This window comes from Sphingobacterium sp. B29, from assembly GCF_001952815.1.
In the GTDB taxonomy this organism is placed as follows: Bacteria; Bacteroidota; Bacteroidia; order Sphingobacteriales; family Sphingobacteriaceae; genus Sphingobacterium; species Sphingobacterium siyangense.
Window position 1 is genome coordinate 57672 of sequence record NZ_CP019158.1, and the last position, 57671, is coordinate 115342.

The 57671-nt window shown below is 40.5% G+C and carries 48 protein-coding genes and 1 tRNA gene (2 of these 49 cut by a window edge); 11 read left to right on the plus strand and 38 right to left on the minus strand.

Features of this window, described 5'->3' with window-relative positions; translation table 11 throughout:
• The 4 genes from BV902_RS00265 to BV902_RS00280 all read left to right on the plus strand — a co-directional run.
• Nucleotides 1-38, plus strand: the end of a protein-coding gene (locus tag BV902_RS00265) for a sugar kinase (protein WP_237241886.1). 988 nt of this gene lie to the left of the window's left edge; only the last 38 of its 1026 coding nucleotides appear in the window; its start codon lies beyond the left edge, outside the window; its stop codon occupies nucleotides 36-38.
• Nucleotides 35-679, plus strand: coding sequence for a bifunctional 4-hydroxy-2-oxoglutarate aldolase/2-dehydro-3-deoxy-phosphogluconate aldolase (locus tag BV902_RS00270; RefSeq protein ID WP_075990277.1), 645 nt, complete (start codon nucleotides 35-37; stop codon nucleotides 677-679). The genes BV902_RS00265 and BV902_RS00270 overlap by 4 nt, the downstream gene beginning before the upstream one ends.
• Nucleotides 680-779: 100 nt before the next feature.
• On the plus strand, nucleotides 780-2216 hold the full coding sequence (locus BV902_RS00275) for an MFS transporter (RefSeq protein WP_420833015.1): 1437 nt from the start codon (nucleotides 780-782) through the stop codon (nucleotides 2214-2216).
• A gap of 71 nt (nucleotides 2217-2287) precedes the next feature.
• Nucleotides 2288-3907, plus strand: a complete 1620-nt coding sequence (locus BV902_RS00280) for an NADP-dependent glyceraldehyde-3-phosphate dehydrogenase (protein WP_075990278.1) — start codon at nucleotides 2288-2290, stop codon at nucleotides 3905-3907.
• A gap of 211 nt (nucleotides 3908-4118) precedes the next feature.
• On the opposite strand, the gene BV902_RS00285 is transcribed toward BV902_RS00280, so the two are convergent.
• The 4 genes from BV902_RS00285 to BV902_RS00300 form a co-directional block, all read right to left on the minus strand.
• Entirely contained in the window at nucleotides 4119-4886 is a 768-nt protein-coding gene (locus tag BV902_RS00285) for a rhamnogalacturonan acetylesterase (RefSeq protein WP_075990279.1), read from the minus strand.
• A gap of 68 nt (nucleotides 4887-4954) precedes the next feature.
• Nucleotides 4955-6511, minus strand: coding sequence for a DUF5123 domain-containing protein (locus tag BV902_RS00290; RefSeq protein ID WP_083663416.1), 1557 nt, complete (start codon nucleotides 6509-6511; stop codon nucleotides 4955-4957).
• Nucleotides 6512-6526: 15 nt separating this feature from the next.
• On the minus strand, nucleotides 6527-8308 hold the full coding sequence (locus BV902_RS00295) for a RagB/SusD family nutrient uptake outer membrane protein (protein WP_075990281.1): 1782 nt from the start codon (nucleotides 8306-8308) through the stop codon (nucleotides 6527-6529).
• A gap of 4 nt (nucleotides 8309-8312) precedes the next feature.
• Nucleotides 8313-11507 carry a SusC/RagA family TonB-linked outer membrane protein gene (locus BV902_RS00300; protein WP_075990282.1) on the minus strand — a complete coding sequence of 1065 codons (3195 nt, stop codon included), beginning with the start codon at nucleotides 11505-11507 and terminating at the stop codon, nucleotides 8313-8315.
• A 217-nt stretch (nucleotides 11508-11724) separates the two neighbouring features.
• On the opposite strand from BV902_RS00300, the gene BV902_RS00305 reads away from it, so the two are divergent.
• Both BV902_RS00305 and BV902_RS27905 read left to right on the plus strand, forming a co-directional pair.
• A complete protein-coding gene (locus BV902_RS00305; RefSeq protein WP_237241888.1) occupies nucleotides 11725-12531 on the plus strand; it encodes a LacI family DNA-binding transcriptional regulator in 807 nt (268 codons plus the stop codon).
• Between the two features lie 19 nt (nucleotides 12532-12550).
• Nucleotides 12551-12736 (plus strand): substrate-binding domain-containing protein, encoded by a 186-nt coding sequence (locus BV902_RS27905; RefSeq protein WP_237242186.1) that lies wholly within the window; start codon nucleotides 12551-12553, stop codon nucleotides 12734-12736.
• Between the two features lie 60 nt (nucleotides 12737-12796).
• Here the strand turns inward: BV902_RS27905 and BV902_RS00310 are convergent, their stop codons facing one another.
• From BV902_RS00310 to BV902_RS00320, 4 genes are all read right to left on the minus strand, one after another.
• Entirely contained in the window at nucleotides 12797-15205 is a 2409-nt protein-coding gene (locus BV902_RS00310; protein ID WP_075990283.1) for a TonB-dependent receptor domain-containing protein, read from the minus strand.
• Between the two features lie 137 nt (nucleotides 15206-15342).
• Nucleotides 15343-15903: a hypothetical protein gene (locus BV902_RS27910; RefSeq protein WP_237241890.1), complete on the minus strand. Its 561-nt coding sequence runs from the start codon at nucleotides 15901-15903 to the stop codon at nucleotides 15343-15345.
• Nucleotides 15860-17014, minus strand: coding sequence for a PspC domain-containing protein (locus tag BV902_RS00315; protein WP_237241891.1), 1155 nt, complete (start codon nucleotides 17012-17014; stop codon nucleotides 15860-15862). Before BV902_RS00315 ends, BV902_RS27910 begins: the two co-directional genes overlap by 44 nt.
• The gene (locus BV902_RS00320; RefSeq protein ID WP_046673104.1) at nucleotides 17007-17378 is read right to left on the minus strand and encodes a PadR family transcriptional regulator; all 372 of its coding nucleotides are present in this window, start codon (nucleotides 17376-17378) and stop codon (nucleotides 17007-17009) included. Before BV902_RS00320 ends, BV902_RS00315 begins: the two co-directional genes overlap by 8 nt.
• A 154-nt stretch (nucleotides 17379-17532) precedes the next feature.
• On the opposite strand from BV902_RS00320, the gene BV902_RS00325 reads away from it, so the two are divergent.
• Nucleotides 17533-17916, plus strand: a complete 384-nt coding sequence (locus BV902_RS00325; RefSeq protein WP_083663417.1) for a VanZ family protein — start codon at nucleotides 17533-17535, stop codon at nucleotides 17914-17916.
• Nucleotides 17917-18080: 164 nt separating this feature from the next.
• On the opposite strand, the gene BV902_RS00330 is transcribed toward BV902_RS00325, so the two are convergent.
• The 6 genes from BV902_RS00330 to BV902_RS00355 all read right to left on the minus strand — a co-directional run bounded on the left by BV902_RS00330 (nucleotide 18081) and on the right by BV902_RS00355 (nucleotide 25148).
• Nucleotides 18081-18779 carry a ComF family protein gene (locus BV902_RS00330; protein WP_075990284.1) on the minus strand — a complete coding sequence of 233 codons (699 nt, stop codon included), beginning with the start codon at nucleotides 18777-18779 and terminating at the stop codon, nucleotides 18081-18083.
• Between the two features lie 41 nt (nucleotides 18780-18820).
• Nucleotides 18821-19891, minus strand: a complete 1071-nt coding sequence (gene rlmN, locus BV902_RS00335; protein WP_157625808.1) for a 23S rRNA (adenine(2503)-C(2))-methyltransferase RlmN — start codon at nucleotides 19889-19891, stop codon at nucleotides 18821-18823.
• A 104-nt stretch (nucleotides 19892-19995) separates the two neighbouring features.
• Entirely contained in the window at nucleotides 19996-20577 is a 582-nt protein-coding gene (locus BV902_RS00340; RefSeq protein ID WP_075990285.1) for a tRNA-(ms[2]io[6]A)-hydroxylase, read from the minus strand.
• A gap of 71 nt (nucleotides 20578-20648) precedes the next feature.
• Nucleotides 20649-21689: an Atu2307/SP_0267 family LLM class monooxygenase gene (locus tag BV902_RS00345; RefSeq protein WP_075990286.1), complete on the minus strand. Its 1041-nt coding sequence runs from the start codon at nucleotides 21687-21689 to the stop codon at nucleotides 20649-20651.
• A 174-nt stretch (nucleotides 21690-21863) separates the two neighbouring features.
• On the minus strand, nucleotides 21864-22532 hold the full coding sequence (locus tag BV902_RS00350; protein WP_075990287.1) for an AcvB/VirJ family lysyl-phosphatidylglycerol hydrolase: 669 nt from the start codon (nucleotides 22530-22532) through the stop codon (nucleotides 21864-21866).
• A 21-nt stretch (nucleotides 22533-22553) separates the two neighbouring features.
• On the minus strand, nucleotides 22554-25148 hold the full coding sequence (locus BV902_RS00355) for a phosphatidylglycerol lysyltransferase domain-containing protein (protein WP_075990288.1): 2595 nt from the start codon (nucleotides 25146-25148) through the stop codon (nucleotides 22554-22556).
• A gap of 125 nt (nucleotides 25149-25273) precedes the next feature.
• Here BV902_RS00355 and BV902_RS00360 point away from each other — a divergent pair, with 125 nt between their 5' ends.
• A complete protein-coding gene (locus BV902_RS00360) occupies nucleotides 25274-26509 on the plus strand; it encodes a glycosyltransferase (RefSeq protein WP_075990289.1) in 1236 nt (411 codons plus the stop codon).
• 4 nt (nucleotides 26510-26513) lie between these two features.
• On the opposite strand, the gene BV902_RS00365 is transcribed toward BV902_RS00360, so the two are convergent.
• Nucleotides 26514-27614 (minus strand): MBL fold metallo-hydrolase, encoded by a 1101-nt coding sequence (locus BV902_RS00365; RefSeq protein ID WP_172840622.1) that lies wholly within the window; start codon nucleotides 27612-27614, stop codon nucleotides 26514-26516.
• A gap of 8 nt (nucleotides 27615-27622) precedes the next feature.
• Nucleotides 27623-28159: a dCTP deaminase gene (gene dcd / locus BV902_RS00370; protein ID WP_046673098.1), complete on the minus strand. Its 537-nt coding sequence runs from the start codon at nucleotides 28157-28159 to the stop codon at nucleotides 27623-27625.
• 119 nt (nucleotides 28160-28278) lie between these two features.
• Between dcd and BV902_RS00375 the strand changes: the two genes are divergently transcribed.
• Complete coding sequence (locus BV902_RS00375; protein ID WP_070561499.1) at nucleotides 28279-28920, plus strand: 4'-phosphopantetheinyl transferase family protein; 642 nt, start codon at nucleotides 28279-28281, stop codon at nucleotides 28918-28920.
• Between the two features lie 111 nt (nucleotides 28921-29031).
• Nucleotides 29032-29103, plus strand: a tRNA-Glu gene (locus tag BV902_RS00380).
• Between the two features lie 105 nt (nucleotides 29104-29208).
• Here BV902_RS00380 and BV902_RS00385 read toward each other — a convergent pair.
• The 5 genes from BV902_RS00385 to BV902_RS00405 all read right to left on the minus strand — a co-directional run bounded on the left by BV902_RS00385 (nucleotide 29209) and on the right by BV902_RS00405 (nucleotide 39690).
• On the minus strand, nucleotides 29209-30555 hold the full coding sequence (locus tag BV902_RS00385; RefSeq protein ID WP_075990291.1) for an ankyrin repeat domain-containing protein: 1347 nt from the start codon (nucleotides 30553-30555) through the stop codon (nucleotides 29209-29211).
• Between the two features lie 19 nt (nucleotides 30556-30574).
• The gene (locus BV902_RS00390) at nucleotides 30575-31771 is read right to left on the minus strand and encodes an ankyrin repeat domain-containing protein (RefSeq protein ID WP_075990292.1); all 1197 of its coding nucleotides are present in this window, start codon (nucleotides 31769-31771) and stop codon (nucleotides 30575-30577) included.
• 328 nt (nucleotides 31772-32099) lie between these two features.
• Nucleotides 32100-34883, minus strand: coding sequence for a glycoside hydrolase family 2 (locus BV902_RS00395; protein ID WP_075990293.1), 2784 nt, complete (start codon nucleotides 34881-34883; stop codon nucleotides 32100-32102).
• 7 nt (nucleotides 34884-34890) lie between these two features.
• Complete coding sequence (locus BV902_RS00400) at nucleotides 34891-38259, minus strand: tetratricopeptide repeat protein (RefSeq protein ID WP_075990294.1); 3369 nt, start codon at nucleotides 38257-38259, stop codon at nucleotides 34891-34893.
• 54 nt (nucleotides 38260-38313) lie between these two features.
• On the minus strand, nucleotides 38314-39690 hold the full coding sequence (locus BV902_RS00405) for a sugar porter family MFS transporter (protein ID WP_075990295.1): 1377 nt from the start codon (nucleotides 39688-39690) through the stop codon (nucleotides 38314-38316).
• A 129-nt stretch (nucleotides 39691-39819) separates the two neighbouring features.
• On the opposite strand from BV902_RS00405, the gene BV902_RS00410 reads away from it, so the two are divergent.
• A complete protein-coding gene (locus tag BV902_RS00410; protein WP_075990296.1) occupies nucleotides 39820-40713 on the plus strand; it encodes an AraC family transcriptional regulator in 894 nt (297 codons plus the stop codon).
• Nucleotides 40714-40886: 173 nt separating this feature from the next.
• Here BV902_RS00410 and BV902_RS00415 read toward each other — a convergent pair whose 3' ends face one another.
• The 17 genes from BV902_RS00415 to BV902_RS00495 all read right to left on the minus strand — a co-directional run.
• On the minus strand, nucleotides 40887-41666 hold the full coding sequence (locus BV902_RS00415; protein ID WP_075990297.1) for an enoyl-CoA hydratase/isomerase family protein: 780 nt from the start codon (nucleotides 41664-41666) through the stop codon (nucleotides 40887-40889).
• Between the two features lie 5 nt (nucleotides 41667-41671).
• Nucleotides 41672-44164: a DUF5686 family protein gene (locus tag BV902_RS00420; RefSeq protein ID WP_172840623.1), complete on the minus strand. Its 2493-nt coding sequence runs from the start codon at nucleotides 44162-44164 to the stop codon at nucleotides 41672-41674.
• 174 nt (nucleotides 44165-44338) lie between these two features.
• The gene (locus BV902_RS00425; protein ID WP_075990299.1) at nucleotides 44339-45715 is read right to left on the minus strand and encodes an NADH-quinone oxidoreductase subunit N; all 1377 of its coding nucleotides are present in this window, start codon (nucleotides 45713-45715) and stop codon (nucleotides 44339-44341) included.
• A 17-nt stretch (nucleotides 45716-45732) separates the two neighbouring features.
• Nucleotides 45733-47175 carry a complex I subunit 4 family protein gene (locus BV902_RS00430; RefSeq protein ID WP_075990300.1) on the minus strand — a complete coding sequence of 481 codons (1443 nt, stop codon included), beginning with the start codon at nucleotides 47173-47175 and terminating at the stop codon, nucleotides 45733-45735.
• A 14-nt stretch (nucleotides 47176-47189) separates the two neighbouring features.
• Nucleotides 47190-49112 carry an NADH-quinone oxidoreductase subunit L gene (gene nuoL / locus BV902_RS00435; RefSeq protein WP_075990301.1) on the minus strand — a complete coding sequence of 641 codons (1923 nt, stop codon included), beginning with the start codon at nucleotides 49110-49112 and terminating at the stop codon, nucleotides 47190-47192.
• A gap of 19 nt (nucleotides 49113-49131) precedes the next feature.
• Nucleotides 49132-49461, minus strand: a complete 330-nt coding sequence (gene nuoK / locus BV902_RS00440) for an NADH-quinone oxidoreductase subunit NuoK (protein ID WP_046673084.1) — start codon at nucleotides 49459-49461, stop codon at nucleotides 49132-49134.
• Nucleotides 49461-49958, minus strand: coding sequence for an NADH-quinone oxidoreductase subunit J family protein (locus tag BV902_RS00445; RefSeq protein WP_046673083.1), 498 nt, complete (start codon nucleotides 49956-49958; stop codon nucleotides 49461-49463). The genes nuoK and BV902_RS00445 overlap by 1 nt, the downstream gene beginning before the upstream one ends.
• Before the next feature lie 11 nt (nucleotides 49959-49969).
• Complete coding sequence (locus BV902_RS00450) at nucleotides 49970-50479, minus strand: NuoI/complex I 23 kDa subunit family protein (RefSeq protein ID WP_070560982.1); 510 nt, start codon at nucleotides 50477-50479, stop codon at nucleotides 49970-49972.
• Between the two features lie 13 nt (nucleotides 50480-50492).
• A complete protein-coding gene (gene nuoH, locus BV902_RS00455) occupies nucleotides 50493-51536 on the minus strand; it encodes an NADH-quinone oxidoreductase subunit NuoH (RefSeq protein WP_075990302.1) in 1044 nt (347 codons plus the stop codon).
• Between the two features lie 8 nt (nucleotides 51537-51544).
• Nucleotides 51545-52564, minus strand: coding sequence for a 2Fe-2S iron-sulfur cluster-binding protein (locus BV902_RS00460; protein ID WP_075990303.1), 1020 nt, complete (start codon nucleotides 52562-52564; stop codon nucleotides 51545-51547).
• A gap of 30 nt (nucleotides 52565-52594) precedes the next feature.
• Nucleotides 52595-53950 carry an NADH-quinone oxidoreductase subunit NuoF gene (gene nuoF / locus BV902_RS00465; RefSeq protein WP_075990304.1) on the minus strand — a complete coding sequence of 452 codons (1356 nt, stop codon included), beginning with the start codon at nucleotides 53948-53950 and terminating at the stop codon, nucleotides 52595-52597.
• 1 nt (nucleotide 53951) lies between these two features.
• Nucleotides 53952-54473, minus strand: coding sequence for an NADH-quinone oxidoreductase subunit NuoE family protein (locus BV902_RS00470; protein WP_075990305.1), 522 nt, complete (start codon nucleotides 54471-54473; stop codon nucleotides 53952-53954).
• Nucleotides 54466-55701: an NADH-quinone oxidoreductase subunit D gene (locus tag BV902_RS00475; RefSeq protein WP_075990306.1), complete on the minus strand. Its 1236-nt coding sequence runs from the start codon at nucleotides 55699-55701 to the stop codon at nucleotides 54466-54468. The genes BV902_RS00470 and BV902_RS00475 overlap by 8 nt, the downstream gene beginning before the upstream one ends.
• A gap of 10 nt (nucleotides 55702-55711) precedes the next feature.
• Nucleotides 55712-56209, minus strand: coding sequence for an NADH-quinone oxidoreductase subunit C (locus tag BV902_RS00480; RefSeq protein WP_075990307.1), 498 nt, complete (start codon nucleotides 56207-56209; stop codon nucleotides 55712-55714).
• Complete coding sequence (locus BV902_RS00485; RefSeq protein WP_075990308.1) at nucleotides 56210-56761, minus strand: NADH-quinone oxidoreductase subunit B; 552 nt, start codon at nucleotides 56759-56761, stop codon at nucleotides 56210-56212. It lies immediately after the preceding gene.
• Nucleotides 56762-56821: 60 nt separating this feature from the next.
• Nucleotides 56822-57196 carry an NADH-quinone oxidoreductase subunit A gene (locus BV902_RS00490; protein ID WP_075990309.1) on the minus strand — a complete coding sequence of 125 codons (375 nt, stop codon included), beginning with the start codon at nucleotides 57194-57196 and terminating at the stop codon, nucleotides 56822-56824.
• 119 nt (nucleotides 57197-57315) lie between these two features.
• Nucleotides 57316-57671: the 3' portion of a tetratricopeptide repeat protein gene (locus BV902_RS00495; RefSeq protein ID WP_075990310.1), read on the minus strand. It continues 1444 nt past the right edge of the window; the window shows 356 of its 1800 coding nt (coding positions 1445-1800); its start codon lies off the right edge, out of view; its stop codon occupies nucleotides 57316-57318.

Genomic DNA, 57671 nt, shown 5'->3' on the forward strand with positions numbered 1-57671 from the left:
GTACAGTGGAAGACATAAAAAATAGAATGATAGCATGAATTTGAAAGAGATTGTATTAGAGAAAATTATAGCGCAAGGGACACTTCCTTTGTTTTTCCACCACGATAAAGCCGAAAGTATCGAGATTCTGCGAACCCTATATCAGGCAGGTATACGTGTTTTTGAATTTACAAATCGAGGCCCCGAAGCATTGGATGTTTTTGAAAGTTTAGTTGCTGCAAGAAACCTCGACATGCCTGACCTTTATTTAGGTATTGGCACCATCAAGTCAGTTGACGAAGCCCAACAATTTCTACAGATTGGAGCAGATTTTATTGTTTCTCCTATTGTAAATCCGCTAGTCGGTTCCCTTGTACATGAACAGCATAAGCTATGGATTCCGGGCTGTATGACCCCCACAGAAATCTATACCGCACAACAGCAAGAGGCCGCACTTATCAAATTGTTTCCTGCAAATATACTAGGCCCTGCCTTTATGTCGTCGATACGCGAGCTCTTTAAAGGGCAGAAATTTATGCCGACGGGGGGCGTAGAAATCGAAATGGAGAATTTAAAAGCATGGTTCAAATCGGGGGTTTGCGCAGTAGGCATGGGCAGCAAGTTAATTGATCCCAAAGACACAAGCAATTTATTTGAAAACACTAAAAAAGCACTTGAATTTGTCTCAAAAGCACGGTAAAGGTCTTTATATCGTGACTTCAGAAAGATCATACTGAAGAACACTTAATTGACAACAGGCAACAGACACGTATACTAAAAAATAAACTATTAAACCCATTATGATTAACACGGAGAAAAAGGGTAATTACCGTTGGGTGATATGCTCGCTACTATTTTTTGCTACCACAATCAATTACCTGGATCGACAGGTGCTGTCCTTAACCTGGAAAGACTTTATTAGTCCTGAATTTCATTGGACAAATACAGACTATGGCAACATCACCGCATTATTTTCGATCTTTTATGCCATCAGTATGCTTTTTGCAGGTCGCTTTGTGGATTGGATGGATACCAAAAAAGGCTTTTTATGGGCGATCGGAATCTGGTCTATTGGCGCGATATTACATGCATTCTGTGGTATAGCCACTTCAGGTATCGTTGCCGGTGAATGGTTTGTTGGTTTCGAAGGGGCAAAAGAGGCAATTTCTCATGTTAACAACGTGGGTTTAGTAATGAGTGTTAGCGTCAATCTATTTATTTTTGCTCGCTTCGTTTTGGCTGTCGGCGAGGCTGGTAACTTCCCTGCCGCGATTAAAGCTACGGCAGAGTATTTCCCAAAGAAAGACCGTGCCCTATCTACCAGTATTTTCAATTCAGGAGCAACCATTGGAGCATTAGCCGCCCCATTGACCATCCCCGTCATCGCAGCACACTGGGGCTGGGAGATGTCCTTTATCATTATCGGTGCTCTAGGATTTGTTTGGATGGGCTTTTGGATTTTTCTTTATAAAAAGCCACACGAAAACCCGAAAGTAAATGCCGCTGAATTGGCTTACATTCATCAAGATGATCATGAAACAGAACAAACCGGAGTAACCAAACAACCGCGAACTACCATATCGGAATGTTTAAAATACAAGCAAACGTGGGCTTTCGTATTTGGTAAATTCATGACTGATGGTGTTTGGTGGTTCTTCTTATTTTGGATGCCGGCCTATCTCTCTGCTGTATACGATATCAAATCATCAGATACCGAAGGGCAATTGGCTATCTTCGTTTTATATGCCATTACCATGTTGTCTATTTATGGCGGGTGGCTACCAACCTATTTTGTTGACAAAAAAGGAATGAATGCTTATGAGGGCCGTATGAAAGCAATGTTGTTATTTGCTTTTGTACCCTTGGTTGTACTTCTCGCCCAACCCCTAGGTCATATTTCCTATTGGATACCTGTCATTTTGATCGGTTTTGCCGGAGCTGCACACCAATCTTGGTCTGCAAATATTTTTTCGACTATTGGTGATTCTTTTCCCAAACGTGCCATTGCGACTGTTACAGGAATCGGAGGACTTGCAGGGGGGGTAGGAGCCTTTATCATCAACAAAACGTCCGGGTGGTTATTTGATTATGCAAAAGAAACTCAGCTGGTCTTTATGGGCTTTAAAGGAGAAGAGGCGGGATACTTCATTATCTTTTCTTTCTGTGCCATAGCATATTTAATTGCATGGGTTGTAATGAAAACACTAGTACCTAAACTTATTTTAATAAAAAATTAACATATATTGCAAAATTTACAGTATATTAGCAATATCTTTATAAATATCAATCTAAACCATTTTTAAAAACAATGAGCTTAAACTTAGAAAGTATTTTCTACGAGGAGAAAGACATTCCCGCAGAATTTACACTAGACGAACAGGTCGATCAAAGAGAGTTCCTTTCCAATGGAGAAATGATTTCTTGGACGGGTCAAGTAAACGAGGTTTTTTCACCAATCTGTGTGAAGACTAAGGATGGCTTGAAACGTAAGCGCATCGGTAGCTTTCCTGTTTGTACTGAAAAAGAGTCCATGGAAGCCTTGGAAGCTGCTGTAAAAGCATACGACAATGGCCGTGGAGAATGGCCGACAATGAGCGTTGCCGATCGTATTACGTGTGTCGAAAATTTCACACAAAAGATGATCGCCAAAAAGGACATTGTTGTCAAGCTTATTATGTGGGAAATTGGCAAATCCTACGCAGACTCCGTAAAAGAGTTTGATCGCACTGTAGAATACATCTATGCAACGATCGATGCATTGAAAGATATAGACCGCGATTCTTCACGTTTTCAAATCGAACAAGGTATCGTCGCCCAAATCAGAAGATCTCCATTAGGCGTAGTCCTTTGTATGGGACCATTCAACTATCCATTGAATGAGACATTCACGACATTGATTCCAGCGTTGATCATGGGAAATACCATGTTATTCAAACCACCTAAACATGGTACTTTATTACATTATCCTTTATTAGAAGCTTTTAGAACCAGCTTCCCTAAGGGTGTTGTCAATACAATCTATGGTCGTGGCAATAAGATTGTTCCTAGCCTAATGCAATCGGGAAAGATCAATGTCTTGACGTTAATTGGTTCAAGCCGCGTTGCTGATGAACTTAAAAAATTGCATCCAAAAGTGAATCGTCTTCGCGCTATTCTTGGCTTGGACGCAAAAAATGCAGCAATTATAACAAAAGACGCAGATTTGAACCTCGCAGTTTCTGAAACTGTATTGGGATCACTTTCTTTCAATGGTCAACGTTGTACAGCATTAAAAATTATCTATGTACACCGCAGCTTGGCACAAGAGTTCCTGAAACGCCTCTCTGCCGAAGTCGCCAAATTGAAATATGGAATGCCTTGGGAAAAAGGGGTGTCTTTGACGCCACTTCCAGAAGTCAATAAACCTGCTTATTTGACTGAATGCATTGAAGATGCAAAAGCATATGGTGCAAAAGTAGTCAATGAGAATGGTGGTCAAGTTGCAGAATCGTTCTTCTACCCTGCAATTGTTTATCCTGTCAATTCACAGATGAAACTTTACAGAGAGGAACAATTTGGTCCAGTTATCCCAGTCGTTCCTTTTGATGACCTTGAAGAACCTATCGAGTACTTAATCGGATCTTCGCACGGACAACAAGTAAGTATTTTTAGTAATAATGCAGCGGTTGTTTCATCACTTATTGATCCACTGGTCAATCAAGTGAGCCGTGTAAACATCAATTGTCAATGCCAACGCGGCCCAGATACTTTCCCTTTCACAGGTAGAAAGGACAGTGCTGAAGGAACCTTGTCAGTAGTCGATGCTTTACGGTCATTCTCTATACGTTCTCTAGTGGCTACAAAATTCACAGAGGAAAACAAGAAATTGTTAAATGAAATCGTGAGTGAAAATGAATCAAATTTCTTAAGCACGAAATATATTTTCTAGTATACGGCTGATATCAAAAAGCGACATCGAAATAATCGATGTCGCTTTTTTTCTGAAAGTGTCTGATTGTATTGGCTAGAAAGAACCTTCAGTTCGCTTTCATTGCGGTTGGTATCGGCGAAATCATGAAGGCTTTCTATGAAAATCCCTTCCCCAGTCAATCAAATTGATTTGAGTTTACAATTCTTTCTGATTTTATACCGTCTTAAAGTTACTTCAGCACCAGATTATTCTGAATAGTTAACTGCAACTCGCGAATGCCCTCGGCAACAAGCTTTGCCACTTCACTTGCCCCGAAAGTATTCAGATGTGTATCATCTTTCTTTCCCTGCGGATAGTTCCGATCTCCGCTTTCTACATGCAAAAACAATTTTTTACTTCCTTCGTCGCCATAAGACTGTACAAGTTTTGTCGTCTTATCCTCCATATCAATATAGGCTGTTTGCGTATCTGCAGCCACCTTACGGATAATAGCCGGATATTCGCCATGTGTTTTAATGAGCAGGCCATTTTCAAATTTACGTCGTGCGATAGGTGTCAAAAGAATCGGAATTCCTCCCTTTTCTCGCGTTTGCTTGATATAAAAGATCAAATTCTGCTCAAACTCTTCCAAAGAAGTGCCTACATTGGGCTTATCGACTTTTTCGTCATTATGTCCAAACTGGATGAAAACATAATCTCCGCGACGGAGGTTTTCAAAAATAGGTTCCCAATGATTAACAATGCTCCCGTCTTTGCCTATATCTTGTTTAAAGGATTTAGAACTGCGGCCATTTAATGCACGATTGTCGACCTTCACCTGCTGGTCAAACAGCTTAGCAAAAGCCATTCCCCAGCCAGTTTCTGGAAAGGTGCGTTTGTCCTTATTTGCAGCTGTTGAATCGCCAATTATATAAATTGTGAGGGTTTGTTCTTGCTGTAAAGCAAGAAGGAAAATTACCATCACAAAGCCTGAAACAAGTATACTAATTTTTTTCATTGAACTTATAAGAAAGACACACGCCTTCTTAATTAAGCAGAAGGCGTGCGGTAATAACATAAAACATACTATTGACCCCATCTTGGATCACCAATACCATTATCCTTTAATGTTTGGTTTGTTAGTGTAAAGTCTCCTTTGGGGGCATCCTTGAATCCAGGATCCAATAGTGTATAGCCATTAGCACTAACATCATTTTTCACTCCAGAGGCAGAACTGTTATAGAAGTTTACCGCATCAAAGTAATTATTACTTTTGAGTTCGACCAGATTAGTTGCAGACTGATTAGCGGTCATTGCCAGTGATTTCACAATTAAATTTTTAGCGAATGTAATTTCATTCTTCGCTAAACGCACATAGAAGAAACGTTTAGTAGCATCTTGTATGACATTGTAAAAGGTATTATTATTCACTTTGATGATGCTTGTAATAGCCGGATAAGCTGCGGATCCACCTGCGTCCATCCGGATAAATTCCCGGTTCAAGACAGCATTGGAAACTGTATTATTTGTAAATTCAAAAATCCTCGCAATAGCTTTTCTAAAATCAATAAACTCATTTCCATTACCGACGATATTGTCAAAAATATTATTACTCATGCTTACGCTCTCTACCGAAGCATCGAAACTGCCATAAATAATCCCTTTCGGGTAGTTCATCAGCTTACTATCTTCTAGGCGAATACTTCCGAAAGCACCTGCCTGCAATGTAATGACACAGTTTCCCCCCGACTTATTTTCTCCATCAAGTATAAGATCTTTTAATGATAGTGATGCGCCCTTATCCAAATTAAAATAAGCAGATTTTACCAACGGGCGATCGGCGGGTTTCGCACCTTTGATAGCTATCGCTTTATCGATCAGTACATCAGCAGTGAGCGAATAGGTTCCTGGCATTAATGCGAGTACATCCCCTGCTTTGGCAGTTCCGATTACAGCAACGAGATCATCTGTGGGCTGCACAACAACTGCATCCCCCAAGTCAATCAATGTCGTGAATGTCGCTGATCCGCGGATCTTGTTTCCTTTCAATAGTGTCGCGGTGTAGGTTGTTTCTCCTACCAGACCTGTGACTGTTGCTTCCCCTGCAGCAATCTCTTGCGGTGTCACGGGATGGATAATATTCCCTGGGTTAATCGCGATGGCTGTCGCCTCTTCACCTGCGGTCCAATTTAGCAGAACAGAAGTTGCCTGGATTCCCTCCGGGCTAACAGGTTTCATAATCTGTTCTTCGTTGGTCTTAAAGGTAATGGTACTCCATTTGGAATCAGCCACCCCAGTTCCTACAGCCTTGATACGGGCAGAATAGTTTGTTGCTCCATCCAATCCAATAATCGTATAGGGAATCTGATCATTTGTGATCTCTTCAATTATCCTGACAGGACTCCCTTCAAAATTGAGTTCGCCATTAGCAAACAGTTCTATTGTATAACCTTTCGCTTCGGCATTTTTCTTCCAGGTCAATTGAACTCCTGTTTGATTAACGATTCGTGCGCTCACTCCTGTAGGAGAAAAATAACGGTCTGTCGTCAGTTCTGTTAGTTCTTTTACACGATCATCAGAACAGCTTATATTTGCGAATATAAGCCCAAGACCGAGATATAGCAATATATTGATTCTTTTCATTCTTATGCTTATTTTCTATTGAAAACTAAAACCATTATTATTCAACTTACCGTTGCTATTATCCAAAAAATACTGCCAAATAGGCCAAAATTGCTGTGTATTGGGATCGCGGAGGTATAAAGCATCCCAGAAGGTTGCCTGATCACTACTTGCTGCCATCGTCCATTTTTTTGAGGAAGTATATCCTGCCGCAGCGCCCACTGCATCTGTGTCGCCAAAATTTAAGCCATATATTTCCACTTTTTCACCATCAGCTGCTGTCTTGTAGTAGATATTGGCAGGCAATGCCGCATATTTACCCTGTCTATTCTCCAGCTGCTGTAACTTTTGTTTAGCTTCAGCCAACTTGACCCCTAGAAGATTCCAGCGGATCAAATCACCCTTACGCAACATTTCTCCCGTAAACTCCAATGCACGTTCGTTGACGAGGGCATGAAAGAAAACATCCTTACTTGTGGTGATTTGCTGCATATAAGCCGTTACTTTCTCCGGATTGTTTGGATAAGCCCGTTCACGGATCATTTTAAAATAAGGTGCCGCAGCATTTGGGCCATCCAATTCATTTATTGCCTCTGCTGCCATTAAAAGAACATCAGCATAGCGCATATACATCCAATTCAAACCATCATCATTGGTCGAAGTAACCACCCTCGACATCCACTCATAGCGATATTTCCCAAAATACCACTTACCGAGATTTGTTGGTACCTGTACACCACCCGTCCATTCATACGGGACACAGCTTACGTCACGGCGCACGTCTTCTTTCTCGTATTCGTAAAACATAATGGGATTCGGGCCATTTGTCCCGCCCTTATTTTGGCCAGTATACTTATCTGTTGTGGTATGTTTGACACCGAGGTCAAATATGACACGGCCACGCCCTTCACTAAAAGGGATCTCCCATAGTGATTCTAATCCAGCCTCTCCTTTCTCTTGGCATAGTGTCTTAAAAACTTCTTCAAAACCGAGAAGCTTTGCGGCGCCACTATTGATGATATCCAAACATTCTTTTTTTGCCAGCTCATACATCTTTTTCGACTCCAATTCAGGATCATTACTTTTACGAACCCCATCTGCCCGTTGAGAATAACCTCCGGCAGACAAAGCCAAACGAGCACGCAAGCCCTTAGCAAACGCTTTATTGATATGTTCAACATTGGATGTCTTTGCACTTTGGTTCGGCCAAGGCAGATAGTTTTGAGCTTCCTCCAGATCGGCCAGCAACTGCTTGTAAATTACATCACGATCGCTACGCTCGATATAGATTGACGCTGTACTCAATGGTTCGAAGCGAGCTGGTACATCGCCCCATGCTTTAACCAGATCATTATATACCACAGCCCTCAAAGTCAGGATTTCGCCTAGAATATAAGCCATCTCCGGGCGCTGCTCAATATTCCCATAACTACGCAGGCCCCTAATCGCTAAGTTAGCCCGCTCAATACCTTCATAAAATTTAGCCCAGGCATTGTTATCGGTATTCATTTGGGTATTATTCACGTTAGTATTATAATTTGACAATCGTGATTTTTCATCGCCAGGATTCTTCAGACTATTATTGACCTCTGCATCTGTGTTGATACCATAGAAGACCAAATATCTACCCCGATAGGAGTTTGTTTCACCAAAAGATTGAATAATTCCTGCAACAGCCCCTTCCGCGAGATCTTGGTTAGAAAATATAACCGACTCATCCAATGCAGATTTCGACGGTGCTTCCAATATTTTATTACAAGATGATACGGTTCCTGCAAATAATAAAGCCAAGGTTATATGCAATAGTGTTTTTTTCATAAGACTAGAAGTTTAAATTAAGACCTGCTACGAAAGTTCTGCTTTTCGGATAAGCCGAATAATCCACCCCCGGCGTGAGGTTGGTCTTTCTCCGTGTAGATACCTCAGGATCAAAGCCACTATAATTGGTCCAAACCGCGAGATTATATCCGGAAATATATACTCTAAAGTTCCGGATTTTCAACCTATCAGTAAACGCTTTAGGCAGCGTATAACCTATTGTAACAGTTCCCAAGCGCAAAAAGGAGCCATCCTCCACAGCCCAATCGCTGAATACAAATTTACTTGTAAGCGGAGACCAGAGGCTCGTATTTTTATTCATATCGGCCAATTGGTTAGGGTCATTACTGATCGTTCCATCGGGCAGTAAGTTCGTCCAACGTTGCCCTTCTTCCATTACCGTGAGCATATTGCGGTTATTATACTTGCTCGTAGATGTATATTCAATCTTATTGGCATTGTAGATATCGTTTCCATAGCTCCAGTTAAATAATGCTGTCATATCAAAGTTATAAATACGCGTATTGATTGAAAATCCACCGGTATGCAAAGGGTTTGCATCTCCAATAATCGTCTGATCACTTGCATCGATTTTATGATCATCACCAACTAGATCTTTTAATTTCATTGTTCCCGGTCTTATGGTGCCAACGACAGTAGAGGCATCAGCTACGCCATCTTTTAAAATCCATTTTTTTGATGCTGCATCATAGCCTGTAAAATCAGAAACTTCATATCGCCCGTCACTCACGTAACCATACATTTTTCCAACCCGCCCACCAGTCTCTACAACGTAATCCGTTCCAATTTCCGTTGAAGCCCAACCCGAAGCCATTGGAATCGAGGTCAAGGTTCCCAAAGAATTAACTTTCGTTTCATTGAAACTAATATTGCCACTAAAATTGAGATCAAAGTTCTTCTTATTTATTGCGGACCAGTTTAGAGTAAGCTCTATCCCTTTATTTTGGGTTTCACCTAAATTTCGATATTGATCATCATAACCTGATCCGGCAATTGGGAAAAGAATCAAGAGATCTTTTGTTTTATTTTTATACACATCGACCGTTCCCGATAGCTTTTTCTTGAATAAAGTAAAGTCCAAACCTATATTCTTTGAAATGGTCGTTTCCCATTTCAAATCCGGATTAGACATCGTTTTTGACGTAGCCCAATAATTATTATACCCATTGACCCATTCTGTGTTCTTAACTGAAAATATTGGATATATCTGCTCTAATGGAATATTATTATTTCCCGAGGTACCCAAGCTTGCTCTAAGTTTTAAGTCATCAAGCCAAGATTGCGTCTTGTCCATAAATCGCTCTGATGAGATCCGCCAGGCAGCTGCCATGGATGGGAAATACCCCCAATAATTGTCTGCCGAGAACTTGGAGGAACCATCTGCCCGGAAAGTTGCATTAAATAAATACTTCGAGTCAAAGTCATAATTTACCCGGCCAAAAAATGAAAGTAATTTTTCGTCAGCAAACATGTAATTGTTTATCGTACTCGATGCACCTTGCGGCGTTAATTTTCGGGTATCATCCAGTTTAAAGCTGTTCGGAAAACCGTGTGTCGTATTGGTATTTAATGTTTTTTGTGTAAACAAATATTCCTGGCCAACCAGCACACTTAAACTATGTCCTTTAGGAAGGAAATCTTGAAAGTTATAGTTTAATGTATTTGTGGAGCGTATCCCCTGAGTCGACGTATTCAATGAGATAAGAGCAGGCTTATTTTGATCTAAAGCAGCGGGAATATTACGCACATAATACGTCGTTGGACCATAAAACCGATCATTATAGTTGTGATAATCATCAAAGCCAAATTCTGTCCTGAACCGTAGGTTTTTAACAATATCCCAGCTAAATGCAGCATTTAGGTTATACGTTCTCCTTCGTTGCAATTGATCATTATCGACCAAAGACTCTAACGGATTATACAGATTGAATTCATCATCGGTTTCATCACTATTTGTTAGGCCCCCAACAGGAAAGGGAGGATAAATCATGGCGAATTTTAAACGGGAATCTGATGAAGAGGCTTCATTCTGTTCATTCATGCCTCCACCTGAAATGCGAACATCCGAAAATCGCGCACCCAAATCTATGGAAGTATTCTTTGATGGTTTATGGTTTAGTTTAAAATTGACATTTTGTCTCCGAAAACCAGACATTTCCATAATCGCTTTATCTCTCACAAAGGAATGAGAAATTGAATATTTCGTCTTATCACTCCCCCCTGACAAATTAAAATTTTGGTTAAAAGTATTACCGGTCCTTCCAAATATAAGCTCTTGCCAATCATTTGAAGGCACGTCTTTATAGAGGTCAATATCTTGAAAATTACCAAAGTATTTGACATAAGTATCCAGTTTATTTTGCAACAATGCCTGTTCGTACTGCCAGGTTACATAATCGTAGGGAGACAATACATCGAGCTTTTTTGCCAAATTTCGAATTCCGCCAAAAGCGCTATAACTAATTGATGTTTTTCCTGACTTTGCACTTTTGGTGGTTACGATAACAACCCCATTTGCTCCCCGAGAGCCGTATATGGCTGCCGAAGATGCATCTTTTAACACATCGATGGATTCAATATCTGCTGGCGCGATATCTGATATCGAAGACATCGGAAAACCATCCACGATATATAAAGGCGCATTATCTCCTGTAACGGAGCCTCCGCCACGGACGCGGACCTTCATTTCTGCATCTGGGGATCCTTCTGTAGAAGAAATTTGAATCCCAGCCATTCTTCCCGCAATCGCCTCAAGAGCTGAAGATACTGGAGCTTTAGAAATGGTTTCTGCACCTACCGAAGTTACAGCTCCTGTCAGATCTTTCTTTTTGACCGTCCCGTAACCGATGTTTACAGTTACCTCTTCCAATGCATTAGACTGTTCTTCCAAAACAATGTTAAGTGTCTTCTGATTCTCAAGAACTGTTACTTTTTTTGTCTGAAATCCAACATAGGTAAATTGAAGTTCTTGATTGTTACCGGCTATTTCGACACTAAACTTTCCACTTTTGTCCGTCACAGCAACAATTCTTGTTCCTGGCACCGTTACACTCACACCAACCAATCCTTTTTGATCCGTACCAACGACCGTTCCTTGGACTTTTCGGGCTTGAGCGTGTGCATTTAATGTGAATAACGAAGCGCAAATAGCAGTAGATATTACTAAGGCCTTACTCATATTTTTAGGTTTTTAAATTACAATGATTAAATCACTCTTGCAGGAACTGCATCGAAATTTAACTGGTTATCATATAATCAAGTTTACAAGTTATATTTCACTTGTTCATGCAAGTATCATTAAAAAGTTATGCAAACGTGCCGGCAACGTTTGCACAGGGGAGCTAATTAGGTTTTGTAATTTTTTTTGATTAATATTAGGTTCTATTTTGCCAATTATGAGATTCGAAAACTATACAATCAAAGATATTGCTAAAGCACTTAACTTATCAACGTCCACAATTTCCAGAGCATTAAGAGATAGTTATGAAATAAGTCCTGAAACAAAAAAGATTGTATTGGAATATGCCGAAAAAATCAATTATCGTGCAAATCCCATTGCAAGGAGTTTAAAGGAGCGTCGAAGCCACTCCATTGGTATCATTGTTAGCGAAATAGCCAATAATTTTTTTTCCCAAGTCATAAACGGTGTCGAATCTATTGCCTATGACAAGAATTTTCATATCATCATTTCACAGACACATGAGTCTTCGGAAAGGGAAAGGCTGAATGTTGAGTATCTAACATCCAGAGGCATAGATGGGTTATTAATTGCGTTGTCCTCAGAAACCGAGGATATTTCTTATCTCCACCAATTAAAAGAACGTGGATTTCCAATTGTATTTTTTGATCGGATCCCACAACAGTTCGACACATACAAAGTCATCGTAAACAATCAGCAAGGAGCCTATGATGCCACCCAGCACCTCATAAAACTTGGAAATAAGAAAATTGCACATCTTACAAACTCTAAATCGTTGTCTATAACGAAGGACAGATTAATTGGCTATAAAAAGGCTCTGATGGCTAATCATATTGATTTCGATCCAGATTTGGTTAAATATTGTCAATATGGAGGGCTACATTTGGAAGAGATCGAAAGTGCAATTGAAGAGCTTATCCGGCTTGGTTTTGATGCTATTTTTATCTCTGGTGATAAGTTAACTACAGGATATCTTCATGTCGTGAAAAAAAAGAAATTTTGAAGCCTGTAACGATATTGCTATTGCCGGATTTACAAACTCTAATGTTGTCGAACTATTCTCATCTAAAGTAACCGCCATAAGACAACCTGCTTTCGAAATGGGGAAAATCGCTACGGAACTTCTTATCAAATTAATAGAATCGAAATATCCGATTACAGAATTTGAAACGCGTGTATTACCTACCGAGCTAGTCATCAATGACTAAATAAAAAGCCGTAAGCAAAAATATTCCTACGGCCTTTTGAAACAACATAATGGTCAGTAGCTATTGTGCTCTTTCCTTTTCCTCGTTACTTGTATCTTTCTTACGATAGTTATTTTTTAAATTTCCGAATTTATACGAATAAGTCAATCGAACCACACGACGATCTTGGTATTGCCTGATACTGGAGTCAAAATCGCCGAAATTAGTTTTCAGATTCTGATTCCCTGTGTTAAACAAATCGCTCACGGCCAATTTCAAAGAACTACGTTGATCCTTAAATGTCTTTGTCGCTCCAACCTCCATATCCCATCGGGCCTTCATATCGTACACATTATATTTGAAAGGAGAGAAATATCGCAAATTGACATTAGCCGACAGACTTTTCGCTAATTTTAAATTGTGCATCGATGTAGCCTGCAAAAGAAATGACTTCCTTTTCAGCGGATGACCGCTCACCATGCCATCAAAGTTAAAATGGATACCCGTAATATTGTTATTCATGCTCCAAATCTTGGATACCGTAATCGGGATATTCAGATTCAGGTAAGCGGTCAAATTCTTACCTAAATTTTCACGTATAACCCAGGTCTGCTTCAGTACCGAATCTTGTCCCATACTCTCTACAATCGCATCCCGCACATCGTTAATACCCAATGTCACATTATAACGTTGCATCAACGTATAGTTTAATGTGAATTCATTGGAAAATTGCGGATTCAGATAAGGGTTACCACGTTCGAAGGTTAGTTTATCAATGAAATAATCAAAAGGATTCAACTGTCGGTAATTGGGACGTGTGATTTTCCTTGCATAACCTAAGGAAAGAATATGATTCTCATCGAGGGTATATGTCAGATTTGCATTCGGAAAAAGTTTAAAGTAGTTCCGCTTCACCTGCTTATTTAAGGTCAATGAGTTTCCATCAGAAAATGTATATTCTCCTCTCGCACCGACCTTCAGCCCCCATTTTCCTATCGTATTATTATAGTCTATATATCCAGCGGCGATCTGCTCCTTATACACAAAATGATTCGTCCGCTTTTCATTATTGATCCAGGAATTGTTCAAAAAATCTTCAAAGGTTAAGTCGTTATCCGACGTAACATTAGAATATTTAGCCCCCATCTCAAGCTTGGAGACCTTAGATAGCGGTTGTTCATAATCGAGTTTGGCGACATAGATATCGATTCCGATGGGCATTCTACTCCGTTGGATCTCCTCGGGAGTAATCGCATCCAGCTGACCATCAAAATATTGGTTATTATACCCCACGCGTTTACTGCTTTTGAATTTACTCCAATCCAAATCAAGGGTAAGTTTTCTGCCATTCGAATCAATTCTAAACTCATTGTTTAAATTAGCAGAGTACCGATCAAATAACTCTTTGAATTGCGATGTCGAAATCAAAAGCGAATCCAATGTTGTAAAAGACTTTCCTACATTGGTCTTACTATCGTTATCATTGTATTCGATATTATTCGAACCATTAAACTGCACGGTTAATGTATTTCTGGCTGATGTCCTTTGCTCAACACCGAAGCGATAGGAATGATTCTGTTCTTTTTCATCCAATATCGACCTTTGTTTAAAATAGGTCTTTTCCCCTTTATTCTGAATAACACGATCAAGCAGTAGCTTACGGTGGCTTTTCTCATTGGAATATGCATACGATCCAAATACTGTCGTATTATTCTTTTTATAGTTTAAGGATAAGGAGCTATTCCCTCTGAATTTTTCTCCCCGCCCTGCCGTCATGTTAAAGGTTCCGTTAAATCCTTCCATCCGATTTTTCTTGAGGACAATATTTATAGTCCCTACGGCCCCCTCAGCGTCATCTTTTGCTGCCCGGGTGGTGATAACTTCGACGGACTTAATCTGGTTGCCATCCGTACTCTTCAAAAAATTCACCAACTGCTCACCCGACATATAGGTCTGCCGACCATCGATGGTCACTGATACACCAGATTGACCCATCAATTGTAGGTTATTATTGTTATCTAAACTCACTCCAGGAGCGCGCTGTACAATATCTAAGGCATTATTCCCCGCGGCCAAGGGAGAGTTTTCGACATTTAAAACCAGTTTACCAGGCTTGCTTTCAACCATCGGCGGCTTACCCTCTACGGCGACCTCCTGCAATTTTCGTGTGTCCGTGTTCAGCAGGATCGTTGGGACCTTGTAATCTGATTTACTGATATCAAAAACGTTGCTCTTATTGGCCATGTACCCAACCATTTTGACGTCGACATAATAACTTCCAGCTTGGATATCCGAAAATTGGTATTCTCCATTTTCATCTGTAACAACTGCTTTCAAAATAACTGTTGTCTTTGCCTTCATCAGATAAGCAGTTGCAGAAGCCAAAGGCACATTATTTTCCACCAGTACTTTGCCTGTAACTTTCACTTGCGCATAGGCAAAGGAAGCAATTAAAAAATTTAAGAGTAAGAGGTAAAAATATCTTTTCATTCGTTTATAAATAGGTGTAATAGCATTTACTTTTGATGGTACTAAATAGGCTTATCACACGAGGTTCAGTAGTGATTTTCGATGGTTACAGCTTCAATAATTTGTCTTCCGCCTTCAGGCGGAAGACTTGGTTTATGTTATTTCTTTTTTGTCTCTATGGTAACACCATCTTTTTTGACATTAATAATGGTATCTCTGCGGATAACAACAGACGTATCATTTGCGATTACTTCATTGCCCTCAGCATCTGTTTCGTCACTTTCATCTGACTTCTTGGGTGGCAATGCACATTTCAACCCGAGTGACGTGACTACAAACTCGACGTCTTTTACATCCCTTAGGTCTTCTCTATAACGGTCACGACATTCGTAAAATGAAATATCCCTTAATTTATCTTCCAAATTATCATTAATGATCAACTTGGTGCCTACTGGGAGAAACAAGGTAATATTGACTTCTTGATCCCGATAGAGTTCACCTTCATTCAACTGGAACGCATTGTCAAATGTTAATGATGTACTATCTTGTCTCAATGCATAGTTAATTTTACCAGCTCTGTCTGTTGCGACTTTATAGGAATTTCCTTTAGCCGAATACTCATAGCGTACATAAGGTTCCTGTAGAGAATCGATACGTTCGACACGGATACGAATATTACGTCTCAGATAAGTAGAGAGGTTTTCGTTTTTTATACCCAAACCGCTTTTTACACCATTTTTTTAAGCGGATTACCCGAATATCATTTTCATTTAAGTAATAAACAGCTTGTTTTTGCAGTGGCTTCTCTTCAACAATCGTACTGGACTCTTTGAATTCCTTTGCTACCGATGTAGCGTAGTAGATAATTGCGCCTATCGACGCCAACCAGACTAAAAATAAGGTGGTTGTCAAATAATTGTTCATTGGTTTTTTCTCGAAGAGAACGCGGAGAAGCAAATAGAACAATCCAGCAAAAGGGATAAAAATGGCCAAGAAACCCGCAATCAAAGCAAAAGGTACATCGCTCGGATTCATGAGATAAAAAGGTCCAGAATCGTCCATGACGTCAGGAATTACGTTCACAATAGCCAGTGCAAAGAAGATAAGTCCAATAATCAACCCGATGAGCGTCAAACCAACAATAATAACAAAGAATACGCCGATGACTTTCACAAAGACCTGCAATAATTTAGCAACACTATCGCCTGTACGGTCCATTCCCCTCGAAAACGAATCCCTTACCCCGCTCATTTCTTCATCGAAAGAACGTTTGAAGTTCTGAATATTCGGTGCCTCCCCACGCATTTCCATCTTATCTGCACGAGTTACAGCGAGCGGCATGACAATCCATAGGATGACATAGACCAATACGCCCGATCCACCGATCACAACAAATAAAGCAAAGAGTAAACGTACCCATTTTGCCTCAATGCCAAAAAAATGTCCAAGTCCACTACATACTCCACTGAAAACTTTGTCATCTGGGTCACGCATCAGCTTCTTCCCCACTTTAAAACCGTCTGCATTTGGCTGACGCTGAAAAGAAGCATAACCATCCTGATCCTCAGATTCAAAATCACTTACGCTTCCCATTTGCTCTATCACAGCATTAACATCGTCCATATTCAGAACTTCTTTGCTGCCCGCCTGAATCTTTTCAGTAAACATCTCAGAAATACGATTTTCGATGTCCTCTAAAATCTCCCGACTATCTTCCGATTGTCCAAAGTGCTTCTTTATATCAATCATGTAGGAGCGAAGCACCTCATAAGCATCCTCTTCAATATGGAAGACGATACTATTTATGTTGATAATTATTGTCTTATTCATCGTTATTGTCTTTAACTGGTTTAGTTGAATCATTGTTTCTACCCACCAATGACGTATTTACAGCAAACACGAGCTCATTCCAGGTAACATCTAGTCGCGAAAGGACTTCTAACCCTTCTTGGGTAATTTCATAATATTTTCTAGGCGGACCTGAAGTCGACTCCTTCCATATATAGCTTAACAGGCCATTGTTTTTTAGACGTGTTAAAAGCGGATATAAGGTTCCTTCCACAACCAATAATTGAGCTTTCTTCAGTTCGCTGATAATATCGGAGGCATAAATTTCTCCTCGAGAAATTATGGATAGGATACAATATTCAAGTATCCCCTTCCTCATTTGGATTTGTGTATTTTCAGCTATCATAACAATACAAAGATATATGTATTTTATGGTACCATGCAATACATAGTACCATATAAAACAATAAAACTTTATTAAACAACTGATTTACAGGTGAATAATTTTTAAATTCATAATATTTTTATTTCTATCAGGAAATTTTTGGATATTTAACGCCATGATTAAAATCTTATTGGACTATAAGTGGTGTTTTATTTGGGCCATAATAGTTATTATTTTATGCACACTCCCGGGTAACAATTTTGACGCAGTTCCCGCCTATCCAGGTATGGACAAATTAGTCCATTGCGGTATGTTTTTTGTTTTCTGTACGTTGCTTTACAATGGTGTTATCCAGCAATTCAGCGGTAAACCAACCCGCTGGCTTCCGATTTTTATCGTATCTATCCTCGGATTTTTATTTGCTGGACTGACAGAATTACTTCAGCTTTATATTTTTACTTACCGGAGCGGTGATTGGTGGGATTTATTTGCCGACAGCATCGGAATAGGGATGGCCGGGTTTGCCTATCTACTAAACTATGTCAACCGAAGGTCGTAAATACCAGGTTGAGTTCGTCTTGATGATTTCGTTATCATTGAGTGCTTTACCAGATCTATATATTGGGGCTATATATTAGCTACTTCAATTATAGGAATTCGCTCTTATGGTTTGTGAATTTTATTATTTTTAAATGAGCCCATACGCTATGGGTCAGATTGGGCCTAGGCCCTTGCTAAAGTAGCAATAGATACCCGACAGTCAACAGCATCTAAGAGTGTTAATGCCGCGGAAACAATCGTAGCGCCTGTTGTTAACACATCGTCCACCAATAAAATGTGTACATGGGCCGGCAACCCAATGGCCTGACAATCGAAAATATCACTTACATTTTCGTAACGGTCGAGTCGCCCCTTAACTGTTTGGCTAATTGTCGCTTTCTTTCTTACCAAAATATCTTCACGCAATGGGATTTCCATCGCTCTGGACAAACCTCTTCCAAAGTAAGTGGATTGATTATAGCCTCTTTTTCGGAGTTTGCTCTTGTGTAATGGCACAGGAACAATACAATTGATATTCTGATAGGCCTTTGCTTCTATTAATTTTAAGCCGTATAGATAACCAAAATATTCCGCAAGAAAAGGTTGATTATTGTATTTAATCTGATAAATGAGGTGCTCTACACGGCTATCCTTTTGCATTAACAAAAAAGAACAGGCCTCTTCCACTGGAGCTTTCCCCCAAAGCTGTCTTGCGGTATCATTATCTGAATATTCGTGAAAATTAGTATAAGGCAAATGGAAATCGCATGCTACACAAATAAACTTTTCCTGATATTTTAGCACACAACCGCAACATCCACATTCTCTTGGAAAAAAGATGGATACAAAATCGCTAAAAAGCTTATTTAATTCGGATTTCATCTGGTAAATTCCCCTATTAAAGATAGGAACTATCCTTCAGATTATACCTCGGATTCCTCCTTTTTCTCGTCCTTGATTGCTAATTGTCCACAGGCGGCATCGATATCTTTACCACGGCTACGTCTCACATTCGTGATTATACCTTGACTTTTTAGATAATTTGCAAATACCTCGATTTTATCTGCTTCAGCATTTAAGAAATCGGCCAGTGCGATAGGATTATACTCAATCAGGTTGACCTTACAAGGAACGTGTTTACAGAACTTAGCAAGTTCTTTTGCATCCTCCAATTCGTCATTGAAATTGTTAAAGACAATATATTCAAATGTAATTGGACTTTTTGTCTTCGCATAAAAATATTTGAGGGCTTCTGCCAGAGCTTTTAGTGAGTTCTGCTCATTGATCGGCATAATTTCATTTCGCTTTTTATCATTTGCGGCGTGCAAAGAAAGTGCTAGATTAAAACGTACCTGGTCATCACCCAATTTTTTAATCATTTTTGCGATACCTGCAGTGGAAACAGTGATCCGCTTAGCAGCCATATTTAATCCGTCGGGGGCCGTAATGCGTTCAACCGACTTCATCATATTGGCATAGTTCAACAAAGGCTCACCCATCCCCATATAAACGATATTTGTCAGTGGCTGCCCGTAGTTCTCTTCGGCTTGCTTGCTGATCAGAACGACTTGATCATAGATCTCATCGGCATTGAGGTTCCTCTTACGGTCCATATAGCCTGTTGCACAGAACTTACAGGTCAAGCTACAGCCCACCTGTGAGCTGACACAAGCTGTCATTCGTTCCGGAGCCGGTATCAACACCCCTTCAATGATATTGTTATCATACAGCCAAAAACTACTTTTAATTGTTTTATCTGAGCTGATCTGAGATTCTTTAACTGTAACTGCATTGATCGTAAAATTCGCTTTTAGCTTCTCACGAAGGGACTTACTCAAATTACTCATCTGATCAAAATCTACACAAGATTTTACCCAGAGCCATTCATAAATCTGCTTCGCACGAAAGCCCTGCTCCCCCAACGCTGTAAGTTGATCTTTGATCTGATCCAAAGACAAACTCCTGATATCTATTATTTTACTTTTTTCAATCACGGTACAAAGATAAGAATAAATAAGTGACAAAAAATCCCGTTCTAAGAAATAGAACGGGACAACTGTTATGTATGTGTTTTAAAATAGGTAGGAGCGCGGTCCGATTAGCCATGAATGGCTTCTTTATTTCCGTACGACTGGATTAGCCTCCCTTCAAATTCCAACCACTCCTTCCAACGCTTTTCTACATCGACGTCTACAGTATATTTGCGTGCAAAATTTAAAAATGTTGTATAATGATTTGCTTCAGACACCATTAAATCATGGTAAAACTTTGCAAGATCTTTATCTTGAATATTTTGCGACAGCACTCTAAAACGTTCGCAGCTTCGGGCTTCAATCATTGCCGCGAATAATAAACGGTCAATAAAAGCCATATTTCTACTGCCATCTTTTTTAGAGAATTTCATCAATTGGCCAACATAATCATCTTTTCTTTCACGGCCCAAGGTATAGCCACGTTCTTTGATGATATCAATAACCATCTTAAAATGTTCCATTTCTTCGATAGCAATTGCTGTCAGTTCATGCACTAAATCTTCGTATTCTGAGTTGTTTGTGATTAATGATATTGCATTTGAAGCAGCCTTTTGCTCACACCAGGCATGATCAGTCAAAATTTCTTCTAAATTTCCTTCTGCGATGTTTGCCCATCGCGGATCTGTCAACAACTTTAATCCAAGCATCTTACTCTCTAAAATGATTTACGCCACAAAGGTAGCGAATATCTCAGCGTTAAAAAAATGATAATCGCTCTTTAGGCATCTTTATGAAGAGCCTTTCGAATTTCAGGCGCTATTTTTTCGCCAAAAATCTCAATAGAACGGAGCATCTCTTTATGTCCAGGGGCGCCCACATCCATGTGTGCAGAGAAACGTGTCAATCCGAATTTCTCTTGTATTTGCAAAATTTTATCTACTGCATAGGCAGCATCCCCAACAATTAGATGCCCCCTTGAAGTTCTTCCAAAGTCATATTGTGTACGTTGATATGGAGGCCAACCTCTACTTGCTCCGATACGGTCCATCTGTGCCGAATAAATCGGATAGTAATAATCTGCTACCTGAGCGTTGTTGTCGCCAAAGAACGCATGCATGTGCACTCCTACTTGAAAATTAGCCATATCATGTCCATTATCCTCATAAGCTTGACGATACATTTCAAATAAATGATCGAAGCTTTCGTACATGCCGCCGATGATAGCAAACATAACCGGTAAACCCAGTTTTCCTGCACGGATAACAGAAGATGTTGTACCACCTACAGCAACCCAGATCGGCAGTGATCCATTTTTAGGCCGAGGGAAGACTTCTTGATTGATTAAGGGTGCTCTAAAATTTCCTCGCCAAGTAATTGGATTTTGCTTGTTCAATCGTAACAAAAGCTCAAGTTTCTCCTCAAACAATTCGGAATAATCTTTCAGATCATAACCAAATAAAGGGAAGGATTCAATGAAGGATCCTCTTCCAGCCATCAGCTCAGCACGTCCATCAGATAAAAGATCAACTGCTGCGAAATCCTGAAATAATTTAACAGGATCCGCAGAACTCAATACCGAAACTGCACTGCCCAATTTAATATTTTTGGTAACTGTAGAAGCCGCAGCCAAGACAATTTCGGGTGCTGCAACCGCATAATCTGCCCGGTGATGTTCCCCGATTCCAAAGAAATCCAATCCTACTTGATCCATAAGCTTGATCTCCTCAATAATTTCTTTCATTCTATCTTGTGCTGCCTGGATCTGACCTGTAACAGGATCTATCCTCGAGTCACCAAACATTCCAATTCCTAATTCCATAATTGTCTATTTAAATTCTAAATCAAAATTAAGACCTTCTTCATTTAATTAAATTGATGTAGGACAAGAAATCCGATTAGCTTCAGCGCTTTCACCGATTTTGACAAGGTAAAAGGCCTATCGCTACTGTATAACCACCATAAAGGAAAGCTAGCAGACAATAACCCCGCCCAATTAGAAGAGAGCGACCGTATTCTTCGCTACCTGGTCTGCATTCCCACTAAAATGATGGCCCCCGGAGAGGTATTTTTTTGTAAAATTCTTAAGTGTTATTTTTTGTACAGGAAAATCGGCTTCGTCGTCACCGAGAATGACGCCCGTTTTGACTCCATCCATGCGATTGATTTCAGAGATGACATCAAGACTTCGCTTTGTATTACTACGGCCTAAAATATCAGCTATATGGATCTCCAGATCTGTAGACACGGATGGTTCCAAAAGCACAACGCTCTTTACATTTTTTTTAACAACTGGATCCAAGCGGTTAATAATAAAAGGGACCGCATCTGCTCCAAATGAATACCCAACGACGAAAAGACGCATATTCTGCCGTGAGGATAACAAAGTCTTCAAGGTATTAGAAATATCTCCTGCTATCTCATTTGGGCTTTTCTTCTTCCAGAAATAATTTTTTGAATCAAGAGCTGCGACAGTATATCCTGCTCCAGCAATCAGCTCACAAAGCTTGTTAGAGAATGAATTAAATCCACCATCTCCACTCAGATAGAGAACCAGGGGTAGTACAGCTTTATTATTCCAATATTTCATGTCAATCAAACGTTGTTGAGCAAAAGCATGAAATGCTATGCTACCAATTATAAATAAAGTGGCTAATTTTTTCATCTGTATGAGATTTACATGAAGCTATTCATTCGGTTTCATCACTTTGACCAGTGCTATAGGAAGTTGTAAGAGATCAAAATCGTTATCAAATATAAGGTATTTATTTTCCCAAAATGTCGCATACTTCTCTTTAAAATCACGCAGACTATGGTAATGTTTAAAGTTTCCCAATCGTGTTGAGGCAAACTTCATAATCTTTTCAGCGGGACTATCTGTCGCTCCCAAGCCCGTCATTGGCACCATGCCCAAATTTAGATAGACATACTTTTTGGCTTTAGCATATGCAATAAGCTCAACAATCAATGCATCCATACTCCCACCTGGTGCGTCAAGCGATTTTCGGATCATATCATAAGTGCACTCATCTTTAGCATAATCGGGAATAATATTCAGAAAGGCGACAATATTATTTTGCTCATTTTTCAATACAATAATATCTTGCATAATAAGCTCATTTTCATCAAACATTCCTTGCGAAAAAACCATTTCCTTTTTATCAAATTCTTTCAACCATTCATTGGAAATCAATCTTAGCTCGTCTATAATTGCTTTTTCCTGCGGAGCTTTCAACACCTCCGTTGTAAAACCCTTTTTTTGAATTGCATTAAGTCCATTACGTAATGACTTACGGTCTTTTCCTTCTAGCTTGAATGTTTCCAATTCTAATACAGCCTCCTGTCCAATGGTGATTTTTTGCTTACGAAGAGATGAAAAATGAACCAAGCTATTTTCATCAACACGGTAATAAATGGCCTTTAAACCATTCGCATAACAATATTGATCAAATTCCTGAACCAGCTCTTCCTTATCCCCCTGCTCACAGACAGGTTCATCCAATACGATAGCAAATTCATTCGCCAAGCGATAAGCGGTAAATCCCTCCGAGACTTCTGAGAAGAACAGACTCTTATCTTTTCCCAATTTAAAGAAGTCCATCGGAGACTGTCCAAACTCAATTAGTAATTGTTCTGCATGCTCCATTTTGGAGCTACTCGAATCTTCGTCATCAATCAGCCGAGGGCGTGCAAGTGCGTAGATCAATAAGAACCAACAAAATAGTCCCAAAACTTGAGTGATGCGCAAAAATTCTTGACCAAAAACTGTTTGTGGCATCAATTCATCATCTGCAAACAACAGAAAACTCCGTGCCGTATGATATATTGATTGTCCCCATGTAAAGTCTAGCCCGAAATGTTGCTTATCAATGAAGTAAAAACTCAACACATCAAACAGGCATATCGCTATCAGAGCGACAAAAAATGTGATAAACCCAATTCTTACCCAACTAATATTACTCTTGATGCGATATTGTTTATAGCTCATTGCCAATAAAATCAAGGTCAATAAAGCAACCGATGCCTCTTCATAGTCCAATGCCTTAAACACATGTCCAAACAGCGACAAAGCACTAAACACCACGGCGATCCAGAACGCAATACGGAAACCTTTAATCAGGTATGCCGAAGTTACCAATAGTCCTAAGCCCAAAACCAGTACCATAAATTTAGAAGCATGAATTGCTTCTAGCGGCAAATAAAAACGATCTAGTTTCATACGATCAGCCAAAGGTGGTGTCAATACGGAAACAAGATTTACCACGCCTAAGAAAAATATAAGCAACGCCGGTCCAATACGTGCCAGCAATTGCTTACCACGCCATGCAAAGGCAAGGATTCCCAAGAGTAATGGAAGCCAAAATTCGAATGCCCGATAGAGAATTGTAATGCCCAATCCTTCTGCCTGCGAGTAGCCGTACGCTTTAAAAATATACAGCATGGTAAGCTCTACAGCCCCAAGGCCCCGTAGAAAAGGAGAAACAATCATCAATACGACCGAAACAGTATAGGCAATAGCCGCAGCCTCGAAGGAGTGGTCCAAACCAAGAGCATACATACTTACAAAAGCATGGGCAATACCGCAACATTCGACGACCATGGACGCCAACATAGTACCCAACAAATATTTTAGCTTGACTTCCCCTGAAAATATTTCATCGATGTTAGAGGCTACAGCAGGAAACTTTAATTCGACCCAGCGATAAATGCCTTTGTGTGTTCGAAAAGACCAGACCAGCCAAAATACGACAGCCAGGAGCAGTCCCAAAACGACCAATGAGATCCAGGCATCACCAAAATTTTTATTATGCCAGATCGTATACAATATAACAGGTACACCAATCATAAACACCGTCAGTAGTCCGACATAGCCATAAAGCGCCCCTGCTTGGTGAATTTGCGTCGTATTCAAATTTCTTTTCCGCAACTCCGTTGTTGTATATGCCAAAGAACTAATCCCACCCGCAGGAAGAAACACACTGAGTAAATTTCTCTTCAGGAAAAGATCAATGGCGATTCTCAGATTAATAGAAAGGCCGATCGCTTTAAAACTCTGCACATACATCAACCCCTGAAGCACAATATAGACGATGGTAATTCCAACTCCAACTGAAACCCAGGTTAGGTTGGCTGCGCGCAACTGCGGAATAATTGCGGCAAGCTCTTTCCGCTCATTTCTAAAAAATACAAAGGCCAATAAGATAACCAAAACAGCTATTAATTCCTTCCAATAGGTCTTTGGCGAAAAATGTCGAATCCGTTGAGCAATAGTTTTGGTCATATGATCGTTTAATGATGAATAACCTTTAAATATATTATAAACACTAAAATAAAGCTAATCGTTTGAAAATGACTAATTGTTAATTTTTCGTCAATTCTTTTCACATTAATCAGTAATTTTCCTGCATGAAAGAGAAAAAGGTTTTGTTCATCGGACTTGTGTGGCCAGAGCCAACATCTTCAGCGGCGGGTTTTCGCATGATGCAATTAATTGAAACGTTCACTACCCGCTCTTATCACATTACATTTGCTTCGGCTGCTGCGAAGTCACCTTATAGTGCCCCTTTGCAGTCTCTCGGGATACATGAACAAGCAATCGTGCTCAATAGCAATAGCTTTGACGATTTTATTACTCAACTACAGCCCGATATTGTTGTTTTTGATCGTTTTATGGTAGAAGAACAATATGGTTGGCGTGTCGCACAGCATTGTCCCGATGCACTCCGCATACTCGATACGGAAGACTTGCATTTTTTACGCCAGGCGAGACAGGCATCCGTCAAAAATAAAGGTGATTTCTCCTTTCAAGAGTTATTTACGGACACCGCTAAACGTGAAATTGCCTCTATTCTGCGAAGTGATCTCTCCTTGATTATCTCCGAATCCGAAATGAAGATTCTTATCGAAGAATTTCGAATTTCACCCGACATCCTCTATTACCTCCCTTTCCTTGAACACGAGATCAGTTCTACTGAAATTAATCAATGGAAGCCCTTTGAAGAGCGTAAGAACTTACTATTCATCGGAAATTTTATCCATGAGCCGAACTGGCATACGGTTCAATATCTAAAAACACAAATCTGGCCCCAATTACGGAAGATGCTTCCCAAAGTAGAATTGCACATTTATGGTGCCTACGCAACCCAAAAAGTACTCCAGTTAAACAACTCTAAAGAGAATTTCCTGATCAAGGGACGGGCGGAATCTGCTCGCCTTACCATGGAAAACTACCGTGTACTGGTCGCTCCAATTCAATTTGGTGCCGGCGTAAAAGGAAAGTTTATCGACGCCATGCAAACCGGCACACCATCTGTCACCACGACAGTTGGAGCAGAAGCCATGAAGGGTAATTTGGACTGGAATGGTTTTATCGAAGACGATCCCGAAACTTTCTGCCGAAAGACAGTTGAGCTCTACGAAAACGAAGATCTTTGGAAAACGGCCCAAGAACATGGCATCCGTATTATCAACGAACGTTATGAGAAACGAAAGTATCAGGCCGACTTTATGACGAATCTATCTTTGCTAAAAGTGCAGATTGACAGGCACCGCCAACAAAACTTTATTAGTCAGATATTGTTGCACCACACGATGCAGAGCACAAAATATATGTCTTTATGGATTGAGGAAAAAAATAAATAGATCTTTAGTTGACTTCACGCCACCAGGGCGCGTATACTGTATCTAATCTATTAAAATGGATCATTTCCCCTATTTTTGGTGTAAGGAGAGTGATCTGTTCTTTGTTCGCTGTCTCGTAAAATTTCTCCATTGGCTCTTTCCAGTCGTGCATAGCTAACGCGAACTTAGAAGAATGAACGGGCAAAATAACTTGAGCTTTCAGATCCTTCGTTTCAGCAGCCCATTCGTCAGGTAAGGAATGGATATAATGCCAGGCATCGTTATACTGGCCATTTTCCAAGATTGCTAAATCAAATGGACCGAACTGGTCACCTATCTTTTTGAAGTGCTTACCATATCCGCTGTCTCCACCCAAGAAAATAGTGTACTGGGAAGTCTTTAACACAAAGGATGTCCACAAGGTATTATTCCGTGTAAATCTTCGTCCCGAAAAGTGCCTTGCGGGTGTGAAGGTTACCTGAAAATCGGGCGCCAGTTTTATCTGGTCGTACCAATCACCCTCGATGATCTGATCGGCCTTATATCCCCAAGACTCAAAATGCGCCCCCACGCCAAGACCACAAATCACCTGACCGACTTTATCCCTCAATTTCACAACAGTATCATAGTCCAGATGATCGTAATGATCATGAGAGATAAACAAATAGTCAATTTTCGGAAAAACCATCGTCGCATAGTCGACAGACATCTTAAATGCTTTATTACTACCTGGGATAGGAGAAGCATTTTGGCTGAACACCGGATCAACCAATATTAATTTCCCATCTAACTTCATCAGGTAGGAGGAGTGACCAAACCAAATCAGAACGTCATCTGCGGGAAGATGCGCTAAATCGCATTCCATAGCAGGCAATACATTGATCGGTTTCAAGTGGGGATTTTTGTTGAAAAGGAAATCCCACAGCAAAGAGGCCATATTGACATCGCCTTTCAACGACGGCGTTACCTCGAGATTATGAAAAATACCATTTTTAAAATTTGGTGACTGTTTCATCCGCTCCAGTCGAGCTCCTTTGAAACTTCCTCCAAACATTGGATGAACAAAATAATAGAGTACTCCACTGATGAGAACAATCAATAGAGCCCCTAAAATAATCCATCCCATATTCCGCATCAGAAATTATTCTTCCACATCATGGATTCCACCGGACGGATGGTTTTGCCATTGTATTTTGCGTTACCTTTGGTATTATAAAATGTCTCGATATCGCCTTCTACAGCAAAATAGATCAATTGTCCAATAGGCATTCCCGCGTAAACCCGAACAGGTTGGGCAACCGAAATTTCCAAGGTCCAGGTATTACAGAAACCGACGTCACCCTTCCCTGCAGTTGCATGGATATCTATCCCTAAGCGACCAGTGCTCGATTTGCCCTCTAAAAAAGGAACATGCTTATGCGTTTCGGTGTACTCTTGCGTAACGCCTAAATAAAGGGTATTGGGTTCCAATACAAAACCTTCTTCCGGGATTTCAAAATGCTGAATTTCATTGTGTTTCTTGGCATCAAGTACACGGTCTGCATACGTTGCCAAATATTTCCCCAAATGCACATCGTAGGAATTTGTTCCCAAACATTTACGATCAAATGGTTGAATGACAATACTGCCATTTTCAATCTCTTCGAGAATTCTTTTATCAGATAAAATCATGTGTATCAAAATAGCAAAAGCGTCAGGCAATGCTATACAAATTCAAAAATACAGTTCTCCCACTAATTTTACTTCATTTTTCAAAACAAAAATCTGCGATTTGTTTTTTAAATTTGGGTATGAGTCTAGTGTATCTACGTGAAATTGATAATCAAACCAAATTTGCAATTTGGCGAATTGAGGAATCGGACGACGATTTGCTGTCGAAACTTCAATTGGATGAACGTGAAAAAGCAAAATTAGGGTCCTTCAATAAAGGGAAAAGACGGTTACATTGGCTTGCCACCCGTGTGCTATTGCGAACCTTATTAAACACATCCCGCTACATCGAATGTCCTTCGGATGCAAATGGCAAGCCTTATCTCGCTAATTTTCCCCAAAAAATATCACTTTCACACTCATTTGATTACGCTGCAGCAATGATCAGTACAAAAGGTGAAGTTGGTATCGACATGGAAATCATCAAAACAAAAGTAGAGCGCATCCAACATAAGTTTCTAAAACCTGCGGAGCTTGCATTCATCGCCCAGGATGATAGCCGATATGAGCAGCTTTATGCTTGCTGGTGCGCCAAAGAAGCGATTTATAAACTTCAAGGCAATGCAGGGGTCTCCTTCTTGAACAACATGACCATACAACCATTCGAATACCAAACGCAAGGTATATTAAAACTTGAACTCGACAGCGATCAAAACAAGCATATTTATGATGTACATTATGAGAAGTTCAATGAATATATGCTCGCTTACGCTGTAGAATAAGTCCTTTAAAAAAATAATTTTTCTCAATTTCAATGAATTAGCACACAGACAGCACTTTTTTTTTTGTGCTTTTTGAAAAAGCTTCTATATTTGCATCATCGAAAACGATATGGCCCGTTCGTCTAGGGGTTAGGACGCAAGATTTTCATTCTTGAAACAGGGGTTCGATTCCCCTACGGGCTACAAAAAGCGACTTCAAAAGAGTCGCTTTTTTAGTTTTTATCTAAGTGCTCAATACCAAATTCAGGAAACAGGCAAACAGATTTTTAAAGGGGCTTTCAATAAAATTTAATTCTTTAAAATTTTCGCTTTTTCCGCGTCAAATTCCTCCTGGCTTATAATTCCCGCGTCCAACAGATCTTTTAAATCAAATAGAGCCTTTTTCTTCATTCCCATATCCACGTTTGATAAGGGTTCAGTGAATACTTTTTTCTCTGGAAGGCCGGGCTCACCTTTTAGGGGATCGGTCTGTGCGCCGGCATCAATCAATAATGCCGTTATTTCATTAAATCCTTGCATATTGGAATAATCTATTGCTTTCTGTTCCAATACATTCGTTATATCTGTAACGGAGCCATTAGATAAGAGATACCGCAACACATCTTTTTTACCATAGGCAGCAGCATAATGAAGCGCAGTATTGCCGGTAGCATCCTGTTTATCAATTGTTGCACCACTGTCTAAAAGTTGTTTGACCAAAGACAGATAACCCATTTTTGTAGCTGTATGCAGTAATGTTTCTCCTGCATAATGAGGTTCAAAACCAAGAATAAAGATACGCCCCCCTGTCCGTTCGATCAACCTTTCCAAATATTTACCGTCCTTTCCATCAAATGAGTCTACAGGACGCGCATAATCTGCAGAGAGGCCTCTTTCTAAAAATAAAGCGAGAAGCTCTTTTTGATTGCTATTACAAACATACCACACAGGAGAAATTCCCTCGGCAGATTCAGCAAAAATATCGCTCCCCTGCTCCAGTAACTTCTGAGCAAGAATACGGTTTCCATTTTTTACTGCGAGCAGCAAGGGACCTTCACTTAAGTCATTCAGAATATTGACAGATGCACCGTTATCCAACAACATATTGACAATAGGAACGGAGCCCAGAACCACCGCCAAATTTAGGGCCGTATTACCCTCCTTGTCAGAGATATCTACACGAGCACCATTTTCAATAAGCCGCTGTACCACTGGCGGATATTTTGCCTGCACAGCCAATAGTAGTGGTGATTCAGCACTATTGTTCAACGCGTTTACGTCTAATCCCTGTGCAATCAGTTTTTCAGCCATTTCCTGTTGCCCTGTTCGAGCTGTAATATGGAGCAAGCTATTTCCCAAAAAGTCGTTGATCAGAATATTAGCATTATTTTCCAATAAATAGACTGCTGTTTGTTTTTGCTTTTGTAACAGGGCAAAATATAAGGGGGTTTCCCCCCGATGATCCTCGTAGTCCACTGTGGCTCCAGCCTCAACCAGCTTTCTCACCAAATCCAAATAACCTCGATGCGCCGCATAATGCAATGCTGTCCGTCCCATTTCATCAGTGTAAGATACATCAACTTGATTTTTCTCCAATAATATTTCCGCTATTTTACGTTTTCCGCTTTCACACGCTATTATAAATGACTGAGACATAACAATTTTTTCTGTTTTTTTATTGTTTTAATAACCATTCGACTGTCTTTACCTTTATATTATCCTCCATAGCATAATCGACAGCTTTTTTATCCATTATATTTTCCAATTGAGGATCGATTCCTTCACCGACAAGATATTTTACTTTTTTATAAAGGTCTCGGGCTCTATTTTCATCGTAATTGAGGTTTACTTGACAAATTTTATGCAATAGTGTATTACCCTCGTTATCCGCATAACTGAGGTCTAGATATCCTCTGTCCATAATTTCCTGTACAACTAGGACTGATTTTTCTGCTAGCCAATCTACGCCTGTTTTTTCTTTCTGATACCAAAGTGATGCAGCTGTCAAATCTGCCCCATGTTCCAAAAGTAAGATCAGCACACTCAGATTAGTCTCGCTATCAGTATGCATCATGCGAAGGAATGCATTGAGTAGGTTTTCTCCTTGTTTATTGACGCTATGAAAATCTGGACTTCCATAATTGAGAAGGGGAACGAGCAGATCTGGATTAAAATGCCTTACTGCTGCATAATAAAATGAACTTTCGCCATGCCAATCCTTTAGCCCTGGATCTGCTCCCGCATTGAGTAATTTAATCACAACATCAGTTTTCAATGTATCAACAGCCATGTGCAGGGCTGTTTTTTGTTCAACATTGCCGATATTCGGGTCTAAACCTTCAACTAACAGCCAGTCTACGAGCTCGCTAATACGTTCATTGGACTGCATACGTAGGCTACAAACTTTAAAAAGCAACGTTTGTCCATACTGATCCATCCGCTGCAGGTCGGCACCTGCCTCAAAAATAAGCTTTAAGAAAGGAATAACCACATTTTCCTGTAATGCATATTCCAATAAAGTAATGCCACCTACTTCTTCGTTGATATCATCTATCTGTGCTAAATAGCCTTTCATCCAAATTAAATGGGCTTCAAGCTGCACTTCGGATGCAATCTGAGGTTTGAATAGCGTATTAATCACGGATGTGCTAAAACGATCATAATCGTATAGATCAGTTGAGATTAGTCCTTTTTTTACAAAATGATCCAAGACTCCATAATGCTGGGCTCTAATCAATTGGCTCACTAAACTATTCAATTCGTAATCGTGAAAGTCAACTCTATTATTTGCTTCTGCAACAATCCGTTCCATCTCCGCGATTTCACCTTTACGTGAAAATTCAGCAAGCGTCCTTAATTCATTATTTGTCATTTTTTACTTCTGTTAGTCTAAAGAAAAGAAATCCGCATGATTAAATTGAAAACGATTTAACTAGAAAAATAGTATAACAGGCACTTGATAGTAACAACAGAATCACCATAAGCCTTTAAACTGCAGGAATATAAAAAAGTTACTCCGGAAAATGGAGTGGCCTTCAACTATATCAGATTGAAAGTTAGTCTATAATTGATTTATGCCAAAGGTCTGTAACAGGATGTATCCTGTCACAGACCTTTGGCATATAATTCTGCAATAGCGGATGAAGTTGAACGATTAGCCTTAGGCTGATGCGTTAAATTTTTCCAAAGCGATCTTCTAACTAATAGATCGCTTTGGGTTCGGATTTTTCTTGCGCTTCTTTGTAGCGCAATACCTGCGATAGAATTGCCGGATTTTCGATCACTTTAGGCCTAAACTTTGTACTGTTCATATACGCTAATATGGAGCTCAACAGCTGTCTTGCAACGGGCCTATTGGCTAGATCCGCCTCCATATCGAACGAAGCGATCATCAGCTTGCCTGATCCTACCGTCCCTTCAAAAAGAGATGCTAATCTTCTATTATTGGCAAAGTTATCAATGAGCTCTACAACTGCATGTCCACCTTTGACCTGATCCGTAATCATCGTAGTCGATTTAATTTGGAGATCCCACCATTGCCAATCCGTATGATTATCTGTCGGGAAATCGGCAAATACAGGATGTTTAGGATCACAAAGCAAGCCCATTGTACCAGCCTGTTTTGGAAAGTGTACCGGGCTCCAAAAAACAGGAACGAACTTCCCTTCAATACCGCTTATTTTCTTCCAATCGGGATTTAAAAGCACTTTTTTCCCTTCTTTCAGCAAGTGCATTGCTTCCTCCAATTCGCGCGTATAGCTAACTTCCCCAAAATTAACGGCTACCTTCTGAGGATACACCCAAATATTCCAATGATTTTCGTATGAAGTACCCTCAAGTTTAAGTTGAATCGTCAATTTCTTCGCCTGTCCAATTGTTTGTAATGGTACTTCTAAATGCCCCACATTGCCTTGATGTCCTTTTCCAATGGTTGACTGAAAATGTCCCTGTGCGACTATTTTTCCCGCATCTTTCAGGAACCAACTAATCCCCTGATTCTTCAAAATCTCCTGTCCATAATTACTCACATCTATAGAAGCTTTGAACGTTTCATCGTTGGTATATACAGCTTTCGCAAACTGAAGCAAAGGCACTACTGGAGCACTAAATTGTCGAAATTCTGCCGCAGAGAGAATATGTTTGCTGTCCCAAAAAGCATCTAATAAGCCTACCAATGCCGTTCCCTGACCAGGGAAATCGTGAAGATCAAGGAGCTGATAACCACTGATACCCGGTGTCTTCAACGCTCTTTCCATCTCCTCTTTGTACAGCATAGCTGCCAATTTTCCCGAGGACATCGTATATGCGCTGGCCTTATGTAATAATCCTTTTTGTTTTAGATCTTCTGCTACAGAAATGAAGTTTAACGGTTTTAAAACACCTTTATATTTTTTGATTTCGGCGAGATTGGGATAGACAGCATATTGTCCAATTTCGTGCGTCACGACCGGAATCGAAATTCCTTCCAAAGAATTGCTGTAGTTTTTATTGAATGTAGGTGCTTCGCTATTAAATACACCTTGTCCCCGCACCCAGCCCCTGGCTGTCCACTGGGTAATCAGATAATCATCATAGGGTTCTTCCTTCACACCATGCCCTTGCTGGAATGTAAAAGAAGTTGCCGCATAAAGATGCCGTTTGTCTTTTTCCTTTACGTATTTTACCAGATCATTCAGCGCATTGAAATCACCACTCAACTCATTACCCATACTCCAAAAACAAAAGGACGGATGATTTCCATAAGTCTGCATTATTCGATCGGCCTCTTCATAGAGAAAATTCATCACTCCCTCATCTTTACCAAGATTATTCTCCCAGATTGGCAACTCAATTTGAAGATAGAATCCCAATTCGTCGGCAACAGCAAAGGCCGCCTCAGGAGGACACCATGAATGAAACCTCAGATGATTTAGCCCCCATTCGCGCGCTGTCACAAAGACTTTTCTCCAACCGGCCTTATCCATCGGCGGATGTCCCGTTAACGGGAAGATACTGCATTCCAATGTTCCCCTCAAAAATAAAGGCTCACCATTGACTTTTAGCATGGTCCCATCCGTAGAAAGCTCACGCATACCTATTGAGGTACTTAATGTTGATACGGCATCTATGGTTTTCAATTCCAGATTGATGTCGTACAAATGCGGTGAAAATTCGCTCCAAAGTTTCAGTTTGTCACCAAGAAGGTAGTTTAGATTGATCGCTGAATCCCCTGGCGACAGCTGAATGGTTCTTTCAACGGATGGTAGGGAACCCATTTTGTCTTTTACCTTTATTTTCAGTTTACCGACAACGGCCTTTGCAAGTTTATTACGGAGATTGATCTGCAGATTGATTTCCTTTTTCGCTAGATTAGGGCTCGCATACACAGACTTCAGACGCACCGCATCGTAGACCTGAATAGCAATCTTTCCAAGAATGCCATTCCAAATAATTTGGGTGTGATCGGTATAAGCATGCGCCATATCATCAACGCTGATTGGGAGCTTCTTCCTGTTATCTATGCGGATTGTCAACCGATGTTTCTTTCCTGCTTTCAGTAGCGAACTTAAGTCAAACTCATGCGGACTGACAAGGCTGCGTTGCTTTTGTACTACTGCTATCCCATCGATCCAAACCATAGACTCCCAAAGAACACGCTCGAGGGTTAAGATCATCTCCTTACCTGCCCAACCTGCCGGGATTGAAAGTTCCCGCGTATACCATACTGCCCCCACATAACGATGTGTTCGCGTTAAATGCGAAAGCTGAGGTTTGGCAAGAGCAGGTGTCAATGTATTTACGGTTCCTAAACCCGCATCATCAGTTGTTCCTGGTAATCTGATCGATGTTTCGAACGATTTACCAGCCCAACCATGCTCGATACCGACATCTTCGGGATCCAGCCGAACTTTCCACTCTCCTGCAAGATCAAGACGATTTAGTCCATCTGCCCAGACCGTATAACTTTGAAATAGAACGACGAATACAATGATATAGCGATACATACTGAAATTAATTCTTTAAAGAAGTTTCACCTAAGAAAGAGTGTATAATGGCCTGGCTCCCTTGGTGATTGGGATCCAACTGCTGCACTTGTGCCAAATAATCCATTGCCATAGCACGATCTCCATTCCCCAAATACCCCAATCCCATGACATACAGACAATGTATTTTATTCTTATGATCTAGATCTTCCTCCCAAATATCCATATCAGGCAAGGAAACTGCAAAATAATCTATTTTAAAGGGCTTGTCAATAAATAACTTTCCATGATCTATTAAACATTGAAAACGTTGTTCAGCTCGCACTGGATCACCAAGCTCATGCCAGGCTAAACCTTGATAAAATATCTTATCTGGTTGTGGATCATTATAGAAAAGGGCCTGCTGGGGTTCATCAGCACCTTCTGTTGCTTTATAGAAATAAACTTTAGCTTCTTCGTCCATCCCCAATAAACGATAGACGAGTCCCTTATAATAGTGAACATCGTTTTCTTCCATTGTAATCAGCTTACCTTCACCAAGGTTATGTGGATAATAATCAAGCGCCTTTAGCAAGGAAAGCGCCTGTTGCGGCTCGTTTTGCAGTATCGATTTTTTGGCCAATTCCAGCTGACATATGGTGTATTGACGAGAGACCTTACCTTCCCCTCCTTCCCAGGGCTTAAACTGCCGGGAAGCAAGCAACGTTTTCGCGCTCTCATATTCACCCAAGAGATTAAACAGGGTGATCCGCTCCAAGAATAGATCATCTCTAAGCATCACCAAATCCGGATATCGATCGAGCAGGGCCAACCTTTCTTTGTAAGAGCGTCCCTCCTTCTTGTAGAGCTGATGAAGCTCCATGAGTAAACGTGCATCAGTTTCATCCAATGAAAATGCGCTCTCCAATAGGGGCAAGGCTTCTTTCTTCTTGTTTATCCGATTATAATAAGCTAAGGCCAAATTACGATAAACGGTAGGAAACTGTCCATCCAATTGGATAGCATGCTCCCAACAGTCAACAGCATCCTGATGCTGTCTTTTACCATACCAAAGATTGCCCAAATAATACGAGGCCTTTGCGTCAGCACTATTTAAAACTAGGGCATGTCGGAGAATTGCAATCTCTTCAAAACGATTTGGAAAACAATAAGTCGGATCCATAACGGCGGCTTGATCACAATACGTTTTTGCCTTGTCATGCAAGCCCAGATGAGTCGCAAAATACCCTAGTGTATAATATACCATAGGGTAAACTAAGGTTACGTCTTCAATAGTTTTTTCAAGGAGTAAAGATGCTTCTTCATACAGACCGGCATGAGCAAAATCCAATGCATATTCTATCGCACTATGAATATTAACGCGCGCTAAATCGAGAATAGGAGAAAATATCGATTCTTCTTGTGTTAACAGGTACCATTCGAATCGACAGCCCATATTAAACGGATCCAATTCCATTGATTCTTGAATCCATGCTAAAGCAGCATCTTTTGCCCCGATTTTTCTTAAAATAGAGGCCTTCAGCTGTCTTCCTTTATGGTGATACCAGTTTCTGCTCAATGACTGATCTATTTTTTCCAAAGCAGCTTTCCAATCACCTCTCTTGGCATCTATTTGTGCCAAGCCAAAATAGCCAGAATCCTTCCACGCGGCATTCCATGTTGCTTTGTAGAAAGCTGCATATGCCCCATTCAGATCCCCAGATAGTTGCAGAGCTACACCAAGGTTGTAGTAAGGTTCTCCATCATAAGGATTGGGATTACGTTCCGTAGCGCGAGCGATCGCGGTCTCAAAATAAGTAATGGACTCCTCTATCTTACCGTTCCGCAACAAGAAAGCGCCCATTGCATTATTACATCTGATGTCGTTCGGTTCACGTCGCAGAGCCTCCTTATAATAATCCAATGGATTATAAGTTGCATGTCGGTACTGCTCCAGATGCTGTCCTGTCAAAAACAATTCTTCGATAGAACAAATGTCTTCGGGCAGCAATGCTGCCTGTGCTGGTTTGGGTATATCTTCAGCATCCTTCGGCTGTTCTTGCTGGTAGACCAATATTTCATGGTTATTTTTATCATACACAGTCAATATGAGTTCGGTTGGTACACTGTCCAATCCAGCAACACTTTGGGTATAAATATTCCGAGGAGAACAAGTCACTTGTTCGTCCAAATAGATTTTACCGGCCGTATTACGTAACAAAACACGTATACTTTCATACCTCCCTGTTGTATACAAGACAATGTGAGCAGTCTGCTCCCTAACCTCCATATTGAGCACCGCATCTTTTGTTGCATTTTTCACCTGTCCGACTTCTGCGTATGGCATAAAATACTGAGACCAGGATTTCACTTCGTAAGGTTGTAACCAAGCAAAATCAGGCTGATTATCTGTATATACACCAGCCATCAATTCAATGTATGGTCCATTTTCATCTGTCAGGTTTCTATCCCAAGCGACACCAAAGTCACCATTTCCCCAGGTCCACTGTTTTTTCCCAGGTGAAATGTGATGGTCAGCCACATGTAACATCCCCGCATTGGTAGCACCAGCCTCATAGCCGCCAACGAAGTTGTATTTCGATTGAATGGCCATATAGGATGTCGGAACAGGAATATTTTTGTATTGTGCAATATCAACACCTCCCGAGTAATCGTACTTGTAATAGGTTCCCGTAGCAATCGGGAAAGAAGAGACCTCTCGCTTTCCATGATCAAAAACGGCATTGACATCGGGAGGGAACACGGAATAATAGTCGTCATTCACAACAACAGCCGGATTGGCCCACCACAGAAAAGTTTGTGGCAATGCTGTCCGGTTATACACCTGAACCTTGATTTCCAGATACGCTTTGTCGGGATGCAAAGTAAATCCCTGCATGGCCTTCATCCGAAACATACGCTCGATTTCGTTGCACCAAACCGTAATACTTCCATCGCTGTTGTGTTCGATTAAATGCTCTGTGGGCATAAATGTAGTCGGTCTATGATGCTGGGGCCAATTAAATTCAATCCCTCCGGAAATCCAAGGACCAGTGAGCCCAACCAAAGCGGGCTTGATAACTTCATTATAGTAAACGAAATGTCGTTCTCGAACTTTATCATAAGCCATATGAACCCGTCCACCTAAAGCTGGAAGAATCATCACCTTGATATATTCATTTTCAAGAAATAGCGCTTGATAGATCTTGTTTCGCTTCTGATCGCTAATTTTCTCTATGATCGGATAGGGATATACTACCCCCGAGCTACCTTGGTATACGCGCTTTTCGGCAAATATGGGATTCTTCTCCATCGTCCCAATCTCGTATGTTGGAATCGCAACCTGCTCCTCCCATGCTTTTACGATCCCTTTCTGGTCAACTGTTGATTTTATGAGGTAACGCGTCAATTCTGTCATTTTCTTAATACGCTAATAGGTTTATATAGGTCGAGTTGATTATCCTAGTGCCAATTATCTTTCAAGTTCTTGTTCAATTTCTTCTAAGCTTTTTCCTTTGGTCTCTTTCAGTCGGCTCCATAGAAACAGATAACCGATAAAACAGACTCCACCATACAGCCAGAATGTACCAGCTGCGCCCAGATTTTGATTCAGTAAAGGAAAAGTATAAGTGAGCACAAAACATGCAATCCATAGTAATGATGTCGCGATCGCCATCGCCTGCGCCCTTACAGCGGTAGGGAATATTTCGGCGATGATTACCCAAGTAACAGGTGCCAAAGTCATCGCATACACCGCAATTCCGGCTAACACAAGAAGAAGCACGAAAATGCCACTGCAATTGAAATAATAACAAGCCCCTAGGGCAATATAAATCACAAAAAGCCCTGCTGATCCGAAGAGCATCAATGCACGGCGACCAATTCGATCGACCAGATACATGCCGATGAATGTAAAAATTACATTGATCACTCCAGTGATAATAATATTGAAAAGCATCCCCGAAACGGTATATCCAGCAGCCGTAAAAATTTCTTGGGCATAATTAAAAATAACATTAATCCCACACCATTGCTGAAAGACCGCAATAAAACTCCCGAGCAACAACAACCGCAGCAACTTGCCCTGGAATAAATTTCTTTTTCGGGCTTTACCCTGATTTAGTTCAGCCGCCTCGGCAATAGATCGTATATTTTCTGCTGCATATTCATCTCCACCCATGCGTAAAAACACACGCTTTGCCTGTTCATGCCTCCCTTTCGTATACAACCAACGGGGGCTTTCGGGAATCAGGAAAAGCAGCACTAAAAAAACGACCGCTGGGATCGCTCCTGCCCAAAACATCCATCTCCACCCCTCTTGCCCATTCCAGGTTTCTAGAATAGATTCTCCAGCTAAAATGGGCTTTGCAATGAGCCAATTGACCACTTGCGCTGCAAGTATGCCCAGTACAATGGTTAATTGATTGACCGATACAAATTTTCCCCGACTTTCCGCAGGGGCGATTTCCGCGATATACATCGGAGCCAAATTGGAGGCTACACCAATACCTATCCCGCCCAAAATCCGATAAATAATAAAGGTATCAAGTTCGGACGCCATGCCGGTTCCCAATGCAGAAATTATAAATAAAATTGCGGCTGTATAAATCAGTGGTTTTCGACCATAGCGATCTGCCAGTCCCCCCGAGAGCAATACACCAACAAAGCTTCCCACAATCGCCGAAGACATGGCCCATCCCTGCAATGCAGGATCGGATTCCAAATGAAAATAAGCTTCGTAAAATGGTTTCGCACCTCCAATAACTACCCAATCATATCCAAATAGAAATCCACCAATAGCAGCCACAAAAGTGATCAATAGCAGATAGGTTGTTGCAGTCTTTTGCATAAGAGTTTACATATTTAGATTTACTTAGGTAAAAGTAATGGATTACTTGGGGAGAATCATGTAAGTGAACACGATAAACATGTAAAATATTACTATTTTTATAAGGATAACCAAAAACAAGCTCGATTTATGAAACAAAACCAAGATGTCATCGCTGAAGGATTCAAAGGAGAAAAGGCAATTGTCCTTCCCTATGCCGTATGCAACTACCAGACAGACAATAACATCACAACAAAATTACACATCACACATATCGGCTATTATCCCAATGCAAAAAAACATTATCGCGATCGTCAGGAAGGATGCAAGGAATATATTCTGATTTATTGCGAAAAAGGAAGTGGTTGGATAAAACAGGATGATACAACGCACAACCTCAATAGAAATGATATATATATCATACCGAGAGATAGTGCACATTGCTATGGCGCAAAATCAAATGATCCCTGGAGTATCTATTGGATTCATTTCGCCGGGACAGATGCGGCTCTTTTTAAACATATCATGGGCCAAGTGATTCATATCGTTGATGCGGATTCAAACAAACATGCCAACCGCATCCAGCTCTTCGAGAGCATCTACAAAAATCTGGAAATGGGGTACAGCCCAGAAAATTTGGAGTATACGAGTTTTTGCTTTCAATATTTTTTAGCTTCCATTCAATATCAGGCGCAGTTTAGAGAAAGCAACCGAATTCAAGTAGATAATATCATACAGGACATCATTATATTTATGAAAGACAATCTGGAGAACAATATCAATTTGGAAGAGATTGCCGCACATTTCAACTATTCTAAATCACATCTTATTAACTTGTTCAAGCAGAAAACGTCTTACCCCCCCATGGTGTATTACAATCAACTACGGATGCAAAGAGCTTGCTCTTACTTGCAATTTACGCTACTCAAGATTAAAGAAATCGCATTTAAACTCCACTTTTATGATCCCTTTCATTTTTCAAAAGCGTTTACACGAGAAATGAAAATGTCGCCACAAGAATACCGAAAAAAATATCAAAAATAATGGCAGTTAAACCCTTCAGATTCATAAGCCATCTAGATCAGTTACCTCTAAACAATTGGTTATAAACGATTGGCTCTCCATCCGAACATCTTTTCTTGGCGCTATCTCATCTCTTCATCGACATTCAAACCTGCCAATGCACAACGTATAGCATTTAACGAAGTATTGCGGCATTATTCAAAATTGGGTGTCCTTTTCGCTAAAAATGCTGAAACACCTTCTTTGAAATCGTCTGTTCCGAACAGATGTCCAAAGGCATCCATTTCCACCTTATTCCCATTCTGTTGTTTATCTTCAGCGGCGTTAATGGCTGCAATAGCATTTGCCACCGCAACACGCGAGCGGGTAAATATCTTTTGGAGTATTTCCTCCGCTCGAGCAATTAGTTTATCCTGTGCGATCACCTCATTGACCAGTCCTAGTTCATAAGCTCGCTGCGCATCAATCATATCGCCCGTTAAAATCATTTGCATAGCCTGTCCTTTTCCGATCAATTTGGGCAAACGCTGCGTACCTCCGTAACCGGGAATCAGCCCCAAAGAAACCTCCGGAAGTCCCATTCTGGCATTTTCAGAAGCGATACGAATATGGCAAGCTAAAGCCATCTCGAGTCCTCCGCCTAAAGCATATCCATTTATAGCAGCAATAACTGGCTTCGGGGAAGCTTCGATAAGATCCGTAAAAATAATATGTCCTCTTTCACTAAGCCATCGTGCCTGAATCACAGACAAATCCATAAATTCCTTGATATCCGCGCCCGCGGCAAATGCTTTATGTCCGGCGCCAGTCAGGATAATACCCCTTACATGATCATCGGAATTGAAATGTTTGAAGATATCTTGCAATTCATCAAGCGTTTCCTGATTTAAGGCATTCAGTTGCGGCTCGCGATTAATGATGACATAGCCAATACTATCTTTAATGGCATACTTTAAATTTGAATATTGAACCATAATTGCTAAAAATTAAAATGTAAGGATGCCGTAAAAGTATCAGAAGGAACTCCTTCACCGCCTTTATAGCTTAATCTCTTTTTATACTCTAATCTAATCAATTTAAAGATATTATCCACCCCCACAAGTCCTTCTACATAAGGTTTGTTACGCACTGCTTTTGTTTGAATAATACCATCCTTGTCCGCTTCAAACTGAATATTTTCGGGCGTAACAAAGGGATTGTTGGCATCGCTTAACTTTCCATAAAAAGCCTTGAATCCTGTTACTTCACGCCACTTTAACCGTCTGAACAAAGGAATTCTATTAAAAAAGAAACCATTCCAATTGTGGTAATAAGTCAATTTCAAAAACTGGTCTGAAACAAATTCCGAGGTCGCCATCAAGTCAAAATTCACCAACGGCCCCTGCTTATCTTTAGTGACTTCTGGAAGTTCCAGTAAGGTATAAGGCAGATGTTTCCCCCAAATTCTCCCGCCTGAGAATTCAAAATCAGCCTGCCCTGCTGGCGATAAGAACAATCGTTTGAACACACTGAACCGCAACGCATCATAACTATAATCTGCCCCCCAAAATCCTTTCAGGCCTTTATTATATTGCAGGGTAAAAATGGGATATTTATTTTCTACTGTTCCCCTGTCGAGATTATGATAAGTAAATTCTTCATTCGGAGCCCAACGCAAAATTAGCTGTAGATCATTTGTATTTACTTGGCGGACTGTATCGGGTGAAGGTAGACTATTGATATAAAACAAATCACCGCGAGGTTGTCTGCGGGTATGTGTAAATGCCGTTCCTACACTAATATGGTTCCCAAATTCGATCAGATGATCGAGACGATAGATATCATTAAACTGCCATTTATTAGGCCTGTTTTTTCCAAAAGAACGGAAGAAACCATCTCCTTTTAAAAAACCCAAACCTCGCCCCGGTTCCATAACGTCGTGCTGTACGGTAAAGCGCAAATAATTTGCCGGAAACTGAACAATACGTTCTCCATTTAAAGTAAATGCCGTACTCAGGTAGTATTTTAGCGCTTTGTCTTTATCGCCATAGGCTGTGTATCCTTCAATGTAGGCCTTTTCCGAAAACAAGCGTGTTGTTCGACCACTCATCCTAAAACGATTCCCTTCGTAATTATTACGGCTATAAAGATATTCCAGTGGACCAAACTCAACTTTCCCGGCATTATAATACCCCTTTGCCAATAAATAGCCCAATGCTACTAACTGATTAAAAGAACGCATATTCTGTACCGAATCAACTTTTTGATATGCTCCTAATTCAGCATGGCTTAATGGGCTTGGCCTGACCTCTACTATGCGTACATGCGGTGCGGACTGGAGGAGATATCTTTTTTCAACAGGTACACCAGCAAAATTCTCATTCGAAATAGAATCGGTGCGATGTCCTAAGTATTGGGTTTCCCTGCGCCCATACAATACATCCGACTTGCTCCCGCCAAATAACATTTTCAGGTCTGCATGAACGGGAAGCATGCTACCGTTTTTAAATTCGCTATAGCTGAGATCTATCTGCACGTCATTTATCCAATTGATATTTGCAGTACGTCCGATATTCAATGTCGCGCGATGAACCGCATACCTTGTATCATCTGAGATCAGTAGATCACCATAGAAGAGCAGATCAATTTCCGATTTACCTTCAAAATGGAGTTCAATATAATCCTTCCCCTCGATCTTTATCGTATCTTGAATTTTGTACCTATAAAACGCTGTAGCACCGGAAGCAATTGGACTTAAGACTCCTTTGTTCGTGATCTGAATTGTATTATCATAGAGATCAACATCACGGAGTATCGTCTGGAACCGTGTCTGCCAATTATCATTGTTAAAAAAGCGTGGATTTAATTCGGTCTGATTGTGGCTGATGACAATCTTCTTACTACGATCTGGATTATGGGATGAATAGATATTGGCATAGTTTTCTTCCAAATAAAAGGGTGCAATGGTCTGCCCCCTAAAAGCTGTAGAATCGACATTTTCAAAGAGGAATCGGAATGGTTTCGGAAATTTTTTCGCTTTATCCTCAGGATTGACAAAACCAAATTGCGTCTTCTCATATTCGTCAAAACGAATTTCAGGTATACGGGTATAATGATTTTGTGGTCGATGTGCTATCACCTGTTCGATCAGTGCAATAGCTGGATCTTTAGGCTTTTTGTTTTTTCTATTGACCACGACCTCCTCTAATGTATTATTCGAGGCAATTAAATGCACCGTCAACATAGAATCTTGTAACCGACGAACATCCACTGTCCGCCGCTCATACCCCACTGCTCCAAATACAAGCTGTCTGTATTTCTTGATATCTTGAATCTTAAAATACCCAAGGGTATCGCTGCTACCACCGCGATCTTCCCCAAGCCAGTTGATTGAAACCCTTGAAATGCCGTTGCCTGTTTGTGCATCAACGACCTTTCCACGAATAAAGTCCTGTGCAATTACTTGTTCGCAGATAACGAAGAAAAGTAACACACATAAAACATGAATCGAAAAAGATTTAACACACACTTTAAACGCCATCTGCAATTTGATAGGATTTCTTTTTTACAATATACAATTTGTATGCAAGAGTTATACCAATAAAAATAAAAAAAGCACAGCGAAATCGCCATGCTCTAATAAACAACAAGTATTTTAACAGAAACTTTATATTAATTTTAAAAGGCAGTCTGGATATACCCCAATTAAGATGGTAAGCATTACGGCAAGGAATAATACCAATGAATAATTCCACTGCACATTGACACAGGATTCGTCACTGTCTCTAAAGTACATCGCAACGACAACTTTTAAGTAGTAATACACGGCAATGCCTGCATTGATTACCGCCAATACGAGCAAAACAATATGATAATTTTCCATAACAGAAGAAAACATCATAAACTTACCGATAAATCCAGCTGTCAGTGGTATTCCCGCAAGAGAAAGCATGGCTATCGTGATAGCAAATGCGAGCAAAGGATTTCGTTTACCCAAGCCATTAAAAGCTTCAAAATGCTCAGAGCCGGTCGTTTTCTTTACAAGGATCAATCCCGTAAAGGCAACAATGGTTGCCAGCGAATAGGCAAGGCCATAAGCAAAGATACTATTAGCCGAAGTGGCCCCTACTGCTACAATCGCAAATAACATATACCCAGCATGCGAAACACTTGAATAAGCAAGCATACGTTTGAAGGAAGATTGCATTAATGCAGAAATATTTCCAACAAATAAGGTGAGAACAGCGATCACTAAGAAAACCGGAGTCCAAAAATCTTGTAAAGGCAATAGACTATAACTGAATAAACGTAACAATCCGGCGAACGAAGCAACTTTAACGACCGTACTCATATAACTCGTAATCAGTATCGGAGCCCCATCATAAACATCAGGTGTCCAGAAATGAAAGGGAACAGCCCCCACCTTGAACGTCAGTCCCACAATGAGGAGCAATATACCTCCATAAAACAAAGGCGAAATTGCATGCGGGTTATTGACGACATAGTTTTTGATTTCACTTAAATCAAATGATCCGGTAGCACCGTATAATAGGGCAATACCAAACAGCAGAAACCCAGTAGAGAAAGCTCCCATCAAAAAGTACTTTAATGCAGCTTCATTTGATGCTTTGTCTCTTTTACGTATACCGACCAAAATATAAAGCGCTACAGACATAATTTCAATACCTAAAAAAAGCATTGAAAAATTATGATAACTATTCACAAGAACAGCACCTGTGAGAGAGAAAATCAATAATGAATAATACTCCGCAATTTGTCCCTCCTCATCAAAATATCCCTTTGAGATTACAAAGATGCACAAGGTAACTGCGATACATAAGATCGAGAAAGCAATAGCATAATGATCAAAATGAACCATCCCACTAAAAAGAGGTCCGCTGGTAGAAGTCCAGTCATTCCATAAGAAACCAATAGCGACCAAGAAGCCAAGAATAGAAACAGGCAGCAGCATAGATTTCATCTTGAATAAACCAAGGTAAAGGACGACTAATGCTAATATCGAAAGTGTAATTATTGCACCCATACAATTAAATATATCTATTATCTGCCTAAAAATGTACTTAAAACTTCCACAGAACCTGCAGAAAGGTTCAATAGGAAATTAGGGAATATACCAATATAAAGGATCAAGACAGAGACCACTGTCAATACAATAAGTTCCGTTCCTTTTACATCTTCAAATTGTATAGTTCTTTCGGTCGTTTCTCCCAGCATCGTTCCTTGATAAAGCCTAAGGATATAAACTGCACCCAGAATTAAGGTTAAACCCGCAAAAACAGCAAACCAAAATCCATATTGAAAGACCCCTTTCAATAATAAAAACTCACCAATAAATCCATTTGTTAATGGTAACCCCACTGCTCCCATACAAATAATCATAAAGAAGATGGCCAACCGAGGCGCCTTGCTTGCTATTCCACCAAGCTCAGTAAGACGACGTGTCTGTGTGCGTTGCTGTATAATATCCAACACATAAAAAAGTCCTATCACAGAAATACCGTGATTTAACATTTGAATAGTTGCTCCACTCAGGCCATTGGTATTCCATGTAAAGACACCAGCACTAATTAAACCAACGTGGGCTATTGATGAATATGCGATCAATCGCTTCACATCATCTTGTTTAATTGCAATAATGGAAGCATAAACGATCCCAATAACGCATAAGATCATTGCAAAATGTCCGTATAGAGCAACACCTGCTGGTGCGATAGGCAATAGCCAACGCATTAAACCATAAACCCCCATTTTGAGCATGATACCCGCCAATAACATCGTGCCTGCTGCAGGTGCGTTTGTATACGTATTGGGTTGCCAAGTATGAAAAGGAAAAATTGGTATTTTGATGGCGAAAGCAACAAAAAAAGCCCAAAATAACCATCGCTGTGTATTTTCCCCCAAATCTAATGCAATAAATGAAGTCCATTCAAAATCACGATTGGGCACTTGTTGATAGAGATAAAGAATACCGATCAACATCAAAAGGCTACCCAAAAAAGTATAAATAAAGAATTTCAAATTTACGCGAATACGATCTCCTTCACCCCAAAGTGCACAAATAAAATAAATCGGAATCAAGGCAATCTCCCAGCCTACATAAAAAGTAAACGCATCCAAGGCCATAAATACGAGCAATAAGCCCGCTTGCATAAAAGCCATTAAAGCATAAAAGTTTCCTTTATAATCCTTCTTAAAGGTTGTGGCAATAATTAAAGGCATCAGCCCATTCGTCAATAAGATCAACGGCAAGCTAATTCCATCAACGCCGATATGAAAATGAATATGCAATGAAGAAATCCATAGCCAATTTTGTTCAAATTGCATTCCGCCATTTGCGTCAAAAGTACAAAGGAAAGGAATAGTCAAAGCCAAAGACAGTAATGATAAAATCAAGGCAATAGACTTTGCAGCATTGGTCTTTAAGAACGTTAGAATCAATGCGCTTATTAACGGCAATAAAATAAGTAAAAACAAGTTATCCATCGATTATACCAAAATTAAAGACTCAACACTCCATAGATGAAAATGGCAATCACCCCAATTACCATCATCAATAAATAAAAACCAACATTACCATTCTGGAGCAAACGCAATACTTTTCCTGTATCAAATGTTGCTTTCCCAGCACCGCTAACAACACCGTCAATCCCACGTTGATCCACGACATTCGCAAAGAAAGCCGAGAGCCAATTGATCGGACGTACAATGATGCTATCATAAAGTTCATCCACGTAAAACTTATTGTAAGATAAATTCGCCAAGAAACTTCTGGTACCTTCTCCCGCTTCAGGTAACTGTTGTCGTTTAACATACTTATTAAAGGCTAAAGCAACCATAATCAATACCCCAACAACAGAAACGGCCATTAATAAATATTCAGTACTGTGTTCCAAATGATGAGTTGCAGGCATTATTGCTTTTCCCTCTGAGAACACCGGCGCCAGGAAATCCTCAAGCCAATGATTACCACCCAAAACAGCTGGTAAGTTGATCACACCTCCAACCACAGAAAGTATAGCCAATACAATGAGTGGCATGGTCATACTCTTTGGAGATTCATGCAAATGATGTTTTTGCTCTTCCGTACCACGAAATGTTCCAAAAAAGGTCATAAACAGCATCCTAAACATATAGAATGCCGTCATTAATGCTCCAATAAAACCTAAACCCCATAAGACCGGACTAGCGGCAAAAGCCCCCGCCAATATTTCGTCTTTGGAGAAGAAGCCAGAGAATGGCGGAATTCCTGCAATCGCAATTGTCCCCATCAACATCGTCAGATAAGTAATAGGCATTGCTTTCTTCAAGCCGCCCATTTTACGCATATCCTGTTCCTCACTCATACCATGTATAACAGATCCGGCCCCTAAGAATAGTAACGCTTTGAAAAAGGCATGAGTCAATACATGGAAAAACGCTCCAGTAAATGCTCCGACACCGAGGCCAAGAAACATATAGCCCAATTGTGAAACTGTGGAATAAGCCAAGACTTTCTTAATATCATTTTGTGTCAATGCAATCGCAGCAGCTAACAGGGCTGTACAGATAGCTATGACAGAAATGAGCTGCAACGTAAACGGTGAAAGGATAAACAATACATTGGAACGTGCAATCATATATATACCGGCTGTAACCATCGTCGCCGCATGGATCAGGGCCGACACGGGTGTCGGGCCAGCCATGGCATCTGGCAACCAGGTAAACAAAGGTATCTGCGCCGATTTACCTGTTGCAGCAATAAATAACAAAATGGTAATGCTAACGACTGTGATATCACCAACAGCAAAATTCTTGGCCGCTGGAAATACAGTCGAAAATTCTAAGGAGCCAAAAGTCCCAAGTATTAAAAATACCGCAAGCAGAAAACCTAAATCCCCTATTCTATTCATCACAAATGCTTTTTTTGCTGCATTTGCATACGAACTATTCTTATACCAAAAGCCAATCAATAAATAGGAACATAGTCCTACACCTTCCCAACCGATGAACATGACCAGGTAATTGGATCCCAATACCAATAGCAACATAAAAAAGATAAAGAGATTCAAATAAGCGAAGAACTTACCAAATCCATTATCATGATGCATATAACCAATGGAATAGACATGGATAAGGAAACCAATTCCCGTAACGATTAAGAGCATGATCGCACTTAACGGATCTACCAAAAAGGAAAGACCGATCTTGAGATTGCCCACTGCAATCCAATCAAATACATGTTGTTCAACGATGCCTGCTTGTCCAGCTTGTCTCGCTTGGTAAACTTCAGAGAACAGAAGGCAGCTACATACAAAAGAAATAAGCACTACAGCGCTGCCAACAGCGCCTATCATACCTTTGGAAAAGGTATTCCTACCCAATCCATTCACTATAAACCCGATTAAGGGCAAAAGGGGAATCAACCAAACTAATTCACTCATCGTATTTATTTCTTAAGTTCTACCAACGAAGTTTATTTAAGGAATCGATATCCACAGACTTCGTATTCCGATATACCATAATAATAATCGCAAGGCCTACGGCAACTTCTGCCGCCGCCAATGCCATGATAAAGAAGACAAAGACCTGTCCTGACGAATCGCCATGCTGCACTGAAAAAGCAGCTAAAAGAAGGTTCACCGCATTCAGCATCAATTCAATAGACATCATAATAATAATGACGTTACGGCGAATAAGAACACCGATAACACCAATAACGAAAATAATCGCACAAAAAATCAGATAATGATTTATTGGCACCCCCTGCAACTGTTGAACAACTGTTTCCATTAGATTTGTTTAGGTTCTTTCTTAGCTAATAATATTGCTCCAATCATTGCCGTCAATAACAATAATGATGATAACTCAAAAGGAAGCAAAAATTCGTTAAACAACACCTTACCCAGATTCTTAACCAACCCGATTTCTGGATTAACAACAGTCAAGGGATTAGAAATATCAAATACGCGGTATACACCGAAGAAAGTCACCAATAGGCAACAGCCGGCGATAACACCCATAAACTTAACCAAATTGGATTTCATGGGTTCGGTATCCTTATTCAGGTTGAGCAGCATCAATACAAATAAAAACAAAACCATGATGGCTCCCATATATACGATGAAATTCACCACAGCCAAAAACTGTGCATTCAAAAGAATATAATGTATTGTAAACGTAAAAAACGTAATGACCAGATACAGTACACTGTGTACAGGATTTTTTGTAAAAATGGTCAGCAGCGCAAAGAAAATAGACAAGAAGGCTACAAAATAAAATACTGTCATAATTTCCTGGTTTAGCTCTTTAATTTGGTAATATCAAAAGTTGGTTCTACCAATTTATCTTTTCCATAGATAAAATCCTTACGGAGATAATCTGCTGTCACATGCGGTCCATCCAGATAGATCGCTTCTTTCGGACAGGCCTCTTCACATAGACCACAGAAAATACATCGCAACATATTGATTTCATATACTGACGCATACTTTTCCTCGCGGTAAAGATTTTCTTCACCTTTTTTTCGCTCGGCAGCAGTCATTGTAATCGCCTCTGCAGGGCAGGACAAAGCACATAATCCACAGGCTGTACACCGCTCACGCCCTTCCTCATCACGTTTGAGCGAATGTTGCCCCCTGAAGTTTTTCGAATAAGGTCTTATTTCCTCAGGATATTTAATGGTTGGAATTTTCTTAAAAAAATGCCTTAATGTAATGCGTAAACCTTTGATAATGGCCGGAAAGTAAATTCTTTCCGAAAATGTCATCGGTTTTTGTTCGATTACTTTTTTACGATTGGTTAGTTGCATAAAAAGTCCTTTCTTATGAGAAATAAGTATCTTTAATCAATGTAAATACACCTGTAAGTACAATATTGGCAATCGCCAATGGAATCAACATCTTCCAGCCTAGATTCATCAATTGATCGTAGCGGAAACGTGGTAAAGTCCAACGCACCCACATAAAGAAAAAGATAAACAGCAATATTTTAATGAAGAATACAACCACCCCGATGATCGTGATCATATTGGCAGATAATCCCAGATCATTCATAAAAGGGAAATTATATCCGCCAAAATAAAGTGATGCCATCAATGCAGAGGAAACGAACATGTTAATATATTCGGAAAACATGTAGAGTCCCAATTTCATGGAGGAGTACTCCGTATGGTAACCACCGACAAGCTCCGTTTCACATTCTGGCAAATCAAAGGGAACCCGATTACATTCGGCAAAAGCACAGACCATAAAAATGATAAAACCCAAGGGCTGTGCCCAGATATTCCAATTGACAAAGCCCGACTGCTGCGCAACGATTTCTTCCAGTGTCAAGGTACGCGTTACCATCAACAAAGCGATAAGCGACAATCCCATTGCAATCTCATAGCTTATACTCTGTGATGCTGCACGAATTGCACCCATAAGCGAGAATTTATTATTGGAGGCCCAGCCACCCAACATGATGCCATATACGCCAAGTGCAATCACACCAAACATATACAACACCCCAACATTGATTCCTTGCGCAACCTGCAAAGAAATTGTGCGATCTCCAATCTGCAATTCCTGCCCCCAAGGAATAACGGCTGAACTAATACATGCCGTTATAATCGCAATTGTAGGCCCCAAAATAAAGAGCACTTTGTGTGCGCCCGCCGGGATAATTTCCTCCTTAAAGAAGAATTTACCTCCATCACACAACGGTTGCAAAATACCAAAGAGACCAGCCCGATCAGGACCATATCGATCTTGCATAAAGCCTGCAATTTTACGTTCCGCAAGTGTCGAATACATCGCGATCACCAAGGTGATAACAAAAATAACAGACACCAGTATTAATTTTTCTATGACAAAAGACCACTCCATGTTTGTGATTATTTCAATTTTTCTGTTCTAGCCAACTGTTCGCGATTTTGTTCCTGTAGTAATGGATTCTCCTTAACAACTTTCGGCGGATTAAATAACTCGTAGTGATTGGCAGAAATGACGGAATGTCGGTCTATTTCTGTCGGTTCCTCCAACACCCAATCGCTTGTTTTTTTCTGATCAAAGCGACAGGTATTACAGATAAACTCTTCCACTTCACCAAACTCATCCTTTCGAGCAGTTACCCGAATGACCTCTTCTCCCTTATACCATAAGGTTACCTTACCCGAACATGTCGGACAGTCGCGATGAGCATCGACAGGCTTCGTAAACCATACCCTGTTCTTGAAACGGAAGGTTTTATCGGTCAAAGCGCCCACAGGACATACATCAATAACATTTCCGGAGAAATCATTATCGATTACATTTTCAATATAAGTCGATATCTCGGCATGATCTCCTCGTCCTAAGATACCGTGTACACGCTGGTCGGTCAACTGATTTGCGACATAAACACAACGGTAACATAAGATACAACGGTTCATATGCAATTGGATCTTATCGCCCAGATCAATGCGTTCGAAGGTACGTCGATCGAATTCGTAGCGTGTATGAGCGCTGCCGTGTTCATATCCAAGATCCTGCAATTTACATTCACCAGCCTGATCGCAGATTGGGCAATCTAAGGGATGGTTAATCAATAAGATTTCAACAACACCTTTTCTTGCTTCCACCACCTCTGGCGAAGTAATATTTTGTACTTCCATACCGTCCATCACCGTTGTACGACAAGAAGCCACCAATTTCGGCATCGGTCTTGGATCTTTTTCAGATCCCTTGGAGACTTTTACCAAACAGGTACGGCATTTACCGCCACTCCCCTCCAGTTTGGAGTAGTAACACATTGCCGGAGGGACTATATCGCCGCCGATCTGTCTCGCTGCATTTAATATGCTTGTCCCAGGAGCAACCTCTATCGGTATACCATCGATGGTGACCTTAAACTTTATATCTTCCGCTTCTGCCATGATATGATTAATTTATCGTTACAGCTTCTATTATGATACTATTGGTTGTAAAGGATCAGCATAATGTGCCAGTCCATAATTCCGTGTTTGTGACTCTTCCGGATGCAGGATATGCCATTCAAATTCATCCCTAAAATGTCTTATTGCTGCTGCCACAGGCCATGCTGCAGCATCCCCTAATGGACAGATTGTATTGCCTTCAATTTTCCGCTGCACATCCCACAGCAAATCAATGTCTGACATCGAGCCGTGACCGCTCTCGATCTTATGCAACACCTTCTCCATCCAGCCTGTTCCTTCACGACAAGGCGAACATTGACCACAGCTTTCATGATGATAGAATCGCGCAAAATTCCAGGTATTACGCACCACGCACTGATCCTCATCAAATACGATAAAACCACCTGATCCGAGCATTGTACCAGTTTGGAAGCCACCATCAGCCAATGACTCATAAGTCATCAATCGACTATTTCCAGCAGCAGTTTTCAAGATCAGATTAGCCGGTAAAATAGGCACCGAAGAGCCTCCGGCCACGACAGCCTTCATTCGTTTTCCGTTGGCAATACCACCACAATATTCGTCCGAGTAAATAAATTCTTCAACAGGCAGACCGAGTTCGATCTCGTAGACACCTGGTTTTACAATATTTCCGCTAGCGGAAATTAATTTTGTTCCGGTACTACGCTCTACACCGATCTTAGCATACTCTTCACCACCCAAATTTATAATGGGAACTGTCGTTGCAATAGATTCCACATTATTCACCACTGTCGGGCAGTTATATAAACCCGCTATCGCCGGAAAAGGGGGTTTAATACGCGGATTACCTCGTTTACCTTCTAAAGACTCTAATAAAGCCGTTTCCTCACCACAGATATACGCTCCACCTCCCGGTTGAACATAGATCTCCAGATCATACCCCGAACCTAAAATATTTTTACCCAAAAACCCTTTTTCCTTGGCTTCAGCAATAGCACGCTCCAAAATTCTGATCTGTGGCATCATCTCTCCACGCACATAGATATACGACGTGTGAGCCCCCAAAGCGAAGCTGGATACAATCATTCCCTCAATGAGTGCATGCGGAATATGTGTCATTAAATAACGGTCTTTGAATGTCCCTGGCTCAGACTCGTCGGCATTACAGACCAAATAGCGTGGCACCCCCTCAGGTTTAGCCAAAAAGGACCATTTCATCCCCGTAGGAAAACCAGCTCCCCCACGGCCACGTAATCCAGACTTCTTAACCTCTTCGACAACATCCTCAGGAGACATTGTCTTTAATACTTTTTCAACAGCAACATAACCACCTTTTTGTCGATAGACCTCAAAGGTATTGATGCCCGGAACATCGATATGAGTCAACAAAAGTTTACGTGCCATATTATTCTGTTTTAGCTTTTAAATTATCAATCAATTCGTCGACTTTATCTTCTGTCAGATTCTCATAGAATGTATATTCAGGGCCAATCTGTAAGACTGGTCCGAAACCACAGGCAGCCAAACATTCTACACCACGCCAAGAGAAAAGCCCATCGCTTGTGACCTGCCCCTCCTTTACACCGAGCTTTTGCTCTAAATGCCCCATAATACGCTCTGCACCGACCAAACAACAAGGCCCGGTACGGCAAATCTCCAGTACGTATTTTCCTTTGGGTTGCAACAGGAACATGGTATAGAAGGTTGCCACCTCATATACCTCAATCGGTAATATATTCAGGTAAACAGCAACCTTATCCATCGCATCTGCGCTGACCCAGCCGTATTCCGCCTGAACCAAATGTAAAATGGGCAATAAGCCCGATTTCTGCTTTCCTTCGGGATAACGGCTTACCACTTCTCCAAACTTGGCTAACAATTCTGGAGAAAACGTTACATTTTCATTATGTTGTTTTACACTAAGCATCTAATTCTCCAGCTATAACGTTAAGACTACTCATATTTATAATAGCATCTGAAATCAGCATTCCTGCACTCATTGGTGCAAACATCTGATAATTGACAAAAGAAGGTCTCCTGAAATGCAGACGATAAGGTGACCGTCCACCATCATGAATCAAATAAAAACCAAGTTCACCATTTGCCCCTTCGACCGCATGATAAACTTCGGCTTTAGGTGTATCCACCTCACCCATGACGATTTTAAAGTGGTAAATTAGAGCTTCCATATTGGTATACACCTGTTCTTTCGGAGGTAAATAGAAATCAGGAACCTCCGCATGGAAGACTCCTTTAGGCTCTTTCTCAATTTTCGCTAATGCCTGTTCAATAATCCGAAGTGATTGCCACATTTCGGCATTGCGAACCATGAAACGATCGTATACATCACCTGTCGTGCCAACAGGCACATCGAAATCAAATTCTTCATACGAGCAATAAGGATTCTGTACACGCACATCGTAATCTACACCTGTCGCACGTAAAATAGGACCAGACCAGCCATAATCCAGGGCATCTTCTGCTGTTACAGCAGCAACACCCGACGTTCGTTCTATAAAAATGCGGTTACGAACAAACAACTCTTCAAACTCTTGCAATACCGGAGGATAGCGTTTTAGAAATTCACGTATTTTCTCAAAGGCTATAGCATTGAAATCACGCTCGAAGCCTCCAATACGACCAATGTTCGTTGTCAGACGAGCGCCACAGATTTCTTCAAAGATTTCATAGATAAACTCGCGTTCCTGCATCACATACAAAAAGCCCGAAAAAGCACCCGTATCTACCCCCAAAATACCATTACAAATAATATGATCCGCAATACGGGCAAGCTCCATGACGATAACACGCATATATTGCACCCGCTTAGGAATCTCTATTTTAAGTAGTTTTTCAACGGTCATATGCCAGCCCATATTATTGATTGGAGACGAGCAATAGTTTAGACGATCAGTCAAAGGTGTTATTTGATAAAAAGGTCGATGTTCAGCAATCTTTTCAAATGCGCGGTGAATATAACCGATCGTGGACACGCCACTCACAATACGCTCGCCATCGATTTGTACCACGTTCTGAAATACGCCATGCGTGGCGGGATGCGTGGGACCAATATTCAGGGTAATCAACTCGTCTTGCGGATCGTTGTCTTCGAAGACAGGCTGATTAGATGTTATCTTGCTTATAAATTCGCTCATATCGTATAAATTAACGGCCGAAATACAAATCTTTCTTATCTACGCGATTTGGATCCTCTAAAGGATATTCCTTACGCATTGGAAACACCTCCATATCATCTACATTCAAAATCCTTCTCAAATCGGGATGTCCTATAAAATTGACACCAAAAAAATCAAAAGTCTCACGCTCCATCCAGTTCGCACCTTTCCAAACGACGGTTGCTGTTGGAATCTCAGGATTCGGCCCATACAAAAAGACCTTCACTCGGATTCGGATATTATGAACGAGACTATGAATATGATAAACCACAGCAAACTCCTTTTCTAAATGCGGATAATGTACCGCCGTGATATCTGTGAGATGGATAAACTGCAACTCCTTATTCGATTTCAAGAAACGAAGTACATCAATCACATCTTCCGTATCCACGACAATCGTCAATAAATTGTGTGCATCTTGAATTTCGTTAATCTTTGCCGGAAAATTTCCTTGGAGCTTATCCAATAAAAAACTGTTTTCCATCATCTATTTATTTGTATGTATTCCGTACTTCTCAAGCAGCGCTTTGTATTCGGGTGTATTTCTCCGGTTCAATGATTCATTCTTTACAATATCCTGTAGACGCAACACACCATCCAAAATTGCTTCTGGACGGGGAGGACAACCAGGCACGTACACATCAACCGGTATAATTTCGTCTATTCCTTGTAGCACAGAATACGTATCGAAAATACCACCACTAGATGCACAGGCCCCTACAGCAATTACCCAGCGCGGCTCGGCCATTTGCACATACACCTGCTTTAACACCGGAGCCATTTTCTTAGCAATGGTACCCATCACCAATAGCATATCTGCCTGACGCGGCGAAAAACTCGGGCGTTCGGCACCAAATCTAGCCAAATCGTAAGTAGAGCCCATCGTAGCCATAAACTCGATACCACAGCAGGATGTGGCGAAGGGTAAAGGCCATAACGAGTTGGCTCGGGCCAAGCCAATGGCTTTGTCCAAACTTGTCGCAAAAAAACCTGCGCCTTCTACTCCCGGAGGAGCTTCTGCTAATTTTATATCACTCATGAAAAGTCGATTTATAGGTTTAAGTATTGCTGGCCCAAAGGCCAACCATCACGGGAATATCTAATCCCAACTCAATGCTTTTTTCTTGATCACATAGATAAAGCCCAACAAGAGCAGTCCCATGAAAATAAACATCTCGATCAAGCCCTGTAGTCCCATTTCCCGGAAGTTGACTGCCCATGGATACATGAAAATAACTTCAACATCAAATATGACAAACAGGATAGCGACCAAAAAATATTTTATGGAGAAAGGCTGCCTGGCATTTCCGACAACTTCAATTCCCGACTCAAAAGCTCCAAGCTTGTTTTCAGTGCGGACCTTTGGCCCGATAAGATGTGTAATAATTATGGTACTTACCCCAAATCCAACAGCCACTAGAAGCTGTATCAATATAGGCAAGTAGTCGATCGGCATACTATTGGCTTGCTCCATCTCAATTAAAATTTATATTGGTAACTATCTCTAAATATAGAGATTTCAAGGTAAAAATCAAAACAAAAAAGGCGTAGATATTACTATCTACGCCTAATTTAGAATGATTTTATTTAAGCTTATTTCAGGCCCTCTAAGTAACCTTTAACAGCTTCATTTGCCGGATCTATAGCTAATACTTTTTGGAAGCTCTCCTTCGCTTTAGGAAGATCTTGCTTCACGTAATAATAAAGTCCGATATATGTATTTGCATCGATCAAATAATTTTTATTCTTCTCTTGTGCGCCACGTTGATTGATGGTTTCGATCAATTTTTGGAATGGTGCAACGAAATCACCTTTAGGTTGCTCCAAGTTGTCCGCCGTTAAGGCAGCAAAAGCTTTATAATAAAGCGCATTGATCAAATATTTATCTTGTGCTTCTTTATTGTCTGTCGTTTCAATAACAGATAAGAAAGTCTGTGCTTTTTGCAAAT

Excerpts from the sequence above, each read along its gene's own strand:
- BV902_RS00270 (WP_075990277.1), top strand. The coding sequence starts at position 35 with ATGAATTTGAAAGAGATTGTATTAGAGAAAATTATAGCGCAAGGGACA.
- BV902_RS00275 (WP_420833015.1), top strand. The coding sequence starts at position 780 with ATGATTAACACGGAGAAAAAGGGTAATTACCGTTGGGTGATATGCTCG.
- BV902_RS00280 (WP_075990278.1), top strand. The coding sequence starts at position 2,288 with ATGAGCTTAAACTTAGAAAGTATTTTCTACGAGGAGAAAGACATTCCC.
- BV902_RS00285 (WP_075990279.1), bottom strand. The coding sequence starts at position 4,886 with ATGAAAAAAATTAGTATACTTGTTTCAGGCTTTGTGATGGTAATTTTC.
- BV902_RS00290 (WP_083663416.1), bottom strand. The coding sequence starts at position 6,511 with ATGAAAAGAATCAATATATTGCTATATCTCGGTCTTGGGCTTATATTC.
- BV902_RS00295 (WP_075990281.1), bottom strand. The coding sequence starts at position 8,308 with ATGAAAAAAACACTATTGCATATAACCTTGGCTTTATTATTTGCAGGA.
- BV902_RS00300 (WP_075990282.1), bottom strand. The coding sequence starts at position 11,507 with ATGAGTAAGGCCTTAGTAATATCTACTGCTATTTGCGCTTCGTTATTC.
- BV902_RS00305 (WP_237241888.1), top strand. The coding sequence starts at position 11,725 with ATGAGATTCGAAAACTATACAATCAAAGATATTGCTAAAGCACTTAAC.
- BV902_RS00310 (WP_075990283.1), bottom strand. The coding sequence starts at position 15,205 with ATGAAAAGATATTTTTACCTCTTACTCTTAAATTTTTTAATTGCTTCC.
- BV902_RS00315 (WP_237241891.1), bottom strand. The coding sequence starts at position 17,014 with ATGAATAAGACAATAATTATCAACATAAATAGTATCGTCTTCCATATT.
- BV902_RS00320 (WP_046673104.1), bottom strand. The coding sequence starts at position 17,378 with ATGATAGCTGAAAATACACAAATCCAAATGAGGAAGGGGATACTTGAA.
- BV902_RS00325 (WP_083663417.1), top strand. The coding sequence starts at position 17,533 with ATGATTAAAATCTTATTGGACTATAAGTGGTGTTTTATTTGGGCCATA.
- BV902_RS00330 (WP_075990284.1), bottom strand. The coding sequence starts at position 18,779 with ATGAAATCCGAATTAAATAAGCTTTTTAGCGATTTTGTATCCATCTTT.
- BV902_RS00340 (WP_075990285.1), bottom strand. The coding sequence starts at position 20,577 with ATGCTTGGATTAAAGTTGTTGACAGATCCGCGATGGGCAAACATCGCA.
- BV902_RS00345 (WP_075990286.1), bottom strand. The coding sequence starts at position 21,689 with ATGGAATTAGGAATTGGAATGTTTGGTGACTCGAGGATAGATCCTGTT.
- BV902_RS00350 (WP_075990287.1), bottom strand. The coding sequence starts at position 22,532 with ATGAAAAAATTAGCCACTTTATTTATAATTGGTAGCATAGCATTTCAT.
- BV902_RS00355 (WP_075990288.1), bottom strand. The coding sequence starts at position 25,148 with ATGACCAAAACTATTGCTCAACGGATTCGACATTTTTCGCCAAAGACC.
- BV902_RS00360 (WP_075990289.1), top strand. The coding sequence starts at position 25,274 with ATGAAAGAGAAAAAGGTTTTGTTCATCGGACTTGTGTGGCCAGAGCCA.
- BV902_RS00365 (WP_172840622.1), bottom strand. The coding sequence starts at position 27,614 with ATGGGATGGATTATTTTAGGGGCTCTATTGATTGTTCTCATCAGTGGA.
- dcd (WP_046673098.1), bottom strand. The coding sequence starts at position 28,159 with ATGATTTTATCTGATAAAAGAATTCTCGAAGAGATTGAAAATGGCAGT.
- BV902_RS00375 (WP_070561499.1), top strand. The coding sequence starts at position 28,279 with ATGAGTCTAGTGTATCTACGTGAAATTGATAATCAAACCAAATTTGCA.
- BV902_RS00385 (WP_075990291.1), bottom strand. The coding sequence starts at position 30,555 with ATGTCTCAGTCATTTATAATAGCGTGTGAAAGCGGAAAACGTAAAATA.
- BV902_RS00390 (WP_075990292.1), bottom strand. The coding sequence starts at position 31,771 with ATGACAAATAATGAATTAAGGACGCTTGCTGAATTTTCACGTAAAGGT.
- BV902_RS00395 (WP_075990293.1), bottom strand. The coding sequence starts at position 34,883 with ATGTATCGCTATATCATTGTATTCGTCGTTCTATTTCAAAGTTATACG.
- BV902_RS00400 (WP_075990294.1), bottom strand. The coding sequence starts at position 38,259 with ATGACAGAATTGACGCGTTACCTCATAAAATCAACAGTTGACCAGAAA.
- BV902_RS00405 (WP_075990295.1), bottom strand. The coding sequence starts at position 39,690 with ATGCAAAAGACTGCAACAACCTATCTGCTATTGATCACTTTTGTGGCT.
- BV902_RS00410 (WP_075990296.1), top strand. The coding sequence starts at position 39,820 with ATGAAACAAAACCAAGATGTCATCGCTGAAGGATTCAAAGGAGAAAAG.
- BV902_RS00415 (WP_075990297.1), bottom strand. The coding sequence starts at position 41,666 with ATGGTTCAATATTCAAATTTAAAGTATGCCATTAAAGATAGTATTGGC.
- BV902_RS00425 (WP_075990299.1), bottom strand. The coding sequence starts at position 45,715 with ATGGGTGCAATAATTACACTTTCGATATTAGCATTAGTCGTCCTTTAC.
- BV902_RS00430 (WP_075990300.1), bottom strand. The coding sequence starts at position 47,175 with ATGGATAACTTGTTTTTACTTATTTTATTGCCGTTAATAAGCGCATTG.
- nuoL (WP_075990301.1), bottom strand. The coding sequence starts at position 49,112 with ATGAGTGAATTAGTTTGGTTGATTCCCCTTTTGCCCTTAATCGGGTTT.
- nuoK (WP_046673084.1), bottom strand. The coding sequence starts at position 49,461 with ATGGAAACAGTTGTTCAACAGTTGCAGGGGGTGCCAATAAATCATTAT.
- BV902_RS00445 (WP_046673083.1), bottom strand. The coding sequence starts at position 49,958 with ATGACAGTATTTTATTTTGTAGCCTTCTTGTCTATTTTCTTTGCGCTG.
- BV902_RS00450 (WP_070560982.1), bottom strand. The coding sequence starts at position 50,479 with ATGCAACTAACCAATCGTAAAAAAGTAATCGAACAAAAACCGATGACA.
- nuoH (WP_075990302.1), bottom strand. The coding sequence starts at position 51,536 with ATGGAGTGGTCTTTTGTCATAGAAAAATTAATACTGGTGTCTGTTATT.
- BV902_RS00460 (WP_075990303.1), bottom strand. The coding sequence starts at position 52,564 with ATGGCAGAAGCGGAAGATATAAAGTTTAAGGTCACCATCGATGGTATA.
- nuoF (WP_075990304.1), bottom strand. The coding sequence starts at position 53,950 with ATGGCACGTAAACTTTTGTTGACTCATATCGATGTTCCGGGCATCAAT.
- BV902_RS00470 (WP_075990305.1), bottom strand. The coding sequence starts at position 54,473 with ATGCTTAGTGTAAAACAACATAATGAAAATGTAACGTTTTCTCCAGAA.
- BV902_RS00475 (WP_075990306.1), bottom strand. The coding sequence starts at position 55,701 with ATGAGCGAATTTATAAGCAAGATAACATCTAATCAGCCTGTCTTCGAA.
- BV902_RS00480 (WP_075990307.1), bottom strand. The coding sequence starts at position 56,209 with ATGATGGAAAACAGTTTTTTATTGGATAAGCTCCAAGGAAATTTTCCG.
- BV902_RS00485 (WP_075990308.1), bottom strand. The coding sequence starts at position 56,761 with ATGAGTGATATAAAATTAGCAGAAGCTCCTCCGGGAGTAGAAGGCGCA.
- BV902_RS00490 (WP_075990309.1), bottom strand. The coding sequence starts at position 57,196 with ATGGAGCAAGCCAATAGTATGCCGATCGACTACTTGCCTATATTGATA.